At 71.0% G+C, this 55585-nt stretch carries 58 protein-coding genes and 1 pseudogene (1 of these 59 cut by a window edge); 33 read left to right on the top strand and 26 right to left on the bottom strand.

The annotated features are described in order from the left end of the window. On the bottom strand, positions 1-2104 hold the 5' portion of the coding sequence (locus tag ACZ58N_RS33445; RefSeq protein WP_471167677.1) for a bifunctional FO biosynthesis protein CofGH. It extends 488 nt beyond the left edge of the window; 2104 of the gene's 2592 nt are visible here — the first part of the coding sequence; the start codon lies at positions 2102-2104; the stop codon falls past the left edge of the window. A gap of 40 nt (positions 2105-2144) precedes the next feature. Then, complete coding sequence (locus ACZ58N_RS33440) at positions 2145-2927, bottom strand: SDR family oxidoreductase (RefSeq protein ID WP_471167675.1); 783 nt, start codon at positions 2925-2927, stop codon at positions 2145-2147. A gap of 405 nt (positions 2928-3332) precedes the next feature. On the opposite strand from ACZ58N_RS33440, the gene ACZ58N_RS33435 reads away from it, so the two are divergent. After that, on the top strand, positions 3333-5099 hold the full coding sequence (locus tag ACZ58N_RS33435) for a lytic transglycosylase domain-containing protein (RefSeq protein ID WP_471167672.1): 1767 nt from the start codon (positions 3333-3335) through the stop codon (positions 5097-5099). Positions 5100-5312: 213 nt separating this feature from the next. Here ACZ58N_RS33435 and ACZ58N_RS33430 read toward each other — a convergent pair whose 3' ends face one another. Next, positions 5313-5516, bottom strand: coding sequence for a cold-shock protein (locus ACZ58N_RS33430; RefSeq protein WP_015610594.1), 204 nt, complete (start codon positions 5514-5516; stop codon positions 5313-5315). A 237-nt stretch (positions 5517-5753) separates the two neighbouring features. Between ACZ58N_RS33430 and ACZ58N_RS33425 the strand changes: the two genes are divergently transcribed. The 4 genes from ACZ58N_RS33425 (at position 5754) to ACZ58N_RS33410 (ending at position 10707) form a co-directional block, all read left to right on the top strand. Then, positions 5754-6611 (top strand): menaquinone biosynthetic enzyme MqnA/MqnD family protein, encoded by an 858-nt coding sequence (locus ACZ58N_RS33425; protein WP_471167669.1) that lies wholly within the window; start codon positions 5754-5756, stop codon positions 6609-6611. A gap of 305 nt (positions 6612-6916) precedes the next feature. Then, positions 6917-8737: a serine/threonine-protein kinase gene (locus ACZ58N_RS33420; protein ID WP_471167806.1), complete on the top strand. Its 1821-nt coding sequence runs from the start codon at positions 6917-6919 to the stop codon at positions 8735-8737. A 106-nt stretch (positions 8738-8843) separates the two neighbouring features. After that, a complete protein-coding gene (gene mqnC, locus ACZ58N_RS33415) occupies positions 8844-10043 on the top strand; it encodes a cyclic dehypoxanthinyl futalosine synthase (protein WP_471167667.1) in 1200 nt (399 codons plus the stop codon). Between the two features lie 19 nt (positions 10044-10062). After that, on the top strand, positions 10063-10707 hold the full coding sequence (locus tag ACZ58N_RS33410; protein WP_471167665.1) for an imidazolonepropionase-like domain-containing protein: 645 nt from the start codon (positions 10063-10065) through the stop codon (positions 10705-10707). Here ACZ58N_RS33410 and ACZ58N_RS33405 read toward each other — a convergent pair. Both ACZ58N_RS33405 and ACZ58N_RS33400 read right to left on the bottom strand, forming a co-directional pair. After that, positions 10673-11032: a helix-turn-helix domain-containing protein gene (locus tag ACZ58N_RS33405; protein ID WP_471167663.1), complete on the bottom strand. Its 360-nt coding sequence runs from the start codon at positions 11030-11032 to the stop codon at positions 10673-10675. The genes ACZ58N_RS33410 and ACZ58N_RS33405 overlap by 35 nt on opposite strands. Before the next feature lie 35 nt (positions 11033-11067). Continuing rightward, entirely contained in the window at positions 11068-11943 is an 876-nt protein-coding gene (locus ACZ58N_RS33400; RefSeq protein WP_471167661.1) for a DUF3152 domain-containing protein, read from the bottom strand. 268 nt (positions 11944-12211) lie between these two features. Between ACZ58N_RS33400 and ACZ58N_RS33395 the strand changes: the two genes are divergently transcribed. Beyond that, complete coding sequence (locus ACZ58N_RS33395; protein WP_471167659.1) at positions 12212-12904, top strand: demethylmenaquinone methyltransferase; 693 nt, start codon at positions 12212-12214, stop codon at positions 12902-12904. Positions 12905-12943: 39 nt separating this feature from the next. Further along, positions 12944-13840 (top strand): glutaminase, encoded by an 897-nt coding sequence (locus tag ACZ58N_RS33390; RefSeq protein WP_471167804.1) that lies wholly within the window; start codon positions 12944-12946, stop codon positions 13838-13840. Positions 13841-14081: 241 nt separating this feature from the next. On the opposite strand, the gene ACZ58N_RS33385 is transcribed toward ACZ58N_RS33390, so the two are convergent. Further along, the gene (locus ACZ58N_RS33385; RefSeq protein WP_471167657.1) at positions 14082-14615 is read right to left on the bottom strand and encodes a GNAT family N-acetyltransferase; all 534 of its coding nucleotides are present in this window, start codon (positions 14613-14615) and stop codon (positions 14082-14084) included. 98 nt (positions 14616-14713) lie between these two features. Between ACZ58N_RS33385 and ACZ58N_RS33380 the strand changes: the two genes are divergently transcribed. After that, positions 14714-15997 (top strand): geranylgeranyl reductase family protein, encoded by a 1284-nt coding sequence (locus tag ACZ58N_RS33380; protein WP_362881947.1) that lies wholly within the window; start codon positions 14714-14716, stop codon positions 15995-15997. A 67-nt stretch (positions 15998-16064) separates the two neighbouring features. On the opposite strand, the gene ACZ58N_RS33375 is transcribed toward ACZ58N_RS33380, so the two are convergent. The 4 genes from ACZ58N_RS33375 to ACZ58N_RS33360 all read right to left on the bottom strand — a co-directional run bounded on the left by ACZ58N_RS33375 (position 16065) and on the right by ACZ58N_RS33360 (position 18167). Further along, a complete protein-coding gene (locus ACZ58N_RS33375; protein ID WP_471167654.1) occupies positions 16065-16265 on the bottom strand; it encodes a DUF397 domain-containing protein in 201 nt (66 codons plus the stop codon). A gap of 44 nt (positions 16266-16309) precedes the next feature. Continuing rightward, positions 16310-16900: a hypothetical protein gene (locus tag ACZ58N_RS33370; protein ID WP_471167652.1), complete on the bottom strand. Its 591-nt coding sequence runs from the start codon at positions 16898-16900 to the stop codon at positions 16310-16312. Positions 16901-17100: 200 nt separating this feature from the next. Then, positions 17101-17301: a DUF397 domain-containing protein gene (locus ACZ58N_RS33365; protein ID WP_471167650.1), complete on the bottom strand. Its 201-nt coding sequence runs from the start codon at positions 17299-17301 to the stop codon at positions 17101-17103. An 11-nt stretch (positions 17302-17312) separates the two neighbouring features. Then, the gene (locus ACZ58N_RS33360; RefSeq protein WP_471167648.1) at positions 17313-18167 is read right to left on the bottom strand and encodes a helix-turn-helix domain-containing protein; all 855 of its coding nucleotides are present in this window, start codon (positions 18165-18167) and stop codon (positions 17313-17315) included. A 244-nt stretch (positions 18168-18411) separates the two neighbouring features. Between ACZ58N_RS33360 and ACZ58N_RS33355 the strand changes: the two genes are divergently transcribed. Continuing rightward, positions 18412-18921, top strand: a complete 510-nt coding sequence (locus ACZ58N_RS33355) for an ATP-binding protein (RefSeq protein ID WP_471167645.1) — start codon at positions 18412-18414, stop codon at positions 18919-18921. Next, positions 18918-19211, top strand: coding sequence for a hypothetical protein (locus tag ACZ58N_RS33350; protein ID WP_471167642.1), 294 nt, complete (start codon positions 18918-18920; stop codon positions 19209-19211). Before ACZ58N_RS33355 ends, ACZ58N_RS33350 begins: the two co-directional genes overlap by 4 nt. 19 nt (positions 19212-19230) lie before the next feature. On the opposite strand, the gene ACZ58N_RS33345 is transcribed toward ACZ58N_RS33350, so the two are convergent. Both ACZ58N_RS33345 and ACZ58N_RS33340 read right to left on the bottom strand, forming a co-directional pair. Beyond that, positions 19231-19494: a hypothetical protein gene (locus ACZ58N_RS33345; protein ID WP_471167639.1), complete on the bottom strand. Its 264-nt coding sequence runs from the start codon at positions 19492-19494 to the stop codon at positions 19231-19233. A gap of 329 nt (positions 19495-19823) precedes the next feature. Further along, positions 19824-20723, bottom strand: coding sequence for a C40 family peptidase (locus tag ACZ58N_RS33340; protein WP_471167636.1), 900 nt, complete (start codon positions 20721-20723; stop codon positions 19824-19826). An 850-nt stretch (positions 20724-21573) separates the two neighbouring features. On the opposite strand from ACZ58N_RS33340, the gene ACZ58N_RS33335 reads away from it, so the two are divergent. From ACZ58N_RS33335 to nuoN, 14 genes are read left to right on the top strand one after another with little or no spacing between them, the layout of a single operon-like run. Then, entirely contained in the window at positions 21574-21933 is a 360-nt protein-coding gene (locus ACZ58N_RS33335) for an NADH-quinone oxidoreductase subunit A (RefSeq protein ID WP_030773548.1), read from the top strand. 15 nt (positions 21934-21948) lie between these two features. After that, entirely contained in the window at positions 21949-22503 is a 555-nt protein-coding gene (locus tag ACZ58N_RS33330; protein WP_266381642.1) for a NuoB/complex I 20 kDa subunit family protein, read from the top strand. Beyond that, positions 22500-23231 (top strand): NADH-quinone oxidoreductase subunit C, encoded by a 732-nt coding sequence (locus ACZ58N_RS33325; RefSeq protein ID WP_471167632.1) that lies wholly within the window; start codon positions 22500-22502, stop codon positions 23229-23231. The genes ACZ58N_RS33330 and ACZ58N_RS33325 overlap by 4 nt, the downstream gene beginning before the upstream one ends. Further along, positions 23231-24553, top strand: coding sequence for an NADH-quinone oxidoreductase subunit D (locus tag ACZ58N_RS33320; RefSeq protein WP_389710861.1), 1323 nt, complete (start codon positions 23231-23233; stop codon positions 24551-24553). The genes ACZ58N_RS33325 and ACZ58N_RS33320 overlap by 1 nt, the downstream gene beginning before the upstream one ends. 35 nt (positions 24554-24588) lie before the next feature. Next, complete coding sequence (gene nuoE / locus ACZ58N_RS33315; RefSeq protein WP_471167629.1) at positions 24589-25317, top strand: NADH-quinone oxidoreductase subunit NuoE; 729 nt, start codon at positions 24589-24591, stop codon at positions 25315-25317. After that, positions 25317-26666, top strand: a complete 1350-nt coding sequence (nuoF, locus tag ACZ58N_RS33310) for an NADH-quinone oxidoreductase subunit NuoF (protein WP_471167626.1) — start codon at positions 25317-25319, stop codon at positions 26664-26666. The genes nuoE and nuoF overlap by 1 nt, the downstream gene beginning before the upstream one ends. Beyond that, positions 26663-29173, top strand: coding sequence for an NADH-quinone oxidoreductase subunit G (locus tag ACZ58N_RS33305; protein WP_471167624.1), 2511 nt, complete (start codon positions 26663-26665; stop codon positions 29171-29173). Before nuoF ends, ACZ58N_RS33305 begins: the two co-directional genes overlap by 4 nt. Continuing rightward, positions 29170-30555: an NADH-quinone oxidoreductase subunit NuoH gene (nuoH, locus tag ACZ58N_RS33300; protein ID WP_471167621.1), complete on the top strand. Its 1386-nt coding sequence runs from the start codon at positions 29170-29172 to the stop codon at positions 30553-30555. Before ACZ58N_RS33305 ends, nuoH begins: the two co-directional genes overlap by 4 nt. After that, positions 30548-31135, top strand: coding sequence for an NADH-quinone oxidoreductase subunit NuoI (nuoI, locus tag ACZ58N_RS33295; protein ID WP_471167619.1), 588 nt, complete (start codon positions 30548-30550; stop codon positions 31133-31135). The genes nuoH and nuoI overlap by 8 nt, the downstream gene beginning before the upstream one ends. After that, complete coding sequence (locus ACZ58N_RS33290) at positions 31132-31986, top strand: NADH-quinone oxidoreductase subunit J (RefSeq protein ID WP_471167616.1); 855 nt, start codon at positions 31132-31134, stop codon at positions 31984-31986. Before nuoI ends, ACZ58N_RS33290 begins: the two co-directional genes overlap by 4 nt. Beyond that, complete coding sequence (gene nuoK, locus ACZ58N_RS33285; protein WP_389710855.1) at positions 31983-32282, top strand: NADH-quinone oxidoreductase subunit NuoK; 300 nt, start codon at positions 31983-31985, stop codon at positions 32280-32282. The genes ACZ58N_RS33290 and nuoK overlap by 4 nt, the downstream gene beginning before the upstream one ends. A gap of 14 nt (positions 32283-32296) precedes the next feature. Then, complete coding sequence (gene nuoL / locus ACZ58N_RS33280) at positions 32297-34192, top strand: NADH-quinone oxidoreductase subunit L (protein WP_471167613.1); 1896 nt, start codon at positions 32297-32299, stop codon at positions 34190-34192. 1 nt (position 34193) lies between these two features. Next, positions 34194-35765, top strand: coding sequence for an NADH-quinone oxidoreductase subunit M (locus ACZ58N_RS33275; protein WP_281205121.1), 1572 nt, complete (start codon positions 34194-34196; stop codon positions 35763-35765). Continuing rightward, positions 35762-37408 carry an NADH-quinone oxidoreductase subunit NuoN gene (gene nuoN, locus ACZ58N_RS33270; protein WP_471167610.1) on the top strand — a complete coding sequence of 549 codons (1647 nt, stop codon included), beginning with the start codon at positions 35762-35764 and terminating at the stop codon, positions 37406-37408. The genes ACZ58N_RS33275 and nuoN overlap by 4 nt, the downstream gene beginning before the upstream one ends. A 67-nt stretch (positions 37409-37475) precedes the next feature. On the opposite strand, the gene ACZ58N_RS33265 is transcribed toward nuoN, so the two are convergent. The 3 genes from ACZ58N_RS33265 to fahA all read right to left on the bottom strand — a co-directional run bounded on the left by ACZ58N_RS33265 (position 37476) and on the right by fahA (position 40151). After that, a complete protein-coding gene (locus tag ACZ58N_RS33265) occupies positions 37476-38075 on the bottom strand; it encodes a Uma2 family endonuclease (protein WP_388895441.1) in 600 nt (199 codons plus the stop codon). 108 nt (positions 38076-38183) lie between these two features. Next, on the bottom strand, positions 38184-38786 hold the full coding sequence (locus ACZ58N_RS33260; protein WP_471167607.1) for a hypothetical protein: 603 nt from the start codon (positions 38784-38786) through the stop codon (positions 38184-38186). A 141-nt stretch (positions 38787-38927) separates the two neighbouring features. After that, positions 38928-40151 carry a fumarylacetoacetase gene (fahA, locus tag ACZ58N_RS33255; protein ID WP_471167604.1) on the bottom strand — a complete coding sequence of 408 codons (1224 nt, stop codon included), beginning with the start codon at positions 40149-40151 and terminating at the stop codon, positions 38928-38930. Positions 40152-40292: 141 nt separating this feature from the next. Between fahA and ACZ58N_RS33250 the strand changes: the two genes are divergently transcribed. Continuing rightward, the gene (locus ACZ58N_RS33250; RefSeq protein WP_471167601.1) at positions 40293-41099 is read left to right on the top strand and encodes an HAD family hydrolase; all 807 of its coding nucleotides are present in this window, start codon (positions 40293-40295) and stop codon (positions 41097-41099) included. Positions 41100-41262: 163 nt separating this feature from the next. On the opposite strand, the gene ACZ58N_RS33245 is transcribed toward ACZ58N_RS33250, so the two are convergent. The 5 genes from ACZ58N_RS33245 to ACZ58N_RS33225 are packed head-to-tail and all read right to left on the bottom strand — an operon-like array spanning position 41263 to position 42858. Further along, positions 41263-41631 (bottom strand): hypothetical protein, encoded by a 369-nt coding sequence (locus ACZ58N_RS33245; protein ID WP_471167600.1) that lies wholly within the window; start codon positions 41629-41631, stop codon positions 41263-41265. Continuing rightward, a complete protein-coding gene (locus ACZ58N_RS33240; protein ID WP_471167598.1) occupies positions 41628-41894 on the bottom strand; it encodes a hypothetical protein in 267 nt (88 codons plus the stop codon). The genes ACZ58N_RS33245 and ACZ58N_RS33240 overlap by 4 nt, the downstream gene beginning before the upstream one ends. A 33-nt stretch (positions 41895-41927) precedes the next feature. Next, positions 41928-42314 (bottom strand): hypothetical protein, encoded by a 387-nt coding sequence (locus ACZ58N_RS33235; RefSeq protein ID WP_471167595.1) that lies wholly within the window; start codon positions 42312-42314, stop codon positions 41928-41930. After that, on the bottom strand, positions 42311-42622 hold the full coding sequence (locus tag ACZ58N_RS33230; RefSeq protein ID WP_471167592.1) for a hypothetical protein: 312 nt from the start codon (positions 42620-42622) through the stop codon (positions 42311-42313). The genes ACZ58N_RS33235 and ACZ58N_RS33230 overlap by 4 nt, the downstream gene beginning before the upstream one ends. Further along, positions 42619-42858 carry a hypothetical protein gene (locus ACZ58N_RS33225; RefSeq protein WP_389710841.1) on the bottom strand — a complete coding sequence of 80 codons (240 nt, stop codon included), beginning with the start codon at positions 42856-42858 and terminating at the stop codon, positions 42619-42621. Before ACZ58N_RS33225 ends, ACZ58N_RS33230 begins: the two co-directional genes overlap by 4 nt. Positions 42859-42939: 81 nt before the next feature. On the opposite strand from ACZ58N_RS33225, the gene ACZ58N_RS33220 reads away from it, so the two are divergent. From ACZ58N_RS33220 to ACZ58N_RS33210, 3 genes are read left to right on the top strand one after another with little or no spacing between them, the layout of a single operon-like run. Beyond that, positions 42940-43803, top strand: coding sequence for a helix-turn-helix domain-containing protein (locus ACZ58N_RS33220; protein WP_471167589.1), 864 nt, complete (start codon positions 42940-42942; stop codon positions 43801-43803). Continuing rightward, positions 43800-43994, top strand: a complete 195-nt coding sequence (locus ACZ58N_RS33215; RefSeq protein WP_471167587.1) for a DUF397 domain-containing protein — start codon at positions 43800-43802, stop codon at positions 43992-43994. The genes ACZ58N_RS33220 and ACZ58N_RS33215 overlap by 4 nt, the downstream gene beginning before the upstream one ends. A 24-nt stretch (positions 43995-44018) precedes the next feature. After that, complete coding sequence (locus ACZ58N_RS33210) at positions 44019-44210, top strand: DUF397 domain-containing protein (RefSeq protein WP_471167584.1); 192 nt, start codon at positions 44019-44021, stop codon at positions 44208-44210. Positions 44211-44257: 47 nt separating this feature from the next. Here the strand turns inward: ACZ58N_RS33210 and ACZ58N_RS33205 are convergent, their stop codons facing one another. After that, positions 44258-46261, bottom strand: coding sequence for a CocE/NonD family hydrolase (locus ACZ58N_RS33205; RefSeq protein ID WP_471167582.1), 2004 nt, complete (start codon positions 46259-46261; stop codon positions 44258-44260). A 39-nt stretch (positions 46262-46300) separates the two neighbouring features. Then, positions 46301-47794, bottom strand: coding sequence for a peptide MFS transporter (locus tag ACZ58N_RS33200; RefSeq protein ID WP_471167579.1), 1494 nt, complete (start codon positions 47792-47794; stop codon positions 46301-46303). A 211-nt stretch (positions 47795-48005) separates the two neighbouring features. On the opposite strand from ACZ58N_RS33200, the gene ACZ58N_RS33195 reads away from it, so the two are divergent. The 4 genes from ACZ58N_RS33195 (at position 48006) to ACZ58N_RS33180 (ending at position 51198) form a co-directional block, all read left to right on the top strand. Next, the gene (locus ACZ58N_RS33195) at positions 48006-49016 is read left to right on the top strand and encodes a polyprenyl synthetase family protein (protein ID WP_471167577.1); all 1011 of its coding nucleotides are present in this window, start codon (positions 48006-48008) and stop codon (positions 49014-49016) included. A gap of 248 nt (positions 49017-49264) precedes the next feature. Then, entirely contained in the window at positions 49265-50455 is a 1191-nt protein-coding gene (locus tag ACZ58N_RS33190; RefSeq protein ID WP_471167574.1) for a LolA family protein, read from the top strand. Between the two features lie 126 nt (positions 50456-50581). Next, positions 50582-50785, top strand: a complete 204-nt coding sequence (locus tag ACZ58N_RS33185; protein ID WP_389710834.1) for a hypothetical protein — start codon at positions 50582-50584, stop codon at positions 50783-50785. Continuing rightward, complete coding sequence (locus ACZ58N_RS33180; protein WP_471167571.1) at positions 50782-51198, top strand: hypothetical protein; 417 nt, start codon at positions 50782-50784, stop codon at positions 51196-51198. The genes ACZ58N_RS33185 and ACZ58N_RS33180 overlap by 4 nt, the downstream gene beginning before the upstream one ends. A 61-nt stretch (positions 51199-51259) precedes the next feature. On the opposite strand, the gene ACZ58N_RS33175 is transcribed toward ACZ58N_RS33180, so the two are convergent. The 3 genes from ACZ58N_RS33175 to ACZ58N_RS33165 all read right to left on the bottom strand — a co-directional run bounded on the left by ACZ58N_RS33175 (position 51260) and on the right by ACZ58N_RS33165 (position 54851). After that, positions 51260-52576 (bottom strand): M28 family metallopeptidase, encoded by a 1317-nt coding sequence (locus ACZ58N_RS33175; RefSeq protein ID WP_471167568.1) that lies wholly within the window; start codon positions 52574-52576, stop codon positions 51260-51262. Between the two features lie 206 nt (positions 52577-52782). Continuing rightward, entirely contained in the window at positions 52783-53835 is a 1053-nt protein-coding gene (gene rarD / locus ACZ58N_RS33170) for an EamA family transporter RarD (protein WP_471167566.1), read from the bottom strand. A gap of 161 nt (positions 53836-53996) precedes the next feature. Beyond that, positions 53997-54851, bottom strand: a complete 855-nt coding sequence (locus tag ACZ58N_RS33165) for an SDR family oxidoreductase (protein ID WP_471167563.1) — start codon at positions 54849-54851, stop codon at positions 53997-53999. Positions 54852-54937: 86 nt separating this feature from the next. Between ACZ58N_RS33165 and ACZ58N_RS33160 the strand changes: the two genes are divergently transcribed. Further along, positions 54938-55363 carry a winged helix-turn-helix transcriptional regulator gene (locus ACZ58N_RS33160; protein ID WP_471167561.1) on the top strand — a complete coding sequence of 142 codons (426 nt, stop codon included), beginning with the start codon at positions 54938-54940 and terminating at the stop codon, positions 55361-55363. A gap of 63 nt (positions 55364-55426) precedes the next feature. On the opposite strand, the pseudogene ACZ58N_RS33155 reads toward ACZ58N_RS33160, so the two are convergent. Next, positions 55427-55585, bottom strand: a pseudogene (locus tag ACZ58N_RS33155) (2-oxoacid:ferredoxin oxidoreductase subunit beta); the annotation flags it as partial.

The following is a 55585-nucleotide window of genomic DNA, read 5'->3' as shown; positions in this document are numbered from 1 at the left end:
CGAGCCAGTGCCGGGGCTGGTCGACGTGGCCGTACATCATCGTCGACGAGGAGCGGATGCCCAGCTCGTGCGCCGTGGAGATGACGTCGATCCAGTCGGCCGTCGGCAGCTTGCCCTTGGTGAGGACCCACCGGACCTCGTCGTCCAGGATCTCCGCCGCCGTGCCCGGGATGGAGTCCAGCCCGGCCTCCTTGGCCGCCGTCAGCCAGTCCCGCACGGACAGGCCCGTGCGGGTGGCGCCGTTCTCGACCTCCATGGGGGAGAAGGCGTGCACGTGCATGCCGGGGACGCGTTCCTTCACCGCCCGCGCGATGTCGAAGTAGGCGGTCCCGGGCAGGTCCGGGTGGATGCCGCCCTGCATGCACACCTCGACCGCGCCCACGTCCCAGGCCTGGGCCGCCCGGTCGGCGACCTGGTCCAGGGAGAGGGTGTAGGCGTCGGCGTCCGTGCGGCGCTGCGCGAAGGCGCAGAAACGGCAGCCGGTGTAACAGACGTTGGTGAAGTTGATGTTCCGGGTGACGACGTACGTCACCTCCTCGCCCACCACCGACCTGCGCAGGTCGTCGGCGATCCGGCACAGGGCGTCCAGCGCGGGGCCGTCCGCGTGCAGCAGGGCCAGGGCCTGCGCGTCGGTCAGCGCGGTGGGGTCGTCGGCGGCCTGCGCCAGTGCGGCCCGCACGTCGGTGTCGATGCGCTCGGGCACCATGCCGGGGGCGGCTGCCTCGCGCAGCGCCTCCCAGTCGCCGTAGACGTGGTCGAAGTCCTCGCGGCGGTCGCCGGTGCGGCCCTCGGTGTCGATGGTGGTGTGCAGGTCGGTGCGGCCGTACGCGGCGAAGCCCTCGTCGGGCTCCTGCCAGGGGCGTCCCTCGACCTTCGCGGACTCGTTCGCCATGCCCGTGTCCGGGTCGGCCAGGGCACGGACGTGCGGCAGCAGCCGGGGGTCCAGCCAGGGCTCCCCGCGCCGCAGGAACTCCGGGTAGACGGTCAGGCGTTCGCGGAGCTCGAAGCCGGCGGCGGCGGTCCGCGCGGCCAGCTCCTCGATGTGCGGCCAGGGCCGCTCCGGGTTGACGTGGTCGGGGGTCAGGGGGGACACCCCGCCCCAGTCGTCGATGCCCGCGCCGATGAGCAGCGCGTACTCGGCGTCCACCAGGTTCGGCGGGGCCTGGATGCGGGCGCTCGGGCCGAGGATGTGCCGGGCGACGGCGATGGCGGCGGCCAGCTCCTCCAACTCCGCGTCGGGCATGCCGCGCATCGCGGTGTCCGGCTTGGCGCGGAAGTTCTGGACGATGACCTCCTGGAGGCCCTGGTAGCTGCGCTGGATCCGGCGCAGCTCGAAGAAGGCGTCGGCGCGCTCCTCGTAGGTCTCCCCGATGCCGATGAGGACGCCGGTGGTGAAGGGGACGTTGGAGCGGCCGGCGTCCTCCAGGACGCGCAGCCGTACGGCCGGGTCCTTGTCGGGGGAGCCGTGGTGCGGGCCGCCGGGCTCGGACCACAGGCGGCCGGCGGTGGTCTCCAACATCATGCCCATCGACGGGGCGACGGGCTTGAGGCGCTGGAGTTCGGACCAGGTCATGACGCCGGGGTTGAGGTGGGGGAGCAGCCCCGTCTCCTCCAGGACCCGGATCGCCATCGCCCGTACGTAGGCGAGGGTGTCGTCGTATCCGTGCGCGTCGAGCCACTCGCGGGCCTCGGGCCAGCGGTCCTCGGGGCGGTCGCCGAGGGTGAACAGGGCTTCCTTGCAGCCCATGGCCGCGCCCTCGCGGGCGATGTCCAGGACCTCGTCGGGCGACAGGTACATGCCGTGGCCGGCGCGGCGGAGCTTGCCGGGCACGGTGACGAAGGTGCAGTAGTGGCACTTGTCGCGGCAGAGGCGGGTGAGGGGGATGAAGACCTTGCGCGAGTACGTGATGACGCCGGGGCGGCCGGCGGCGGCGAGTCCGGCGTCCCGGACCCGGGCCGCGGAGGCGGCGAGGTCCTTGAGGGCCTCGCCGCGTGCCCGCAGGAGTACGGCTGCCTCGGTCGCGTCCAGCGCGACGCCGTCGCGGGCCCGCCGCAGCGCGCGCCGCATCGCGTTGTCGGTCGGGGCGTCACTCGGAGTGGTCATGGGGCGAGCATACGAGCCGGTGGTAGATGCACGAAGGTCGTCATCGCATCAGTTCACCGGCGTTGACCAGCAGCGACTGGCCGGTTATCGCCCGTGCCCGGTCGGAGGCGAGGAACACGGCCGCGTCGGCGACGTCCCCGTCGGTGGCGAGGTCCGGCAGTGCCATCCGTCCGGTGAGGCGGGCGTGCACCTCGGCCTCGGGAACGCCCTCCGTGTGGGCGGTGAACGTGACGAACGCCTGGACGGGCGGGCCCCACATCCATCCGGGCAGCACGGTGTTGACCCGGATCCGGTGCGGGCCGAGCTCGCGGGCCATCGAGTACATCGCGGAGGTCAGCGCGCCCTTGGACGCGGCGTATGCGGCCTGCTGGACCTCGTTGGGAGCGGCGACGGCGGACTGGGTGCCGATGATGACGACGGAGCCGCCGTTCTCCTTCAGCGCGGGCAGGCAGGCCCGGGTCATCCGCAGGGTTCCCAGGAGGTTCACGTCGAGGATCTGCTGCCAGGTGCCGAAGTCGGCGTCCGTCAGGCCCCCGAAGTAGGAGTCCCAGGCGGCGACGTGCACCACGGCGTCGACGCCCCCGAAGCGTTCCCGGGCCAGCGCGACGAGCGCCTCGCACCGGGTCTCGTCGGTGATGTCGGTGGGGAGGAGCGCCGTATGGCGTCCGTCGGGGTCGATCTCGGCGGCGGACTTGGCCAGGTTCGCGGCGGTCCGCGCCCCGAGCACGGCGTTCCCGCCGTCGCGCACGACGGCCGCGGCCACCTGGTGGCCGAGCCCGGCCCCGACGCCGGAGACGATGACGGTCTTGCCTCGCAACAGCATGGCGCGCTCCCTGACGGCTCGATCTGACGGGCCGTCAGGGTAGGGGGCGGGGCCGCGGATGGGAAGGTCGTCGAGGGTGTCACCGGCGGACCGGGTCCGGTCCGCGCGGGGTCGGCCCGCGTCGGGCGGACCCCGGTGCGACAACCGGGTCAAAGGTCCTCCGGCCGTACCGGACCGGGTCATTGCGGCGTTACCGGCAGGGATGGTGCGTCTCGTCCGGCCCGCCGGACGGCCCGGGGCGCCGCGGACTGGACGTCCTGGGCCACAGGGTGGTGAAGCCGAGACGAATGGTGCGTCATATCTCCCGGGGTGACGGCGAGTCGCGTCGGAATACCTGATAGACAGAAGAATCACGGCTCGACCGGCCGCAAACCATGCCGGCCGTCTTGGGGGGATCGCCGCACTGTGAAGCCGCTTCACCGTCATGTAGTCAACACCTCGCGCAAGGTCCTGTGCACGGCCGCCCTCGCGGCCAGCCTGACCACCGCCGCGGTCGTGACCAACCCGTCGACCGCAGGCGCGGGGGAGTCCGAACCGACGCCGGACAGTCCGCAGGCCACCGATCGTGGCGACGCGCGGCTCGACCTGCCGCCCGCGCTCGCCGACCCGACGCCGCCGCCCGGGGCGAACGCCCCCGAGGGAGCCGGCGGCATACCCGCGACCGCCCTCGACGCCTACCAGCGCGCCGCGGTGTCGGTCGGCGCCGCCCTGCCCAACTGCAAGCTGCCCTGGGAACTGCTCGCGGGCATCGGCCGCATCGAGTCGGTCCACGCCTCCGGCTACGGGCTCAAGCCCGACGGGTCCACCGAGAAGCCGATCCGGGGCCCGCGGCTCGACGGCAACGGCTTCGCGTCGATCCGGGACACCGACAAGGGCGAGTGGGATGCGGACACCGAGTACGACCGCGCCTTCGGGCCGATGCAGTTCATCCCGTCCACGTGGAAGGACTGGAAGGCCGACGGCAACGGCGACGGCAAGCGCGACGCGAACAACATCTACGACGCGGCGCTGGGCGCGGGCCTCTACCTCTGCGCGGGCGACCGGGACCTCTCCGACCCGGCCAAGCTCGACAGGGCGATCCTCAGCTACAACAACTCCCGCGAGTACGTGAACAACGTCCTCGGCTACATGCGGCAGTACCAGAACGGCGTCGCCGGGGTCCCGAACCCGCCCGCCGGGAACTTCCCGACCCTGCCGCCGTCGGGCTCGCTGCCCACCCCGCAGCCGTCGTTCCCGACGACGCCCATCACGCCGACGACGCCGGTCACGCCGACGAGGCCCACGACGCCGACCACGCCCACGACGCCGACGAACCCCACGACCCCGACGACGCCGACCACGCCGACGAAGCCCACCGAGCCGACCAAGCCGACCCCGGCACCGGCGACGCTCGCCAAGCTGGAGAAGGCGGGCGAGGCGAAGTTGGAGGCCGAGACCGGGGGCGTCCTCGGCGAGGGAGTCCGCTTCAAGGCGCTGCTCGGCGACGGCAAGCCGGCCGTCGGTCAGGCCGTCGTCATCGCCGTCGAGGCGGACACCACCGGCGGCACCCGCTTCTCCCCGCTCAACGAGTCGAGCGTGGTCGTCCGCACGGACGACCAGGGCATCGCCACCGCCCCGAAGCTCAAGGCGGGCCCGAAGGCGGGCACCTTCACCCTCCGCGTGACGGCCTACGACTCCAAGACCCAGCTCACCCTCGCCCTGGACGGCAAGGTCACCGCCAAGCCGCTCGTCCTGACCCGCGTCGACGGCACGGCCCCGGTCCAGGTCGTGACCGGCACCGCCGTGAAGGGCGTCCAGTTCCTCACCACCGTCGGCAACGAGCCCGTCGCCGGCACGCAGCTCACCGCGGCCCTGGTCGAGAAGGAAGCGGGCGCCTGGGTGCCCGTCGACCCGACGAAGGCCAAGGGCCCGTACTTCGCGGGCGAGGCCGGCAAGAAGCTGTTCGCCCTCGACCTGCCCGGGACCGGCGCCGACGGCAAGGCCGCCCTGCCGGAACTCCTCACCACGGACGTCGCCCCGGGCACCTACCACCTGCGCGTGACCACGCCCGAGAAGACGTTCCTGATCCTGGAGATCGTGGTCGCCGCCAAGGCGGGGACCACGCCGGAAACGCCGCCGGCGACGGGCTCCGAACCCGCCCCGGTCACCTCCGGCACGGCCCCCAAGGCCTGATCCGGGGCGCGCCCGAACGTACAGAAGGCCGCCGGTCGGTCACCGTTCCCACGGTGGCCGACCGGCGGCCTTCTCCCTTTTCCCGCGTTCCGCCGGACGGGACACGGACGGGGCGCGGCAAAAAGGCAGGAGCCCCGCCGTCTCCGCTCGCACGGAGGAGGCAGGGCTCCTTGGGTACTGCTTAATCCAACCGCGATCCGGTCGGCCAGGCGACTAGGCCGGGATAACGTTCTCCGCCTGCGGGCCCTTCGGACCCTGCGTGACGTCGAAGGTCACCTGCTGGTTCTCCTCCAGGGAGCGGAAGCCAGAGGCGTTGATCGCGGAGTAGTGGACGAAGACATCCGGGCCGCCGCCGTCCTGGGCGATGAAGCCGAAGCCCTTTTCAGCGTTGAACCACTTCACGGTTCCGGTAGCCATGAGCCCTCCTATGGGCCAAAGGGTCGCCCTGCTCCAGAACCTGCTAAGAAGTCTGAAAACTACAAAAGCCTGCGGGTCACATTCTCCGCAGGCCTCGTACTGCAAGGGAAACCAAACTGCAACTTGCGTCGAGCCTAGCACGCACCCTGTGGCGGAGACCAGAGGGAAAGATCACGTCACCCGGACGTTTGAGACCCGCACGACGGCTGACGGAGAGCCGGGGGCTAGTCTCGCGATGTGGACGTCTACCGCAGCCGGCCCCGCGTCGGCCACATCCAGTTCCTGAACTGCCTGCCCCTCTACTGGGGGCTGGCCCGAACCGGCACGCTGCTGGACCTGGAGCTGACCAAGGACACCCCCGAGAAGCTCAGCGAGCGCCTCGTTCGGGGCGAGCTCGACATCGCGCCCATCACCCTCGTCGAGTACCTCCGCAACGCGGACGAGCTCGTCGCCTTCCCCGACCTCGCGGTCGGCTGCGACGGCCCCGTCATGTCCTGCGTCATCGTCTCGCAGGTCCCGCTGGAGCAGCTCGACGGCGCCCGGGTCGCCCTCGGATCGACCTCCCGGACCTCCGTCCGCCTCGCCCAGCTGCTCCTCGCCGAGCAGTACGGGGTCGCCCCCGAGTACTACTCCTGCCCCCCTGACCTGGGCGTGATGATGCAGGAGGCCGACGCGGCCGTGCTGATCGGGGACGCCGCCCTGCGCGCCTCGCTGCACGACGCGCCCCGGCTGGGGCTGGCCGTCCACGACCTCGGGCAGATGTGGAAGGACTGGACCGGACTGCCGTTCGTCTTCGCCGTCTGGGCCGCCCGCAAGGACTACCTGGCCCGTGAGCCGGAGGTCGTCGCCAAGGTCCACGAGGCCTTCCTCGCCTCCCGGGACGTCTCCCTCGCGGAGGTCGCCAAGGTCGCCAAGCAGGCCGCCCGCTGGGAGGCCTTCGACGCCGAGCTGCTGGAGCGCTACTTCACCACGCTCGACTTCCGTTTCGGCCCGGAACAACTGGCCGGCGTACGTGAATTCGCACGCCGTACGGGGCCCACGACCGGGTACTCCTCGGATGTCGCCGTGGAGCTCCTGAAGGTGGCCGCTCCGTAAGGCCGGGCGAGTTATCGCCCAGGCGGTTCCGCTTCCGGAAAGTGAATGCGCGGTTTCCCGGGAATTCGTTCCCCATTCGCCCTCGTGTACCGCAAACGGGCGGGTGCGGCGGAATGCGTGCATGTGCCGGGAGTTCCACCGCCGGGCCTGCGGACACCATCCCGGTGCCGCCCCCGTCCTCGTGTCCCCGCACCGCGCGCCCCCTGTTCCTCGTAGCCCTCCGGCGCCCCACCGCGGGCGGGGCCGAAGCCCTAAGGTGCTGTGGTGTTCAGATGACGTCGCACAGCGCGGGGGACGGGGAAGCGATGCAGCCGCTCGAAGCCGGGGAACCGCGGACGATCGGGGCGTACCGGCTGCTGGGCCGGCTCGGTGCGGGCGGCATGGGCCGCGTCTACCTCGGGCGCAGTGCGGGCGGCCGGACCGTGGCGGTGAAGATCGTGCACCCGCACTTCGCCTCGGACGAGGAGTTCCGGGCCCGGTTCCGCCGCGAGGTGGAGGCCGCGCGCCGGGTCGGCGGGGAGTGGACGGCGCCGGTGCTGGACGCCGACCCGGAGGCGGCCGTGCCGTGGGTGGCGACGGGTTACGTGGCGGGCCCCTCCCTGGACCGGGCCGTCGCGGGGCACGGGCCGTTGCCCGCGTCCGCGGTGCGGGCCGTCGGCGCGGGTCTGGCGCGGGCCCTGGTCGCGGTGCACGCGCTGGGCCTGGTCCACCGGGACGTGAAGCCGTCGAACGTGATGCTGACCCTGGACGGGCCCCGGCTGATCGACTTCGGGATCGCGCGGGCCACGGACGGCACGGCCTCGCTGACCTCGACCGGGGTGTCCGTCGGCTCGCCGGGCTACATGTCGCCCGAACAGATCCTCGGCAAGGGGATCACGGCGGCGGCGGACGTGTTCTCGCTCGGCGCGGTCCTGGCCTTCGCGGCGACGGGACGGCCGCCCTTCAGCGGCGACAACTCCGCGACGCTCCTCTACAAGGTGGTGCACGAGCCGCCGGAACTCGACGGGATCCCGGCCGGCGAGCTGCGCGCGCTCATCGAATCCTGCCTGGCCAAGGCGGCGTCCGAGCGGCCCGCGCCCGAGGACCTGGTGGTGGCCCTGGGCGGCGCGTTGGGCACCCCGGGGTGGCTGCCGGCGCCGCTGGTGGAGGAGGCGAGCCGGGCGGCCGTCGCCCTGCTGGACCTGGACGCCGACCCCGCCGGGCCCGGGCAGGAGGCCGGTTCGGGGCCGGTGCCGTGGACGTCGGCCTCCTCCGGGCCCGCCGCGGGGGCCGGCTTCGGCGCGCCGGACCCGTCCTACGGCGGCGCTCTCCCCGGCCCCGGGGGCACGGGCGGCTCCCCGTACTCGGCCGCGGCGGGCCCGTACGGGGCCTTCGGCGCGGGCGGCGCGGCGCACGCCGCTCCCACGGAGACGGCGGGCGGCGGTACCGGCGGCGACGGAGCCGGCGGGACCGGCGGGGCGACCGGCGGCGGTGTGCCCGGCCCGCGGCCGGCTCCCGACGGGCGCCGGGTCACGGTGAGCGCGGCCGGGCGGCGCTTCAGCTGCACCGTCGTCCTCGCGGCGGCGGCCGTCCTGGCGGCGGTGTCCGGCGGGCTGTACGGGATGGGGTTGTTCCCCGGCGGCGACGAGGGCCGGGACGCCGCGAGCGGCGGTCCGCGCCCCTCGCAGTCCGCGCCGGCGGACACCGACCCGGCGGCGTCGCCACCGGCCGGCACGCCTTCGCCCGGCCCGTCCGGCGGTGGCTCGGCCGCGCCGAAGGGGACGCGGGACGACGTCCCGAAGGAGCTGACGGGGACCTGGAAGGGGACGGTCACGACCGCCCGCATGGGAGTTCCGAGCGAGTTCGAGATCACCATCAGGGGCGGCAGGGTCGGCGAGGTCGTCGCCCGTGACAGGTCGGTCATCGACCTCCTGGGCACCGATTGCAGCGGCGACTGGAAGCTGAAGTCGGCCACCGACCGCTCGCTCGTCCTGGACACCTCGGGCGGCCCCAATCCGGCCCCCGGGATCTGCTCGAACGGCTCCGCCGACGAACGGTTCGCCCTCGACGCGAACGGGACCCTGCACTACACGTCGGGCGACCGGGCCGCCGGGAACCCGGAGGGCGACCTCACGCGCAGCCCCTGACCGGCCCGCGCCGGCGCAGGCCCCGGCCCCTGATCGGGACGCACCGGCCCTGGCGTACGCTGGATCGGTCCGGACCCTTGACACACCGCCGAAAGGTGACGCACCGGTGACCGACCAGGCCGCTCTCCAGTCTGTCCTCGACCGTGCCGCCGCAGGGGGCCGGATCACCCGGGTAGAGGCCCTCGACCTCTACCGGCACGCCCCGTTGCACGCGCTCGGCCAGGCCGCCGACGCCGCACGGCGGCTGCGCTACGCCGGTACGGAGCACATCGCGACGTACATCATCGAGCGCAACATCAACTACACCAACGTGTGCGTCACGGCGTGCAAGTTCTGCGCCTTCTACGCGGCGCCCAAGGACAGGAAGAAGGGCTGGTCCCGGGACCTCGACGACATCCTGCGCCGCTGCGCGGAGACCGTGGAGCTCGGCGGCACCCAGATCATGTTCCAGGGCGGGCACCACCCGGACTACGGCGTCGAGTACTACGAGCACCACTTCGGGGCCATCAAGAAGGAGTTCCCGCAGCTGGTCATCCACTCCCTCGGCGCGTCCGAGGTCGAGCACATGGCCCGCATCTCGGGCGTCTCGGCGGAGGAGGCCATCCAGCGGATCCACGCCGCCGGCCTGGACTCCTTCGCGGGCGCCGGCGCCGAACTGCTGCCCGCCCGGCCCCGCAAGGCGATCGCCCCGCTGAAGGAGTCCGGCGAGCGCTGGCTGGAGATCATGGAGATCGCCCACCGGCTGGGCGTGGAGTCCACCTCCACGATGCTGATGGGCACCGGCGAGACCAACGCCGAGCGCATCGAGCACATCGCGATGATCCGGGACACCCAGGACCGCACCGGCGGCTTCCGCGCGTTCATCCCGTACACGTACCAGCCCGAGAACAACCACCTCAAGGGCCGCACCCAGGCGACCGTCTTCGAATACCTGCGCATGATCGCCATCGCGCGGCTGTTCCTCGACAACGTCGCCCACATCCAGGGCTCCTGGCTCACCGTCGGCAAGGAGGCGGGGCAGCTCTCCCTGCACTACGGCGCCGACGACCTCGGTTCGATCATGCTGGAGGAGAACGTCGTCTCCTCGGCCGGTGCCAAGCACCGCTCGAACCGGCAGGAGATCATCGACCTGATCCGCAAGGCGGGCCGCACGCCCGCTCAGCGCGCGACGACGTACGAGCACCTCCTCGTGCACGACGACCCGGCGAACGACCCCGTCGACGACCGCGTCGCCTCGCACATCTCCTCCATCGCCATCGAGGGCGGCACCGCGCACCCCGAGCTGAAGCTCATCTCCTCGAACTGACGGCGGGGACCGACGCCCGATGCTGACGCTGCACACCGCCGAACTCCTCCTCGCCGGAGCGGGGTCGACGCCGCTGGAGGGCGGCGCCGTCCTCGTCGACGGCGACCGGATCGTCCGCGCGGGCCCGTACGAGGAGCTCGCCGCGGACGCCCCGCACGCCCGGGTGCGGCGCTGGCCCGGCGTGCTCACGCCCGGGCTGCTGGCGCGCGGCGCGGACGAGCTGCTGGAGCGGACGTACTACCCGGACGACCCGTACGAGATCACCGAGCTCGGGGCGGATCCGATCACCGGGCGGGACGCCCTCGACGCGCTGGGGATGACCGAGGCCCGCTGGGGCAACAGCGCCCGCCGCGGCACGCAGAAGCTGCTCGCGCGCGGGGTGGTGGCGGTCGCCGGACGGTTCACCGTCGGATCGGTGCGCACCGCGGTGGTCCGCTCGGGCCTCGCCGTGCTGCCGCCGGTCCCCTACGAGGGACGACCGGCGCTGGACCCGTTCACCGGGCGGGAGAACGCGGAGGACGCCTTCCACGGGGCCCTGGCGGTCGGCGCGCCGGCCCGGTTCGCGGTGTTCGCGGTGCCGTCCCCGGAGGACCTCGCGGTACTCGGCGCGGGCACCTGCGTGGCCACCGTCATCGGGGGCCGTCTGCTGCACCGGCGTCGCTGAGCGGGACGGCGTCGGCGGTCGGGACGCCGTCGCCGGTCGGGAGTTCACCGGGCCGCTCGGGCTCCTGGAGGCGGCCGTCGCGGGCGAGGGCGGCCAGCAGGCAGGCCTGGAGGCGGCTGATGCCACCGAGCTTGGCCCGTATGTTGCCCACGTGGAACTTGACGGTGCTGACCGACAGTTGGAGCTCGGCGGCGAGTTCCGCGTTGGAGGCGCCCGTCGCCAGGAACAGGAACACCGCCGACTCCTGGTCCGTCAGCCGTACCCGGGGTGGTTCCGCGGCGTGGGACGGGAACCAGGCGGGGACGCTGAAACTGACGACGCGCACGGTTCCCCCCGCTGCTCACCCCGGACACTCCTGTGTCAGGGGACGCGCGGACCCGCCAGGTAGGTTCCCGCGGCGTCGAACGGCCACGCGTTGGACGTACAGCCGAGCAGCCCCTTGATCTGCTGCATCATCGCGGGCGCCGGCTGCCCGGCCCCGGGGCAGGTCTCGTGTTCCCGACCGAGTTCGTGGCCCACCTCGTGGTTCACGATCAGCGCCCGGTACTCCTCCACCGTCCCGCTGAACTGCGGTGACCCCTCCTGCCAGCGCTTGAGGTTGACCACGACGGTGTGCCCGGCCCGGCAGTTCGTCTCGCCGACCAGTTCGGGCGTGACGACCTCGCACAGCCGGTCGGTGGTCGACGGCGTGGCGATCTTCACGGTGAAGTCCACCGGCTGTCCGGGCCCGGCCAGCCGGAAGCCGTACGCCGGGTCGCGGATCCAGCCGCGCGGATCCCCGAGGACCGCCTCGACGGCGCGGGCGGCGGCGTCCGCGTCGACCCCGCTGCCCTGCTCGACCTCGACCCGCCAACTCCGCGCGGGTCCCTTGCCCTGTGCCTGACCGGCGACGGTGGAGGCCGTGAACACCCCCGGGCCCGCGGCCGGCGCGGACGGGCTCGCCGAAGCCTTCGGGGACGCGGGCGGCACCGTGGGCGAGGCGGAGTGGCCCTTGGACGGCTGCGCCGACGCGCGGCGGCTCTGCCGGGGCGTGGGGGAGGCGGCCGTGGGGGCGTCGGCGTCCGCTTCGGAGTCCGCCGGGGCGCTCGGGGCGGGCCCGGCTCCCCGTCCGTCGGCGACCGTGGTGACCTCCGGGTCGCCGGGGGAGAAGGTGTACGCGGTGACGGTGAGTGCGATCAGCGCCGTCGTGCCGAGGATCGTACGGCGCAGCCGTCTGCGGCGTTCGGCCCGGCGCAACGCGCGCGAACCACCTCGGGGACGACCGGTCGAGCGGCCTGCCGGCATGCGTGAGCCCTTTGCTAGGTGAGGGCACCCAGTGTGCCCCTGCCCTTCCGGGTCGTCGGTGCCGTGGGAGCCCGCGCCCAGTCAACCCACCCGCACGCCGCACCACAACTGTCCTCGGGGCCAGTCCCGGGACGGACCGGGGGCACGGGCGGGGGCGTGGCGGGCGGCCTGAGAGGATGGCCGGGTATCTGTCGATCCGCACAGCGAGGGGCCAACGCCAGTGACTAGGGCTTCCCTGGACAAGCAGCCGCACGAAGTCGCCTCCATGTTCGACGGTGTGGCGAAGAACTACGACCTCACCAACGACGTGATCTCCCTCGGCCAGGCCCGGCTCTGGCGCAAGGAGGTCGCGAAGGCGGTCGCCGCCCGTCCCGGGCAGAAGGTCCTCGACCTCGCCGCCGGCACCGCCACGTCCTCACTGCCGTTCGCCGCGACCGGTGCGTACGTCGTCCCCTGCGACTTCTCCCTCGGCATGCTCAGCGAGGGCAAGAGGAAGCACTCCTGGCTGCCGCTCACCGCGGGCGACGCGACGAGGCTGCCGTTCAAGGACGACGTCTTCGACTCCGTGACGATCTCCTTCGGGCTGCGCAACGTCCAGGACACCGACGCGGCGCTGCGCGAGCTGTACCGGGTGACGAAGCCCGGCGGGCAGGTCGTGATCTGCGAGTTCTCGCAGCCGACGTGGGCGCCGTTCCGCACCGTGTACATGGAGTACCTGATGCGCGCGCTGCCGCCGGTCGCCCGTGTCGTGTCCTCGAACCCGGACGCGTACGTGTACCTCGCCGAGTCCGTCCGCGAGTGGCCGGACCAGCCGGCGCTGGCCGCGCTGCTGCAGAAGGCCGGCTGGGGCAAGGTCGCCTGGCGCAACCTGACGGGCGGCATCGTCGCCCTGCACCGCGGCACCAAGGCGTAGCGGACCGTGGTGGAGAACGGCCCCTTCGCTTGGGCGGCGCTGCTGGAGCAGGTCGCGGCGGACGTCGCCCCGCTCGTCGGCAGCGGCACCCCCGCCGAGTACATTCCGGCGCTCGCGACGGTGGAACCCCGCAGCTTCGGCATGGCGCTCGCCGATCTCGACGGCAACGTCTTCGGTGTCGGCGACTGGCGGACCCCGTTCTCCACGCAGTCGATCACCAAGGTGTTCTCGTTGGCCCTGGCCCTGGCCGAGGGCGGCGACAGCCTGTGGGAGCGGGTGGGGCGGGAGCCGTCCGGCAATCCGTTCAACTCCCTCGTCCAGCTGGAGTACGAGAACGGCATCCCGCGCAACCCGTTCATCAACGCGGGCGCGCTCGTCGTCACCGACCGGCTCCAGAGCCTGACCGGCGACGCGAGCAGCGAACTGTTGGAGTTCCTGCGCCAGGAGAGCGGCAACCCGGGCCTCGGCTTCGACGCCGAGGTGGCCGCGTCCGAGCAGGAGCACGGTGACCGGAACGCGGCCGTCGCCCACTTCATGGCCTCGTACGGGAACATCGACAACCCGGTGCCGGCGCTGCTGGAGCACTACTTCTGGCAGTGCTCCATCGAGATGAGCTGCGCCGACCTGGCCTTGGCCGGCCGCTTCCTGGCCCGGCACGGGCTGCGCGCGGACGGCTCGCGGCTGCTGACGCGCAGCGAGGCGAAGCAGATCAACGCGGTGATGCTGACCTGCGGGACGTACGACGCGGCGGGCGAGTTCGCCTACCGGGTCGGGCTGCCGGGCAAGAGCGGCGTCGGAGGCGGCATCGTCGCGGTCGTCCCGGGCCTGTGCACCCTCGCGGTCTGGAGCCCGGGCCTCGACGCCCAGGGCAACTCGGTGGCCGGCGTGGCCGCCCTGGACCGCTTCACGACGCTGACCGGCCTGTCCGTTTTCTGACACACCCCTCGCACGGATCGGCCCCGCCGGCGCCCCACCAAGCCCCGCCCGCGCCCCACTCAGCCCCGCCCGCGCCCCACTCAGCCTCGCCGGCGTTTGAGGCGCGGGGTACGGGGCGGAGCCCCGGAAGGGGTTCGGGGGCGGAGCCCCCGGGCCCTCGGGTCCGGGCGGAGCCCGGGAAACGGTGAAAGGGCGGGTCGGGGAACGGCCCCGCGCAGCGGCACCCGCACCCGCACCCGCCTCACCCGCCGGCGGTCAACACCATCTCGTAGCGCCGCCCGTACCGCGTACCGCTCGGCAACAGGAACCGTTCCGCGAGCGTCATCCCCAACCGCTCCGCGACCGCGATCGACCGCGCGTTCGCATCGTCGATCATCGCGACCACCCGCGGCACCCCCGCCTCCCGCACCCGCTCCAACGCGGCCAACGCGGCCGCGTACGCGTACCCCCGCCCCCACGCGGAGCGCCCGAGTCGCCAGCCGATCTCGATCTCACCGACCGGCCCCCACGCCTTCTCCGCGGGCCAGGGCTGTGCCCCGGTGAAGCCGATGACCTCGCCGTCCGCGTCGAGCAAGGTCCACAGGCAGTGTCCGAGTTGGGCGTCGTGCATCCGCTGCCGGGCGGTGATTTCGACGTACGAGGACAGTTCGGCGGGGCCGCCGAGGAACTCCATCACGTCCGGGTCGTCGAAGACCCCGTGCCAGGCGTGGGCGTCCTCGTGGGTGGGTACGCGCAGGCGTACGTCGGGGAGGGGCCGGGTGGGCGAGGTGGTCATAGGGGGCAGCCCTTCGGATCGTGATCTCTCTCGCTGCTTAGACTGCACTTGTCCGGTGCCGCCTGGCACCCTATATCGAGCCTTCGGGAGACCCCGCAGTGACCGAGCCCCTCTCCGAACACTCCGCGGATGTGATCGTCGTCGGCGCCGGTCCGGCCGGCTCCACCACCGCCTACTACCTCGCCAAGGCGGGACTGGACGTCCTGCTGCTGGAGAAGACGGCGTTCCCGCGCGAGAAGGTCTGCGGTGACGGTCTGACCCCGCGCGCCACCAAGCAGCTCGTGTCGATGGGCATCGACATCTCGGAAGAGGCGGGCTGGCTCCGCAACAAGGGCCTGCGGATCATCGGCGGTGGGCAGCGGCTCCAGCTGGACTGGCCGGAACTCGCCTCCTACCCGGACTACGGACTCGTCCGCAAGCGCGACGACTTCGACGAGACGCTGGCCCGCCAGGCGCAGAAGGCCGGCGCGCGGCTGTACGAGCGGTGCAACGTCGGCGAGCCCGTCCGCGACCCGCGCACCGGGCACATCACGGGCGTGCAGGCGAAGCTGGGCGAGGAGAAGACCCCGGTCACCTTCCACGCGCCGCTGGTCGTCGCCGCCGACGGCAACTCCTCGCGGCTGTCCCTCGCGATGGGCCTGCACCGGCGCGAGGACCGCCCGATGGGCGTCGCGGTCCGTACGTACTTCACCTCGCCGCGGCACGACGACGACTACCTGGAGTCCTGGCTGGAACTGTGGGACCGGCGCGGTCCGCAGGACCGGCTGCTGCCCGGCTACGGCTGGATCTTCGGCATGGGCGACGGCACGTCCAACGTCGGGCTCGGCATCCTGAACTCCTCCTCCGCCTTCAAGGAGCTGGACTGGCGCGAGGTCCTCAAGGCGTGGTGCGCGTCCATGCCGGAGGACTGGGGATACACCCCGGAGAACATGACGCAGCCGATCCGCGGGGCGGCCCTGCCCATGGCGTTCAACCGGCAGCCGCACTACACCAAGGGCCTGCTGCTGGTCGGTGACGCGGGCGGCCTCGTCAACCCGTTCAACGGTGAGGGAATCGCCTACGCGATGGAGTCCGGGCAGATCGCCGCCGACGTCATCGTGCAGGCCCACTCCCGCGCGACGCCGTCGCTGCGCGAACTGACGCTGCACAGCTACCCGAAGGTGCTGAAGGAGACGTACGGCGGCTACTACACGCTGGGCCGCGCCTTCGTGAAGCTGATCGGCAACCCGAAGGTGATGAAGCTGGCCACGCAACGCGGCCTGACCCACCCCGTACTGATGAAGTTCACGCTGAAGATGCTGGCCAACCTGACCGACCCGACGGGCGGCGACGCGATGGACCGCATCATCAACGGCCTGAGCAAGGTCGCCCCGAAGGCCTGACCGGGCGATCACCTGCGGCGCGGGTCCCTCCGCGCCGCAGAACCACCCGGACTGCGCCCGCGGGCGGCTACCCGGCGAGGTGGTCGAACTCGCCGGCCTTCACACCGGCGATGAACGCCGCGAGCTTTTCGGGTGACGTCGTGATGATCTGCGCCGGGTCGTCACTCTCGCATAGCAGGATCTCTCCCCCGTGCCGTGCGACGTGCAGGCACTGCTCGCCGCCGCCCCCGGAAAAGCTCGACTTCTGCCACGTGATGCCCTCGACCATGCCCCTGACCCACCTTCTTGAGTGGTGCGGCGAACAAAGCGTTCCTACGAACAAGCTTTCCGCACGCATCGGGAACAGGGGAGAGGTCCTGCCGGGCTGTTCCGATCCTGCGGGAGGTCCCGGCAGCCGACGGCTGATGGTGCGGCGGTCAGTGTGAGGTGGCGGACGGGGTGGAGTCGCCATTCGGCGCGGGTCTCGTCCCGCAGGGTGATCGTGAAGCCGGTGGATTCGCCGCGGTACAGGGCGGCGACGGCTTGCAGCCATCCGCCGGCGTCGACCCGTTCGAGGGCGCGGGTTCTGTCGTGGCGCGTCATGGGGAAGACGTGCGCGTCGCGGATGTCGGTACGGATCGCCCGGACCGCGGCGAGGGGGTTTACTACGACCTGCACGGGGGCGCGCACCTCGACCGGCCCGCCGTCGGGGTCGTAGCGCACGCGCTCGATGGCGATGCCGGGGTGGACGCCATGTTCGTAGGGAAGCCAATTGGGCAAGCTTGCCACCGCCTCGGTGTCGGTGCGGGTGATGCGCGCATGGTTGCCTTCCTGTCGTAGCGACATGGTTGCCCCTTGCCGAACAGGATCAGAAGGATGGTCAAGTTCGCGAACCTTGGTGAGCCACACCTCGACCGTGCTCAAAATGAGCAGAGTTGTGCCACGTCGGGTAGGCGCGCGCCGGTCGATCCGACAGGTTGTCGCGACACACGGCGACGGTACCGCCACCAAGAGTGTCCGGGCAAGTATGCACCGGGGCATGTATGCCAACCGACCTACATGAACGCCCTCCACTCGCGAGGAGTGGAGGGCGAGGTTGCATGCGGTCGTCCTCAGTTCTGCGACTACAGGATGAAGTGGTCGAATTCGCCCGCCTTCACTCCTTGGATGAAAGCCGACAGCTTGGCGGGAGTCGTGCTGAGGATGACGCTCGGATCGTCACTCTCGCGCATCACGATGGCTTCGGCGTTGGCGCCGACCTCGATGCAGTTCTCCCCGTTGCCCCCGGAGAACGAAGACTTCTGCCAGTTGATGGATGCGCTCATTCCTGCGTGTCTCACAGTTCTCGTGCGATGTGGTGGATGAGTTGCCGCGACCCGTCGGGGTCGAGAGAGGCTTGCTCGGCGATGTCCAGTAGGACTTGGTACTTGCGCAGGTCTGCGTCGGCATCGAGGAATCGGCCGCCGACCGCACTGTCGATCTGGACTGTGTCGAGCTGGGGAACGATTCCGCTCGCATACAGAACAGGCTGTGTGACCTCGATGAACTTCTCGTTCGTGAACGGAATCACGCGCACGACTACGCCCGGGCGTTCCGAGGCTTTGATGAGGTGTTCGAGTTGCTCGCGTGCGACCTCGCGCCCGCCGAAGCGCATCCGCAGGGCGGCCTCGTGAATGATCGCCTCGAAGCGTGGTGGACGAGGGGCGTCGAAGATGCCCGCTCGTCGTTGACGGTGCGCGACGCGGGCGGCGACTTCGTCCGCCGGCAGTTTCGGTGTCACCCCGGAGAACAGGGCCCGCGCATAGCCTTCCGTCTGCAAGAGGCCGGGCGGCGTCACGCTCGTCAGGGAGCGAAGCGTGGTGGCGTGGAACTCCAGCTCGGCAATGTCAAGGAATCCAGGGGCAAGAATGCCCCGGTATTCGTCAAACCAATGCTGCCCACGGTGCTCTTTCGAGATGGCGCACAGGGCGTCGATCAAGGCCTCGTCGGGGCATGAATAGAAGCTGGCGAGACGTCGAATGCGCTCCTCGCTCACACCTATGCGTCCGGCTTCTATGTGGCTGATCTTCGCTTGGTCGATTGACAGTAGACCTGCGGCCTGTCGGGCAGTTGTCGCCGCGGCCTCGCGCAGTTTCCGTAGCTCGACACCGAGTCGTGCCTGGCGTGCTGTCGGGTTGTCCCTCGGCGGCATGAGTCCCTTTCCCTTGTCTCCATCGAGTGTGCCGGTAACGGTGCTGCGGGTCCACCCGCTTCAGGTGAGCAGGTTGGCAAGCTTGCCCCGGGGCAAACTTGACCCCTATGGTCTTCGCAGTACCGCGCCGCAGGCAGAAAGTCGCGAAGTGCAGCCGCTGACACGCGCCTTGAGGCGTCGTCACCTGGGGCGGTCATCGCCACGCGCAGCAGATGGCGCGCTCAACACGTTGGGAGATGAGGACATGTCCAGGACCGACTTAACGGCTCACGAGCCACTTCCGCCGTCCCGCCGGTACACGTTCACCGGGCCCAACGAGGCGCGGACGGTGGGGCTCGCGCGGGAGTGGGTGGCCCGGCTGCTGGAGGCGCTCGGGCGGCGCCGGTTGGCCGAGGCGGCCCGGCTCTGCACGTCGGAGGCCGTGACGAACGCGCACCTCCACACCCGGTCCGCCGTGCTCGCCGTCGAGGTCGTGGTGACCGAGGGCCGGGCGTTCGTGTTCGTGCGTGATGACGCTGCCGATTCGAAGCCGCCGCTGCCCGGCGAACTGCGCGACGCCCCGGCCGGACAGGAGAGCGGGCGGGGCCTCCACCTGATCGCCGCGTTCGCCGAGCGGTGGGACGTGCTGCCCGGATGCGGGCGCGACAAGGCCGTCTGGTTCAGCCTTGCCGAGGGGTCGGAGGAAGAGCCGCCCGAAGCATCGGCCGAACCGTGGCCCGCAGCGTCGGGCGAAGAGTTGGAGGGGACGCGATGAACCTCGCCGCAGATCGTGCCTTCTGGGGCATGAACGCCCTCTCGCTGGTGCTCGGGGTGCTCTCGCTGATCGCGATCCGGATGTCGCTGCCCTCCCCGCTGCGCACCAGGACCTTCCCTCCGGCCTACACCTGCCACTGCTCCGGCGTGGCCGTGCGCGTGGCCGTTCCTATCGAGCCGGAGCCGGCCGAGTACCGGCGATGGGCCGCGTGGTGCGAACGGCCGCCCCGGGCGCTCGGGGTGATGACGGGCGGGACGGCGGAGGGTTACCGGCCACCGGAACCCGACTGAGGCGGACGGCCCGGGAGCCTCAGGCGCCCGGGCCCGGTTCGGCCGGCGGGTTCGGGCGGCCGTGCACCGTGCGTATGCCGTGGGCCAGGAGGAGCAGCCCCGTCAGGAGCAGGGCCGCAGAGGCGGTCCATTCGAGGCCCAGGGTCAGCGGGTGGCCCGGTTTGTTCCAGGGGCGGGTGGTGGTCAGCAGCCAGCCGCCCGACGCGAGCAGGGCGAGTCCGGTGGCGGCCGGTACGGCGCCGGGGTCGGCGGCGCCGGGGGCTTCGTACGGCTCGGTGTTCACGGCACCACCACCTCCAGGGATCGGACCGGGCCCGCGCGGGCCGGGGTGTACCGCCGACCATCTTCGCAGGGTCCCCGGGGTGGCCGATCGCCGGTCCGCGGACGCCCCGTACGTCACCGGATCGTTTGTGCGGGCTTGTCCTTGTCGCCCTGAGCGTCCCGTTGTCCAGCTGTACGCCCGAAACGCGTCGTGCCGCGGACAGTGGGAGGGGCGACTTCGGCCCGTGCCGTCGGATTTCCCCGCAAACGGGCACCGGCACGGGCACGGCGAAGGGCCGGTACTCCGCCCCCGAGCGGGGGAGTACCGGCCCTTCGTGACGAGCTGTCCGATCAGAGGACGCGGACGGCGCCCGTGGGCATGTCGTAGTTCATGGGGCGCTCGACGATCCCGGTGTTGGGGTTCTGCGCGCCGATGAACTTGCCGCCGCCCGAGTACACGGCGACGTGGTACGCGCTGCCCTTGGCACCCCAGTAGACGATGTCGCCCGGCTGGAGGGCGCTCAGGGACACCGAGCGGCCGGCGGTGGACTGCGCCTGGGAGGTGCGCGGCAGCGAGATGCCGGCCTGCTTGTACGCCGCCTGCACGAGGCCGGAGCAGTCGAACGAGGACGGGCCGGTGCCGCCCATGACGTACGCCTTGCCGAGCTGCGCGCGGGCGAAGTTGAGGATGGCGGACGCGGAACCCTTGACGGGCGCCGTGACGGTGCCGCTGCCCTGGCCCGAGCCGCTGCCCGAACCCGAGCTCTTGGAGGGCGTGGAGGAGCCCTGCTCGGCGGAGGTGTTGGAGCCCGAGGCCGTCTGGAGGGAGGTGCGCTCGGAGTCGCGGGCGGCGCGCTCGGCGTCGGCCTTGCGGTCCGCCTCCTCCTTGGCCTTCTTCTCCGCGGCCTGCTGCGCGGTCTCCTTGGCCTGCTTCGCCTCGGCGGCGGCACCCGTACGGGCGCTCTCCTCCTGGGCGTTCAGCTCGCCTTCCACGGCGGCCTCTACGGCCGCGACGCGGGTGGTCTCGGCGGCCGTGGTGACCGCGGAGGACACCTCGGCGCCGAGGTTCAGGTCGAGGACGGGCATTTCCATCGTCGTCTCGGCCACGGGGTCCGCGGACGGGGTCGCGCTCGCGGTCCCGGCCAGGGCCAGGGTGCTGAGAACGCCACCGGCAACTCCGGCGCGGACCGCGAGCTTCGAGGCGCTGCGGCGCGGCTTCCGGTGGCTGGGTATGTGAGCGGTGTGGGACATGAGAACAACCGCTATCAGTGAGGGGGCACTCGCTACAAGAAACGTGGTGTGCGCCACAGTTGCGCGAGAAGAGGGTTAACCGGGCGCGTCGCGGGTCTTATTGACGCCGTAACGGGCGTATCGGACACCCCGTCACGAGCCTGTGATCATGGGTTTTCAGCGTTTGGTCCGAATTTATCCCGGGCCTACCATCGACGCGGACAGATGGCCAAGCCCCCTTTTGGCGGCTCGGATTTCGTGTGACACAGGTCACAGTAACCTCGGGCATCACCGGCGTTGTGGCCTGTCCGTGATCCGACCGTGAGCGTGCTGTGCGGTTCGTGAACGGATGCACAGCATCCGCTCCCCTCTCGCCCCGCCGTCGACTTCCGGCCATCGACCCTCCCCGGTACCCGCGCGCGGCCCTCCCATTCCCCCGACCGTCCCTCGCGGCGACCCCGCGTCCACTCCCGTCCCACCGGCTTCCCCCGGTCGGGCGACGGCGATTCCTTTACCACCCGCCCCGCCCTCCCGCCAATTTGCCTGCAAGGGCCACCATTTGATAGGGCGATGGGCGCTCCACCTGCGACGACGAGCTCCAATGTCACCTTTGGTGATCATGTGGATGCCTTCCGTACGAAGATCACCACTCAGTGGGCTTCATGATCGTTCGTCAGGTGGTGGAGATCACAAACTCCGTCTTGTTACCCGTGTCGCAGATCACAGACCGGCAGGCATAAGATGCGCAGCAGTCCGGCTTGTGAACTGCCTCACATGCCCCCGTTCCGACTCCGGGGCGATCTTCGCGAGGCGGGTCACGCGGCGCCGGCGGCGGTCCAACGGTCAAGGACGACTGGAAGGAGCGAGGAGCGTGAATGCGTACGCGCCCATCCTCGTGCTCGGCGCCCTCGGCGCAGGGTTTGCGATCTTCTCCGTGGTCATGGCCACGCTGATCGGCCCAAAACGGTACAACCGGGCAAAGCTCGAAGCTTACGAGTGCGGCATCGAACCCACCCCGATGCCCGCCGGCGGCGGTCGCTTCCCCATCAAGTACTACCTGACGGCGATGCTCTTCATCGTCTTCGACATCGAAGTTGTCTTCCTCTACCCCTGGGCCGTCACCTTCGACGCCCTGGGGATCTTCGGGCTCGTCGAGATGTTGCTCTTCGTGCTCACCGTCTTCGTCGCCTACGCCTACGTCTGGCGCCGCGGCGGCCTGGAATGGGACTGAGGGGCTGAATACTCCATGGGACTGGAAGAGAAGCTGCCGAGCGGCTTCCTGCTGACCACCGTCGAACAGGCCGCGGGCTGGGTGCGCAAGTCATCCGTCTTCCCGGCCACGTTCGGCCTCGCCTGCTGCGCGATCGAGATGATGACCACCGGGGCGGGCCGCTACGACCTGGCCCGCTTCGGCATGGAGGTCTTCCGCGGTTCCCCGCGGCAGGCCGACCTGATGATCGTGGCCGGGCGGGTCAGCCAGAAGATGGCGCCGGTGCTGCGGCAGGTGTACGACCAGATGCCCGCTCCGAAGTGGGTCATCTCCATGGGCGTTTGCGCCTCTTCGGGCGGAATGTTCAACAACTACGCGATCGTCCAGGGCGTCGACCACATCGTTCCGGTGGACATCTACCTCCCCGGCTGCCCGCCCCGCCCCGAGATGCTGCTGGACGCGATCCTCAAGCTCCACCAGAAGATCCAGGGCGGCAAGCTCGGCGTGAACCGGGAAGAGGCGGCGCGCGAGGCGGAGGAGGCGGCCCTCAAGGCGCTCCCCACCATCGAGATGAAGGGGCTCCTTCGGTGAGCGACGACCCCGCCGTCGAGAACGGCAATAACGTCCCTGCTCCGCGGGGCCGGGAGACCCCCGCGGGACCCGAGGTGATCGGCGTCCGCAAGGGCATGTTCGGCGCCGCGAACGGCGGCGACACCAGCGGCTACAGCGGCCTGGTCCGCACCGTGGCCCTGCCCGGCGAGAGCGCCCGCCCGTACGGCTCGTACTTCGACGAGGTCGTCGACGAGCTCGAAGGCGCCCTGGAGGAGCAGGACCTGGTGCCCTCCAACGTGATCGAGAAGGTCGTCGTCGACCGGGAGGAGCTGACGCTGCACATCGCGCGCGAGCACCTGCCGCGGGTGGCCTCCACCCTGCGCGACGACCCGGCCCTGCGCTTCGAGCTCTGTACCGGTGTCAGCGGCGTGCACTTCCCCGGCGACAAGGGCCGCGAACTGCACGCCGTCTACCACCTGCGCTCGCTCACCCACGGTCGGATCGTGCGACTGGAGGTGTCCGCCCCGGACACCGACCCGCACGTCCCGTCGATCGTCTCCGTCTACCCGACGAACGACTGGCACGAGCGCGAGGCCTACGACTTCTTCGGGCTGGTCTTCGACGGCCACCCGGCCCTCACCCGGATCATGATGCCGGACGACTGGCAGGGCTTCCCCCAGCGCAAGGACTACCCGCTCGGCGGCATCGCCGTCGAGTACAAGGGCGCCCAGATCCCGGCTCCCGACCAGCGGAGGTCGTACAGCTGATGTCCACGAACCACGCCTCCTCCCGGGAGACCACGGAAGGCACCGTCTACACCGTCACGGGCGGCGACTGGGACGAGGTCGTCCAGTCGGCGGCCCGCGCGGACGACGAGCGGATCGTCGTCAACATGGGTCCCCAGCACCCGTCCACCCACGGCGTGCTCCGCCTCATCCTGGAGATCGACGGCGAGACCGTCACCGAGGCCCGCTGCGGCATCGGCTACCTCCACACCGGCATCGAGAAGAACCTCGAATTCCGGAACTGGACGCAGGGCACCACCTTCGTGACGCGCATGGACTACCTGACGCCGTTCTTCAACGAGACGGCGTACTGCCTCGGCGTCGAGAAGCTGCTCGGGATCACCGAGCAGATCCCCGACCGCGCGACCGTCATCCGCGTCCTGCTCATGGAACTCAACCGGCTCTCCTCCCACCTGGTGTGCATCGCCACCGGCGGCATGGAGCTGGGCGCCACCACGATCATGATCTACGGGTTCCGGGACCGCGAGCTGATCCTCGACGTCTTCGAGCTGATCACCGGCCTGCGCATGAACCACGCGTTCGTCCGCCCCGGCGGCCTCGCCCAGGACCTGCCCCCCGGCGCCGTCGACCAGCTGCGCGACTTCGTGAAGACCATGAAGAAGAACCTGCCGGAGTACGACAAGCTCGCCACCGGCAACCCCATCTTCAAGGCCCGCATGCAGGACGTCGGCTACCTCGACCTCACCGGCTGCATGGCGCTCGGCGCGACCGGCCCCGTCCTGCGCTCCGCCGGACTGCCGCACGACCTGCGCAAGTCCGACCCGTACTGCGGTTACGAGAACTACGAGTTCGACGTGCCGACCACCGAGAGCTGCGACTCCTACGGGCGGTTCCTGATCCGCCTGGAGGAGATGCGCCAGTCGCTGCGGATCGTCGAGCAGTGCCTGGACCGGCTGGAGCCCGGCCCGGTCATGGTCGCCGACAAGAAGATCGCCTGGCCCGCCCAGCTCGCCATGGGCCCCGACGGACTCGGCAACTCGCTCGACCACATCAAGAACATCATGGGCACCTCCATGGAGGCCCTCATCCACCACTTCAAGCTGGTGACCGAGGGCTTCCGGGTCCCCGCCGGACAGGCCTACGCGGCCGTCGAGTCCCCCAAGGGCGAGCTCGGCGTCCACGTCGTCTCCGACGGCGGCACCCGCCCCTACCGGGTCCACTTCCGCGACCCGTCCTTCACCAACCTGCAGGCCATGGCAGCGATGTGCGAGGGCGGCCAGGTCGCCGACGTCATCGTCGCCGTCGCCTCCATCGACCCCGTGATGGGAGGCGTCGACCGATGACAGCCCGTCGTGAAACGCAAGGCATCCAGCTGGGGATGCCCCAGCTCCCCGCCCCCGACTTCCCGGCCGACGTCCGGGCCCGGCTCGAAGCGGACGCCAAGGAGGTCATCGCCCGCTACCCCGACAGCCGCTCCGCGCTGCTGCCCCTGCTGCACCTCACGCAGTCCGAGGAGGGGTACGTCTCGCGCACCGGCATCCGCTTCTGCGCCGAGGTGCTGGGCCTGACCACCGCCGAGGTCACCGCGGTCTCCACCTTCTACACGATGTACCGGCGCGGCCCCTCCGGGGACTACCAGGTCGGCGTCTGTACGAACACCCTGTGCGCCGTCATGGGCGGCGACGCCATCTTCGACGAGCTCAAGGAACACCTCGGCGTCGGCAACAACGGGACCACCCCCGACGGGAAGGTCACGCTGGAGCACATCGAGTGCAACGCGGCCTGCGACTACGCCCCCGTGGTGATGGTCAACTGGGAGTTCTTCGACAACCAGACCCCCGACTCGGCGAAGGCCATGGTCGACGCCCTGATCGCCGGCCGGCCCGTCGAACCGACCCGGGGCGCGCCGCTGTGCACGTACAAGGAGACCGCCCGGATCCTGGCCGGCTTCCCCGACGAGCGCGAGGGCGCCGTCGAGGCGAGCGGCGGCGCGGGCCCCGCCTCCCTGATCGGCCTGCGGATCGCGCGCGGCGAGACCCCGCACGCCTCGATTGTGCATCCGCGGGGCGAGGCGCGCGGCGACACCGGCACCGAGGGAGGGGAGTGATGTCCGTGTCCACTGAACTGAGCAAGAACGGCACGAGTCCGGAGAAGCTCCTCGCCCCCGTCCTCTCGGCGTTCTGGGACGACCCGCGGTCGTGGACGCTGGAGACCTACCGGCGCCACGAGGGCTACGAGGGACTGCGCAAGGCCCTCGCCATGACGCCCGACGACCTCATCGCCTACGTGAAGGACTCGGGCCTGCGCGGACGCGGCGGAGCGGGCTTCCCCACCGGCATGAAGTGGCAGTTCATCCCGCAGGGCGACGGCAAGCCGCACTACCTCGTCGTGAACGCGGACGAGTCGGAGCCGGGAACCTGCAAGGACATCCCCCTCCTCTTCGCCAACCCGCACTCCCTCATCGAGGGAATGATCATCGCCTGCTACGCGATCCGCTCGCAGCACGCCTTCATCTACCTGCGCGGTGAGACCGTCCCGGTCCTGCGGCGCCTGCACGAGGCCGTGCGGGAGGCGTACGAGGCCGGATTCCTCGGCAAGGACATCCTCGGGAGCGGGCTCGACCTCGACATCACGGTGCACGCGGGCGCGGGCGCGTACATCTGCGGCGAGGAGACGGCGCTGCTCGACTCCCTCGAAGGCCGGCGCGGCCAGCCCCGGCTGCGTCCCCCCTTCCCTGCCGTCGAGGGGCTCTACGCCTGCCCCACTGTCGTCAACAACGTCGAGTCCATCGCCTCGGTTCCCGCGATCCTGAACAAGGGCAAGGACTGGTTCAAGTCGATGGGGACCGAGAAGTCCCCCGGCTTCACCCTGTACTCGCTGTCCGGGCACGTCAGCGGCCCCGGCCAGTACGAGGCCCCGCTCGGCATCACCCTGCGCCAGCTCCTCGACATGAGCGGCGGCATGCGCCCCGGGCACCGGCTGAAGTTCTGGACCCCGGGCGGCTCCTCCACCCCGATGTTCACCGACGAACACCTCGACGTCCCCCTGGACTACGAGGGCGTCGGCGCGGCCGGGTCGATGCTCGGCACCAAGGCCCTCCAGTGCTTCGACGAGACGACCTGCGTCGTCCGCGCCGTCACCCGCTGGACCGAGTTCTACGCCCACGAGTCCTGCGGCAAGTGCACCCCCTGCCGGGAGGGCACCTACTGGCTCGTCCAGCTGCTGCGCGACATCGAGGCCGGCAAGGGCGTCATGTCCGACCTCGACAAGCTGAACGACATCGCCGACAACATCAACGGCAAGTCGTTCTGCGCGCTCGGCGACGGCGCGGCCAGCCCGATCTTCTCCTCGCTCAAGTACTTCCGCGAGGAGTACGAGCAGCACATCACGGGCAAGGGCTGCCCCTTCGACCCCAGGAAGTCGACCCTCTGGGCTGACACGGAGGTGAACGCGTGACCGTCACCACAAACGCCCCCGCCGGTGGCGGCGAGGTGCACAAGGCCCCCGAGGACACGGTCTCCCTGACCATCGACGGCGTCGAGCTGTCGGTACCCAAGGGGACCCTCGTCATCCGGGCCGCCGAACAACTCGGCATCGAGATCCCCCGGTTCTGCGACCATCCCCTCCTCTCCCCGGCCGGCGCCTGCCGCCAGTGCATCGTCGAGGTCGAGGGCCAGCGCAAGCCGATGGCCTCCTGCACCATCACCTGCACCGACGGCATGGTCGTCAAGACGCAGCTGACCTCGCCGGTCGCCGACAAGGCCCAGCGCGGGGTGATGGAGCTGCTGCTCATCAACCACCCGCTGGACTGCCCCGTCTGCGACAAGGGCGGCGAATGCCCCCTCCAGAACCAGGCGATGTCGCACGGCAACTCCGAATCCCGCTTCGAGGGCCACAAGCGGACCTACGAGAAGCCCGTCCCGATCTCCACCCAGGTGCTCCTGGACCGCGAGCGGTGCGTGCTGTGCGCGCGCTGCACCCGCTTCTCCAACGAGATCGCCGGCGACCCGATGATCGAGCTGGTCGAACGCGGCGCGCTCCAGCAGGTCGGCACCGGCGAAGGCGACCCCTTCCAGTCCTACTTCTCCGGCAACACCATCCAGATCTGCCCCGTCGGCGCCCTCACCTCGGCCGCCTACCGGTTCCGCTCCCGCCCCTTCGACCTCGTCTCCTCCCCGAGCGTGTGCGAGCACTGCGCGGGCGGCTGCGCGACCCGCACCGACCACCGGCGCGGCAAGGTCCTGCGACGACTGGCCGCCGAGGACCACGAGGTCAACGAGGAGTGGGTCTGCGACAAGGGCCGCTTCGGGTTCCGCTACGCGCAGCGCCCGGACCGGCTCACCACCCCGCTGGTGCGCGGCGCCGACGGCGTCCTCGCCCCGGCGAGCTGGCCCGAGGCCCTGGAGGCCGCCGCGAACGGCCTCGCCGCCGCCCGCGGTCGCACCGGCGTACTGACCGGTGGCCGGCTCACCGTCGAGGACGCCTACGCCTACGCCAAGTTCGCCCGCGTCGTCCTCGACACCAACGACATCGACTTCCGGGCCCGCGTGCACAGCGCCGAGGAGGCCGACTTCCTGGCCGCCTCCGTCGCCGGCACCGGCAAGGACCTCGACGGCACCGGCGTCACCAACACCTCGCTGGAGGCCGCGCCGACCGTGCTGCTCGCCGGCATCGAGGCGGAGGAGGAGGCGCCCGGCGTCTTCCTGCGACTGCGCAAGGCCCACCGCAAGCACAAGCAGCAGACCTTCGCACTGGCCCCCTTCGCCAGCCGCGGCCTGGACAAGGCGGGCGGCATCCTGCTGGCCGCCGCCCCCGGCACCGAACCCGAGTGGCTGGACGCCCTCGCCACCGGCACCGGCCTGGAGGCCGGCGGGTCCGTCGCCGCCGAGGCACTGCGCCGGCCCGGCGCGGTCATCGTCGTCGGGGAACGCCTCGCGGGCGTCCCCGGAGCGCTGACCGCCGCCGTACGGGCGGCCGACGCGACCGGGGCCCACCTGGTGTGGATCCCGCGCCGGGCCGGGGAACGGGCCGCCATCGAGGCGGGCGCCCTGGCGTCGCTGCTCCCCGGGGGCCGCCCCGCCACCGACCCGCGGGCCCGCGACGAGGTCGCGACCGCGTGGGGGCTGGACGAAATCCCGCACCGCCACGGCCGCGACACCGACCAGATCGTGGAGGCCGCCGCGACCGGCGAACTGTCCGCGCTCCTCGTCGGCGGCGTCGAGGTCACCGACCTGCCCGACCCGGCCCGCGCCCGGACCGCCCTCCAGGAGGCCTTCGTCGTCTCCCTGGAACTGCGGCCCGGTGAGGTCACCGACCACGCCGACGTGGTCCTGCCCGTCGCAGCGGTCGCCGAGAAGGCCGGCTCGTTCATCAACTGGGAAGGCCGGGTGCGGCCCTTCGAGGCCGCCCTCAAGCCCGACCAGATGACCCGCCGCCTCGCCCCCGCCGACGCCCGCGTGCTGCACATGCTGGCCGACGCCGCGGACCGGCCCATCGCCCTGCCCGACGTGCACGCCGTACGCCGGGAACTGGAGCGGCTCGGCCCCTGGGAGGGCGCGCTCGCCGCCGAGCGGTCCACCGACCGGGTACCGCTGCCGCGGCCCGCCGCCGGCGAGGCGGTCCTCGCCGGCCACCGGCTGCTGCTGGACCTCGGCCGGCTCCAGGAGGGCGACGACGCCCTCGCCGGCACCCGGCACGAGGCACCGGCCCGCCTGTCGGCCGCCACCGCCGCCGAGACCGGCGTCAAGGACGGCGACGTCCTCGCGGTGACCGGCCCCGCCGGCTCGGTCGCACTCCCGCTGCGGATCACCGACATGCCCGACCGGGTGGTGTGGCTGCCGCTGAACTCCACCGGTTCCGGCGTGTACTCCGACACCGGAGCCCGCCCCGGCACCCTCGTACGCATCGGACCGGCGGTCCCGGCCGCCGCCACCGGTGACACCACTGCGGAGGTGGGAGCGTGAACGCGGTACCCGGTGACCTCGTACAGCTGGCCGCGGAGGACCTGTCGCTGTTCGGCAGGGACGTCTGGTGGCTCGTCGTCATCAAGGCGGTGTTCTGCTTCGCCTTCCTGATGGTGACCGTGCTGTTCTCCATCGTGTGGGAACGCAAGGTCGTCGCCTGGATGCAGCTGCGCATCGGCCCCAACCGGCACGGACCCTGGGGCATGCTCCAGTCGCTCGCCGACGGCATCAAGCTGATGCTGAAGGAAGACGTCATCGTCAAGCGGGCCGACAAGGTGGTGTACGTCCTGGCCCCGATCATCGCGGCGATCCCGGCCTTCATGGCCATCGCGGTGATCCCCTTCGGTCCGCCCGGCAACGAGGTCTCGATCTTCGGCCAGCGCACCACGATGCAGCTGACCGACCTGCCCATCGCGATGCTGTACATCCTCGCGGTGGCCTCGGTCGGCATCTACGGCATCGTCCTCGCCGGCTGGTCCTCGGGCTCCACCTACCCGCTGCTCGGCGGCCTGCGGTCCTGCGCGCAGATGATCTCCTACGAGATCGCGATGGGCGCGGCCTTCGCCTCGGTGTTCCTCTACTCCGGGTCGATGTCGACCTCGGCGATCGTGGAGGCCCAGGCCGACCGCTGGTTCATCATCCTGCTGCCGGTGTCCTTCATCATCTACGTCATCACGATGGTCGGCGAGACGAACCGCGCCCCCTTCGACATGCCGGAGTCCGAGGGCGACTTGGTCGGTGGCTTCAACACCGAGTACTCGTCCATCAAGTTCGCGCTGTTCATGCTCGCCGAGTACGTCAACATGGTCACCGTCTCCGCGGTCTCCGTCACCCTGTTCCTGGGCGGCTGGCGGGCCCCGGCGCCGATCTCCACGTACTGGGAGGCCGCGAACCACGGCTGGTGGCCGATGCTCTGGTTCGTCCTCAAGGTGCAGCTGCTGCTGTTCTTCTTCATCTGGCTGCGCGGCACCCTGCCCCGCGTCCGCTACGACCAGCTGATGAAGCTCGGCTGGAAGGTCCTCATCCCGGTCTCCGTGGTCTGGCTGATGCTGGTCGCCACCGTCCGGGCGCTGCGCAACGAGGCCTACGACTTCAGCGAGATCGTCCTGTACGTCGGCGGCGCCGTCGTCGCGATCCTGCTGCTGTCCTTCGTCGCCGACATGTTCCGGGACAAACGGGAGAAGGCCGCAGTCGAGCAGGCCGACAAGGTGGCAGCGACCGAGCCGTTCGACCCGCTGGCGGGCGGTTTCCCCGTACCGCCCAAGCCCGGCCAGCACCTGGCACCCGTACCGCGCCGACGGTCCCGCAGCGAGCGGGAGCTGATCGTCAGCGGCGGCACGAACACCGACAGCGACCGAGAGGAGGGTGCGGGAAATGTCTGACGAGAAGTGGCAGAACCCGGTGGCCGGCTTCGGCGTGACCTTCAAGGCCATGTTCAAGAAGCGCCTCACCGAGCAGTACCCGGAGCAGCAGAAGACCACCGCTCCACGCTTCCACGGACGGCACCAGCTCAACCGCCACCCCGACGGTCTGGAGAAGTGCATCGGGTGCGAGCTGTGCGCCTGGGCCTGTCCCGCCGACGCCATCTACGTGGAGGGCGCGGACAACTCCGAGGAGGAGCGCTACTCCCCGGGCGAGCGGTACGGCCGCGTCTACCAGATCAACTACGCCCGCTGCATCCTGTGCGGGCTGTGCGTCGAGGCGTGCCCGACCAGGGCGCTGACCATGACGAACGAGTTCGAACTGGCGGACTCCAGCCGTGAGTCGCTGATCTACACCAAGGACCAGCTCCTCGCCGGCCTGACCGAGAACATGGTCGAGGCCCCGCACTCGGTGTTCCCCGGGACCGACGAGCAGGACTACTACCGGGGGCTGGTGACGGGGGCCGCCCCGGGCACGGTCCGGCAGACGGCCGTCTCCAAGGGTGAGGTCGCCGAACCCGCCGAGGGGGTGGAGGCATGAGCGCCCTGGCGACCACCGCCCTCACCGCCGGCTCCCTCGACGCGGCGAACCTGGCCGCCGGCTCGCTGACCTCCACCGGCGAGGCGGTTCAGTTCTGGATCCTCGGCACCGTCGCCGTCATCGGCGCGCTCGCCACGATCCTCATGAAGAAGGCCGTGCACAGCGCGCTCAGCCTCGCCGGGACGATGATCATCCTCGCGGTCTTCTACCTCGCCAACGGTGCGTACTTCCTGGGCGTCGTCCAGGTCATCGTCTACACCGGCGCCATCATGATGCTGTTCCTCTTCGTGGTCATGCTCGTCGGCGTCACCGCCGCCGACTCCCTGAAGGAGACCATCAAGGGCCAGCGTTGGCTCGCCGTCCTGTGCGGACTCGGCTTCGGCATCCTGCTGATCGCCGGTATCGGCCAGGCCGGGCTCGGCCACTTCAACGGGCTCGGCCGGATCAACTCCGGCGGTCACGTCGAGGGCCTGGCCACGCTGATCTTCACCAAGTACGTCTTCGCCTTCGAGCTCACCGGCGCCCTGCTGATCACCGCGACCGTCGGCGCCATGGTCCTCACCCACCGCGAGCGCACCGAGCGGGCCGCCACCCAGCGCGAGCTCGCCGAGAAGCGCGTGCGCGACGGGGTGCAGCTCCCGCCGCTGCCGGCGCCCGGCGTCTACGCCCGGCACAACGCCGTGGACGTGGCCGGTCTGCTGCCGGACGGCACCCCGTCCGAGCTGACCGTCAACAAGACGCTCCGGGCCCGCGGCCAGATCCGCGACGTGTCCAGCGAGGCGCTGAACGACCTGAAGGCGCTGGAGCAGGCGTCGTCGGACCGCCTCGGCCGTGAGGAGGCATCGAAGTGAATCCGGTCAACTACCTGTACCTGGCCGCCCTGCTGTTCACCATCGGCGCGACCGGCGTGCTCATCCGGAAGAACACGATCGTGCTGTTCATGTGCGTCGAGCTGATGCTCAACGCCTGCAACCTCGCGTTCGTGGCCTTCTCCCGGATGCACGGCAACCTCGACGGCCAGATCATCGCCTTCTTCACGATGGTCGTCGCCGCCGCGGAGGTCGTGGTGGGCCTCGCGATCATCGTGTCGTTGTTCCGCACCCGCCACTCGGCCTCGGTCGACGACGCCAACCTGATGAAGCTGTAAGGGGCGTTCACACAGTGGAGAATCTGATTGCGCTGCTGGTGGCGGCGCCCCTGCTCGGGGCGGCGGTGCTGCTCTGCGGCGGCCGCCGGCTCGACAAGGTCGGTCACTGGCTCGGTACCCTGCTCGCCGCCGTCTCCTTCGGCATCGGCGTCGTCCTCTTCGCCGACATGCTGGGACGGAGCGCCGACGACCGGACCCTGAACCAGCGGCTGTTCAGCTGGATCCCCGTCGAGGGCTTCCAGGCGGACATCGCCTTCCAGCTGGACCAGCTGTCGATGACCTTCGTCCTGCTGATCTCCGGGGTGGGCACGCTCATCCACGTGTACTCGATCGGGTACATGGAGCACGACGAACGCCGCCGCCGCTTCTTCGGCTACCTCAACCTGTTCGTCGCGGCGATGCTGCTGCTGGTCATCGCCGACAACTACCTGCTGCTGTACTTCGGCTGGGAGGGCGTGGGCCTCGCCTCCTACCTCCTGATCGGTTTCTGGCAGCACAAGCCCAGCGCGGCCACCGCCGCGAAGAAGGCCTTCCTCGTCAACCGCGTGGGCGACATCGGCCTGTCCATCGCGATCATGCTGATGTTCACCACCTTCGGGACGTTCGCCTTCGGACCGGTCCTCGGCTCCGTCGGCGAGACCTCCGAGGGCACGCTCACCGCGATCGGCCTGATGCTGCTGCTCGCCGCCTGCGGCAAGTCGGCGCAGGTGCCGCTCCAGTCCTGGCTCGGTGACGCGATGGAGGGCCCGACCCCGGTCTCGGCCCTCATCCACGCCGCCACCATGGTCACCGCCGGCGTCTACCTGATCGTCCGCTCCGGCGCCATCTTCAACGGGGCACCGGACGCGCAGCTCGTCGTCACCGTCGTCGGAGCGGTCACGCTGCTCTTCGGTGCGATCGTCGGTTGCGCGAAGGACGACATCAAGAAGGCCCTCGCGGGCTCCACGATGTCGCAGATCGGCTACATGATCCTCGCCGCGGGCCTCGGCCCCATCGGCTACGTCTTCGCGATCATGCACCTGGTGACGCACGGCTTCTTCAAGGCGGGCCTCTTCCTCGGCGCCGGTTCCGTGATGCACGGGATGAACGACGAGGTCGACATGCGCAAGTACGGCGGCCTGCGGAAGTACATGCCGATCACCTTCGTGACCTTCGGACTCGGCTACCTCGCCATCATCGGCTTCCCGGGACTGTCGGGCTTCTTCTCCAAGGACATGATCATCGAGGCGGCCTTCGCGAAGGGCGGCACCCAGGGCTGGATCCTCGGCGGGGTCACCCTGCTGGGCGCGGGCATCACCGCCTTCTACATGACCCGCGTCATGCTCCTCACCTTCTTCGGCGAGAAGCGCTGGCAGCCCGACGCCGAGGGCCACGCCCCGCACCCGCACGAGTCCCCGAAGTCCATGACCATCCCGATGATCGTGCTCGCCTTCGGGTCGGTCTTCGCCGGTGGCTTCTTCGAGATCGGCGACCGCTTCCTCAACTGGCTGGAGCCCGTCACCGGCTACGAGCACGGCCACCCGCCGGTCAGCGCCCTGACGGTGACGGCCGCCACCATGGTCGTCCTCGTCATCGGCGTCGGCGTCGCCTGGGCCATGTACGGCAAGAAGCCCGTCCCGGTCGTCGCCCCGCGCGGCTCGCTCCTCACCCGGGCGGCCCGACGGGACCTGTTCCAGGACGACTTCAACCACGTCGTCCTCGTCCGCGGCGGCGAGCACCTGACCCGCTCGCTCGTCTACCTCGACCACAGCGTGGTCGACGGAGTGGTCAACGGCACGGCCGCCTCGGTCGGCGGGCTCTCGGGCCGGCTGCGCAAGCTGCAGAACGGCTACGCCCGCAGCTACGCGGTCTCGATGTTCGGGGGCACGGCGATCCTCATCGCCGCGACCCTGCTGATGAGGGCGGTGTGAGATGAATTTCCCGCTTCTGACGGTGACGGCCGCGGTCCCCGCGGTCGGCGCGATCCTGACGGCGGCCGTACCGGCCGCCCGCCGGACCGCCGCCAAGTGGCTCGCGCTGCTCTTCTCGTTGGCGACACTGGCCCTGGCCGTGCTCGTCGCGGTCCGCTTCGACCCGAGCGGTGACCGCTACCAGCTGACCGAGTCCCGTTCCTGGATCGCCGACTTCGGCGTCCGCTACGAACTCGGCGTCGACGGCATCGGGGTGGCGCTGATCGCGCTCACCGCGCTGCTCATCCCCTTCGTGATCGCGGCCGGCTGGAACGACGCCGACCCCCTGGAGACGAACTCCTCCCGGTGGAGGCCGACGCAGGGCTTCTTCGCCCTGATCCTCATGGTCGAGGCGATGGTGATCATCTCCTTCGCCGCGACCGACGTCTTCCTCTTCTACATCTTCTTCGAAGCCATGCTCATCCCGATGTACTTCCTCATCGGCGGCTTCGGCGACCGGGCCCACTCCGGGTCCGACGAGAACGCCGCCGCGCAGCGCTCGTACGCGGCGGTCAAGTTCCTCCTCTACAACCTGGCCGGCGGGCTCATCATGCTGGCCGCCGTCATCGGGCTGTACGTGGTCGCCGGGAACTTCTCCCTCCAGGAGATCACCGCCGCCCGCGCGGCGGGCACCCTGGACATGGCGACCAACACCGAGCGGCTGCTGTTCCTCGGCTTCTTCTTCGCCTTCGCGGTGAAGGCCCCGCTGTGGCCGCTGCACACCTGGCTGCCGAACGCGATGGGCGAGGCCACCGCCCCGGTCGCCGTCCTGATCACCGCGGTCGTCGACAAGGTCGGCACCTTCGCGATGCTCCGCTTCTGCCTCGGGCTGTTCCCCGACGCCAGCAAGTGGGCCACGCCGGTGATCCTCGTCCTCGCCCTGATCAGCATCGTCTACGGGGCGCTGGTCGCGGTCGGACAGCGCGACATCAAGCGCCTGGTCGCCTACGCGTCGATCTCCCACTTCGGGTTCATCATCATGGGCATCTTCGCGATGACCTCCCAGGGACAGTCCGGCGCGACGCTGTACATGGTCAACCACGGCATCTCGACGGCGGCACTGATGCTGGTCGCCGGCTTCCTGATCTCGCGGCGCGGCTCGCGGCTCATCGCCGACTACGGCGGTGTCCAGAAGGTGGCCCCGGTCCTCGCCGGCACCTTCCTGATCGGCGGCCTCGCCACCCTGTCGCTGCCGGGCCTCGCCCCGTTCGTCAGTGAGTTCCTGGTCCTGGTCGGCACGTTCGCCCGCTACCCGGTCGTCGGCATCATTGCGACCGTCGGCATCGTGCTCGCCGCGCTGTACACGCTGGTGCTGTACCAGCGCACGATGACCGGCCCCGTGAAGGAGGAGGTCCGCACCATGCCGGACCTGCGCCTGCGGGAGGTGCTGGTGGTCGCCCCGCTGATCGCGCTGCTGATCGGCCTGGGCGTCTACCCCAAGCCCCTGACCGAGATCGTCAACCCGGCGGTCGAGCACACCATGTCGGATGTGCAGCAGACCGACCCCGAGCCCGAGGTGGAGGCGGCCAAGTGAGTACGACGACTACGGGCCTTTGGGTCCTGGCCGCGGACCCGATCGACCGGATCCCGGCCCCGCACATCGAGTACGCCCAGCTCGCGCCCACGCTCATCGTGATCGGCGCGGCCATCCTCGGCATCCTCGTCGAGGCGTTCGTCCCCCGCAGGTCCCGCTACTACGTCCAGGTGTTCCTCGCCGTCGCCGCGCTGGCCTCGGCCTTCGCGGCGGTCGTCGGCCTCGCGGCCGGCGGGTACGGGAGCGGCAAGGCGCAGATCGCCGCCATGGGCGCCATCGCGGTGGACGGCCCGGCCCTGTTCCTCCAGGGCACCATCCTGCTCGCCTCGATCGTGGCGATGTTCACCTTCGCCGAGCGGCGTCTGGACCCGGAGGCCCACGGCAACCGGGTGGACTCCTTCGCCGCGCAGGCCGCGTCCGTACCGGGCAGCGACAGCGAGAAGGCCGCCGTCAAGGCCGGGTTCACCACCACCGAGGTGTTCCCGCTGGCCCTGTTCGCGGTCGCCGGCATGCTGATCTTCCCGGCGGCCAACGACCTGCTGACGCTGTTCATCGCGCTGGAGGTCTTCTCCCTCCCGCTGTACCTGCTCTGCGCCGTCGCCCGCCGCCAGCGGCTGATGTCGCAGGAGGCCGCGGTCAAGTACTTCCTGCTCGGCGCCTTCTCCTCGGCGTTCCTGCTGTTCGGCATCGCGCTGCTCTACGGGTACTCCGGCTCCGTCTCGTACGCGGTCATCGCGGACGTGGTGGACGGCACGGTCGCCAAGACCGACCCGGCGCTGGCCGCCACCATGGGCAACGACGCGCTGCTGCTGATCGGTGGCGCGCTGATCCTGATGGGCCTGCTGTTCAAGGTCGGCGCGGTCCCCTTCCACATGTGGACCCCGGACGTCTACCAGGGCGCCCCGACCCCCGTCACCGGCTTCATGGCCGCCGCGACGAAGGTCGCCGCGTTCGGCGCGCTGCTGCGCCTGCTGTACGTGGTCCTGCCGGGCCTGCGCTGGGACTGGCGGCCGGTGATGTGGGGCGTCGCGATCGTCACGATGCTGGCCGGCGCGGTCATCGCGGTGACCCAGACCGACGTGAAGCGGCTCCTGGCGTACTCGTCGATCGCGCACGCCGGCTTCATCCTCGCCGGTGTCATCGCGACATCGGCGGAAGGCGTCCAGTCCGTCCTCTTCTACCTGGGCGCCTACTCCTTCGTGACGATCGGCGCCTTCGCGGTGGTCACGCTGGTGCGCGACGCGGGCGGCGAGGCCACCCACCTGTCGAAGTGGGCCGGGCTGGGGCGGCGTTCGCCGCTCACCGCGGCCGTGTTCGCGGTGTTCCTGTTGGCCTTCGCGGGCATCCCGCTGACGTCCGGGTTCACCGGCAAGTTCGCGGTGTTCAAGGCGGCGGCCGAGGGCGGTGCCGGGGCGCTGGTCGTGGTCGGTGTCATCTCGTCGGCGATCGCCGCGTTCTTCTACGTCCGGGTCATCGTGCTCATGTTCTTCAGTGAGCCGAAGGCGGACGGCCCGACGGTGGCGGTGCCCTCGCCGCTGACGATGACGACCATCGCGGTCGGTGTCGCCGTCACCCTCGTCCTGGGTCTGGCCCCGCAGTACTTCCTGGACCTGGCGGGGCAGGCGAGCACCTTCGTCCGCTGACCGGTCCGGAACACCACCAGGGCCCGGCTTCCCACGGGGGAGCCGGGCCCTGGTGTCGTACGCGGGGCTATTCGGCCCGCTGTCGCTTCGCCGTGATGGTGGTGAGGTCGAGGTCGACGGGGAAGGGGACGGAGACCTTCAGGCGGTCGTGGAAGATCCCGGTGGCGACGTAGCCGCCACTGGCCGGTTCCCGCTCGAAGACGTACACGACGGCGCGGCCGTCCTTGTTCTCGACCCGCCAGTAGTGGGGGATCCCCGCACGGGCGTACTTGAGCGGCTTGGTCTCGCGGTCGCGGTCGACGGACTCCGGGGAGACCACCTCGATGGCCAGGAGGACGGCCTCGGCGGGGAACCTGGTCTGTGCCAGGTCGGTGAGGACGTCCTCGCGGCACACGATGACGTCGGGTTCGGGGCGGTTGCGGCGGTCGATGTCGATGGTGAACTCGCGCAGGACTTCCAGCGCGGTGGGGGCCAGCGCGTCCAGTTGCCGCTCGAAGAAGGTGACCGCCCGCGTGTGGAAGAGGGTCTGCGGACTCACGAAGATCAGGCTCCCGTCGATCAGCTCCGTGTGCGGAGGCAGATTCGGAAGCGTGTCCAGGTCGTCCGCGGTCCAGCCGCCCGGAGGCGGGATCGGCCAGCTGTGTTCCGGGTTCATCAGTGCTCCCATGGGCGGGATCCTCGCAAGCCCGACCAGCGTATCGCCGGGATACCGGGAGGAAGCCGTCCTTACGGGTGAGTCATATGCCCGGGGCGCATGCGGGCCGGGCCGGCCCCGTCAGTGCCCGCCGTGGGCCGGGGTGGTGGCGGTGCCCGTGGTGGGCTTCTTCGCGCACTTCAGGGCCGTGTTCCAGTTGTGGAAGCGGCCCGCCGGGTTGTCCTTGTACGCCCACATGTGCAGGTCGTAGTGCTTGGGCATGCCCGCCCAGTGGCCCGGCATCGGGCCGTCGAAAGGCAGGCCGAACATCGACGGCCGGTCGTCGGTGGTCTTCAGGTCCTGGTCCCGGTCGGTGGACATCCACTCGACCGTCTGGAGGGTGCGGCGGCCGTGCCGGTCCTTCTCGGCGCTGTACAGGAGGGCGGTGGGCTTCGCCGGGTCCGTCGACCCCCAGTTGGCCTGCTTGACGTAGTGGTAGCCCATGGCGCCCGCGCCGAACGGATTGTTCATGCAGGCCTCGCCCTTCGGCACGTACCCGTCCTTGAGGGCCTGCCGCTCGTCCACGTACTTGGCGGTCACCGCGATGGCCGTCGCCATGTCGCGCATCGCCTTGCTGTTGCGGGGGTCGGGCGCCGGACCTTCGACGGCCGCGGCGGCCGGAGCGAGGGCGAGCGCCACCGCCGCGGCGGCGGCGAGGGCCAGGGTTCGGGTGGACACGAGCATGGCAGGGCCTCCTGCACTGCGGGGACTTCGGCCTGTCCGAGCAGCATGGGCGGGCCCGCGTCCGGCCCGCCACGCGGGCGGGCCGGACGGATGAGCAGGGCGACCCGTGTGGCGTACGGCGCTGCGGGTCGCGGGGACGGACTAGCGCGATCCCACGATGCGGCCGGTGACCTCGCCGAGGCCGACGCGGGTGCCGTCGGCGCCGGGCGCCCAGGCGGTCAGGGTGACGGTGTCGCCGTCCTCCAGGAAGGTGCGCTTGCCGTCGGCGAGCTCGATGGCGTCGCGGCCGTTCCAGGTGAGTTCGAGCAGGGAGCCCCGCTGGTCGACCTCGGGGCCGCTGACGGTGCCGGAGCCGAACACGTCGCCGGTGCGCAGGGAGGCGCCGTTGACGGTCATGTGGGCCAGCTGCTGGGCGGCCGTCCAGTACATCGTCGCGAACGGCGGCCGGGCCACCTCCTGCCCGTTGATGGAGACGGCGATGTGCAGGTCGAAGCCGCCGGGGCGGTCGCTGTCGGCGTCGTCGAGGTAGGGCAGCAGCGGGAAGTCCCGGGCGGGCGGGGCGACGCGGGCCGCGTCCAGGGCCTCCAGGGGGGTCACCCAGGCGGAGACGGACGTGGCGAACGACTTTCCGAGGAACGGGCCGAGGGGGACGTACTCCCAGGCCTGGACGTCGCGCGCCGACCAGTCGTTGAGCAGGAACAGTCCGAAGACGTGGTCCTCGAAGTCGGCCAGCGGCACCGGCCGGCCCAGCTCGGACGGCGTGCCGACGACGAAGCCGACCTCGGCCTCGATGTCGAGCTTCACCGACGGCCCGAAGACGGGCGCGGCGTCGGTGGGGGCCTTGCGCTGCCCGGAGGGGCGCACGACGTCCGTGCCGGAGACCACGATGGTGCCGGAGCGGCCGTGGTAACCGATCGGCAGGTGCTTCCAGTTGGGCGTCAGCGCGTCCCCGTCGGGGCGGAACATCCGTCCGACGTTGGTGGCGTGGTGCTCGCTCGCGTAGAAGTCGACGTAGTCGGCGACCTCGTACGGCAGGTGCAGCGTGACCGCGTCCAGCGGCAGCAGGTGCGGCTCCACCGTGGGGCGGTGGCCGGGGTCGGTGACCCAGGCGGTCAGCGCGCGGCGCACGTCGCGCCAGGCGGTGCGGCCGGCGGCGAGCAGCGGGTTCAGCGAGGACCGGCCGAGCAGTCCGGCGTACGGGGAGCCGAGCGCGAGGGCGGCCGCTCCCGCGTCGAGCACGTGCCCGCCGATCCGAACGCCGATCCGGCGACGGTCCTCCCCGGCGGTCGAGAAGACGCCGTAGGGGAGGTTGTGCGGCCCGAACGGGTCGCCCTCGGGAACATCGAGGGGGCTCTGCTGGGGCATGGGGTGCTGCCTCGCTTTCGACGCGGGCCGGGGGTGTCCCGGGGGCTCGTTGACACGTTACGTGTCCGGTGGGGTCTGTGGGAGGCCGGATTCGGGCGCTATTTGTAGGACTTGTCCAACGGGGTCCGTATCCTTGACGCCGTGACTTCCGCCCTTCCCCACGCCTTGATCGCCACCGACCTGGACGGGACTCTGCTGTGCGCCGGAGACACCGTCTCCGCCCGCTCCCACAAGGCCCTCGCGGCCGCTCGGGCCGCCGGTGCCCAACACATCGTCGTCACCGGACGGCCGGTTCCGCAGGTCCGACACGTCCTGGACGATCTCGGATACGAGGGGCTCGCGGTGTGCGGGCAGGGTGCGCAGGTGTACGACACGGCGCGCGGCCTCCTGCTGCACTCCGTCTCCATGGACCGGGGTCTCGCCGAGGTCGCCCTCGGCAAGATCGAGGCCGAGATCGGCGAGGTCTGGGCGGCGGTGAACCAGGAGGGCCTCGACGCGGAGATGCTGATAGGGCCCGGCTACCGGATGTGGCACCCGCACCTGCCGACCGTCCGCGTACCGCGCCGCAGCGACCTGTGGTCGGCCCCGATCAACAAGGTCCTGCTCCAGCACCCGAGGCTCGGCGACGACGAGCTGACCCGGATCGCGCGCTCGGTGGTCGGCGACCTGGTGAACGTCACCATGGCCGGCGAACACACCGTGGAGCTCCAGCCCCTGGACGTGGACAAGGCCGCCGGCCTCGCCCGGGCGGCGGAGGTGCTCGGCATCCCGGGCTCGTCCACGATCGCCTTCGGCGACATGCCGAACGACGTCCCGATGTTCGCGTGGGCGGCCCACGGCGTCGCCATGGCCAACTCCCACCGCGAGCTCCTGGCCGTCGCCGACGAGGTCACCCTCTCGAACGAGGAGGACGGCATCGCGGTGGTCCTGGAACGGCTGTACGGCTGACGGAGGCCCCGGTTCTGCGGGGGCGGTACGCCGTTGGCGGGCGGGTGTCAGAGCAGGTGCGGCGGTGGCACGACGAGGACTACAGCGAGGAGGCGCGGCCTCATCCGGGGGAGGGCCTGGGTCTCGAACCATCCTCCGGAACCGAGCATGTGCCGACGGGCGGTCACAGATCGGTTCCGCCGGCCTTGGCGATACCCGCTTCGGCGGCGGCCGCACGGCGGATGAGGCTGATCTCGGCGGCGATGTCCCGGGCCTCGCCGAGGTCGGTCACCTCTCCGGCACGGGCCTCCAACGCGCGAAGCCGGGCAGCGGTCTCGGGATGCCGGGCGATGGCGACCTCGACGGCCCACGCCTCGGTGAAGGTGCGCAGGGGGGCGGCGGACACCTCGGTACGGGCGCGGGCGGTGCTGGCCGCCCGGTCGCGGTCGAAGTCGGCGAGGAGATGAGGGGCGACCCGGGCGAGGGTGGCGCGGATCGCCTCGGGCTGGGTGGGCGGCTGAGGGGTGGCCGACGGCTGGGGCGCGGTACTCATGCGGCTTCGGTCCTCTCCTGCGGGTCCGGATCGCCTGCCCGGTAGGCGTTGGCGAGAGTGGTGACGTGCTGGCGGGACCAGCCGACACGGCGTCCCACTGCGGCTTTCTGCCCGTACCGGTCGGCGGAGCCGATGCGACCCGCCGTGCGGTTGAGCTGCGCCTGCGCCCGCGCCAAGGCTTGCTCGGCCCGACGGACAGCACGCAGGGCTTCGTCCAGATCGTTCTTTTCGGCGTCGGTCAGGGGATCGCTGGGTGCTCGCACGGTTCGAGGATAAACCGTCGTCCGCACATGACGCTATGTCGGCATCGACGAGCCTGCGGGCACGGGGGCCGTGAGGTTCCGGCTGTGGCCGCCGGGGTGGTCGAGGGGGTGGGCGCAGGCGTCGGGGCCCGTGGTCACCGGGCAGTCGGGGAGGGGGAGGATCGCATCGGGTTCGGCGTCGGGACCGTTCCCGTCGGACCAGCGGGCCCACAGGGCCTCGCCGGCCCCGGGGTCGAGGACGACGTCCAGGTGCGGGCCGGCGTGCCGGTCCAGGGAGCAACGCAGCTCCGGACCGGCCGCGAGGACCTCCAGGAGCGCCCGCGCGCACAGGAGGCCCGCCAGCGCCTCCAGGTGTGCCGCGGAGAGGGTGCCGGCCGCGCCGCACGCCGGAGGTGGCGGAGGGGGCGATCCGCCGCTCACGCGAGCCACCCCCGGGCGACGATGCCGGCCACGCAGCACGTCCACGCGATCGCCCCGACCGTCAGGGCCACCGCACTGCGCCGGTTGGCGCGGGCGCGCCGGGTCGCCGGGTCGGGATCGGGACGGACCAGGCCCCGCAGCCGCTCGGCCGCCGCCAGGGCCGCGCCCGCGAACGCGCCGCGCTCGGCCTCCCGCCGCGCCAGGGCACCGTCCAGCAGCGCGAGGAACCGCGCCCGGTAGGCCGGATCCGACTCCATGCGCCGCAACTCGGCCCCGGTGGCGTCCCCTTCGGGCGGCGGGGTGTTCACAGCAAGCCCTTCGCGCTGCGCGCGTTGCGCCGGGCGTTCTCGGCCCGCATGCGCTCCATGGGCTCGGCGGGCCGCACGTGCCGCGGCTCCGCCTCCCACTCCGTGCCGCCGCGCACGGGGCGCAGCGACCAGTAGGGGCCGGCGACCCCGCGGAACTCCCCGACGCGGTCACCGCGACTGGTGTCCACCACGAGCGCGCCGGCCGACGGCGGCTGAGGGGGCTTCGTTTCACACATGACACCGTTCCTCTCCGTAGTCGATTCGCTACCGATCGGGTTCAGGATGGCCCTGGCCGGGGGAGGCTTCAACTTGTCGAAATGGAACGGAAGATTGGTCAGGAGCCCTTGAACCGCAAGGAGTTGAACCCCGAACGCGACCCCCGGGCGGCCTTCGGGGCGCGTCTGCGCAGCTCGCGCGAGGAACGGGGGTGGACGCAGGAGGCCCTGGGCGGGCGGCTGGGGTACTCCAGTACGCACGTGTCAGCTGTCGAAACCGGGCGGAAAGTGCCGACTGTGCGTTTCTCGCGCAGTGCCGACGAGGTCTTCGGCACCGGTCAGGGCGAAAAATCGTTCGAGCGCGAGTGGCGCGAGATCCGGCACGGCGTCCTGCTGGAGGGCTTCCCGGAGTTCCTCGGCTACGAGAGCCGGGCGGTGGAGATTCGCCTGTACGAGGTGGGCGTCATACCGGGTCTGCTCCAGACGCCGGAGTACGCGACGGTGCTCGCGGAGAGCGCGGTCAAGAGGGGTGCCATCACCGCCGATCACGCGGCCGAGCGGATCGCCGTCGTCGCGGACCGGCAGGCCGTGCTGCTCCGCACTCCTCCGCCGCTGATCCTCGCGGTGCTCGACGAGAGCTGCATCCGGCGGCCCCTCGGTGGATCCGCCCTGATGCGGGACCAGTTCACACGGCTGCTCGAATTCGCCGAACTGCCGAACACGGTGCTCCAGGTGGCGCCGTTCGACATGGGGGAGCGGAGACCGTTCGATCTACCCGTGACCGTGCTGACGCTGGTGGACCGGTCGATCATGTCCTACGCGGAATCCGCCCAACGGGGCCATCTGGAGCGGGATAACAACGCGGTGGTCCCCATGCTGACGGCCTACCATCAACTCCAGGCCGAAGCGCACACGCAGGCGGCTTCTGTGGCCATGATCGATCAGCTTAGAAAGGGCACGTCGTGACGACCGAATCCCCCCGCTGGTTCACGTCCTCCTACAGCAACAACGGCGGCCAGTGCGTCGAGGTCGCCACCAACCTCGTCGCCTCGCGCGGAATCGTCCCCGTCCGGGACTCCAAGCACGCCGACGGTCCGGAACTCGGCTTCACCGCTGCCGCGTTCTCTGCTTTCGTGGACGGCGTCAAGGCCGTCTGACCAACCGAAGGGCACGTGGCGACGATGACCGAATCCCCCCGCTGGTTCACGTCCTCGTACAGCGAAAACGGCGGCGCCTGCGTCGAGGTCGCCACCAACCTCGTCGCCTCGCGCGGAATCGTCCCCGTCCGGGACTCCAAGCACGCCGACAGTCCCGTGCTGGGCTTCACCGCTGTCGCGTTCGCCGCGTTCGTGGACGGCGTCAAGGCCGTCTGAGCATCGAGCGGGCCCCGGGGGCGCCATGCCACCCGGGGCCCGATCCGTCAGCCCGCCGCGCGCGGCAGGCGGCGTTTCCAAGTGCGGTGGAAGACGACCTCGTCGCCCTCGCGGCAGACGATCTCGTTCGAGGTGAGGAAACCGCCCTCGTCGCAGGTGATCTCCGAACGGGTGTCGACGTGGGTGTCCCAGCCCAGTTCCGGGCGGTGCAGCCGGACGCGCCACTCCGAAAGGGTCCGGGCGGACAGGGCGTCACCGTCGCGGATCTCGTACACCTCCCGCGCGTCCTCCTCGTACACCAGCCCGTCCGGGTACACCCGGGTGCCGCCGTACCGCGGGTCCACCTCCAGTCGCCAGGCGCCCTCCGCGACGTCCCGTACGACCAGGCGTTCCGGGCGGGGCGCCTCCAGGGTCTCCGGGTAGGACACGGCCAGCGGTTCGGCCTGTTCCGGGGCCTCGAAGACGATGTCCTCCTCCCGGGCGGATCCCGACCGCACGGGGAGCTCCAGCGTGCTGCCCACCGGGTCGAGGGTCCAGCCGGCCTCCGAACCCGCGCGGGGCCAGATCCACGGCCAGTACGCGGACGACACCGCGAGCCGGATCCGGTGCCCGGGCGGGAACGCGTGCCCGATGCCGTTCAGCTCGAAGGTGACGTCCTCGGTCGCGCCCGGGGTCCACGGCGCGGCCCGGTCCCGGCCGTGGCGGGCCGACAGGTTCAGCGCGCCCCGGGTGACCAGCGTCGAGGAACCGTCGGGGGCGACGTCGCACAGCCGGGCCACGACCTGCCCGTACGGGACCTCCATGCGCAGGCGCAGCGTCACCGAGGGCCTGCCGAGGATCTCCACCGGCTCGCCCGCCCCGACGGGGAACTCGAAGCACCCCGACTTGGCGTCCTCCTCGCGCTGGTCCGGCGGCAGGTCGGCGTCGTTGCCGAAGGGGAAGAAGCGGCCCGCGTCCAGCCCGGTGTGCTGCGGCGAGGCCACGACGACGGGCGGACCCTGGAGCCCGTACGAGACGGGGACGACCGTCGGGGACGGCCAGGCCCGCTCGCCCACCCAGCGGCCCGGCAGCCGCTCGTAGACGGTGGCCGGCGGGTGGGAGTCGCTGATCCAGGCGCGCAGCAGGGGTTCGTCCATGACGCCGTTGTCGTCGCCGCGCAGCCAGTGGTCCCACCAGCGCAGGGTCTCCTGGAGGAAGCCGATCGCCGGGCCGGGCGGCAGCCCCCGGTCCGGGTACTGGTGCGACCAGGGGCCGATCAGGCCCCGGACGCGGCCGGACGGGAGGTTCTCGACGAGCCGCAGGACCGTGTCCCGGTAGGGGTCGTGCCAGCCGCCGACGGCCAGCACGGCGGCCTTCACCGCCCCGTAGTCCTCGCAGACGCTGCCGTGACGCCAGTAGGCGTCACGGGTCTGGTGGGCCAGCCAGGTGTGCACGAGCGGCTCGACGGCGGTCAGCCGGTCCAGCCACTGCTCGCGCCAGCCGTCGCCGACGAACAGCGGGTCCGGCGGCCGGGCGGCGAAGGCCAGCATCGTCGCCGCCCACGCGTGCATGTCCACGGCCAGCACGGAGCCGCCCATGTAATGCACGTCGTTGTCGAAGCGGTCGTCGGTCGAGCAGACGGTGACCACCGCCTTCAGGGCCGGCGGGGCCAGCGCCGCGATCTGGAGGCTGTTGAAGCCGCCCCAGGAGATCCCGAACATGCCGACCGCGCCCGTGCACCACGGCTGCGCCGCCAGCCACTCCACCACGGCGACCCCGTCGGCGAGCTCCCGCGCGTCGTACTCGTCGCCCGGGAGGCCGCCGCTGCACCCGTGGCCCCGCACGTCGACGCGGACCGAGGCGTAGCCGTGCCCCGCGTACCAGGGGTGGCGCTGGCGGTCACGGGGCGCCGTCCAGTCGGTCAGCCGGTACGGGAGGTACTCCAGCAGCGCGGGGACGGGCTCGTCCGTCACCGGGCGCCAGATCCGCGCGTACAGCTCCACCCCGTCCGGCAGTGGGATCCGGACGTCCTCGTGGGTGGTCCCGTACGGGAACTCGGTACGGATGATCATCGGTGGTCGGGCCCCTTTCGGTGGACGGGGTGCGGCGCCTCAGTGGACGGGGTGCATGGTGCGGCGCAGCCAGGGCGCCAGCGCGACCACGACCAGGCCCGCCGCGACGGCGATGGCGCCGTTGACGCCGAAGTAGACGGGGTGGGACACCTGGTCGTAGAGCTTGACGACCTGGGCCTGGATGCCGTTGGCCAGGGCCAGCGAGAGGAACCACAGCGCCATGGTCTGGCTCGCGTACGCCTTGGGGGCGAGCTTCGTGGTGGCCGACATGCCGGAGGTCTCCAGCAGAACGTCGCCGAGCCCCAGCAACAGGTACGAGCCGACGATCCACCAGGCGGCCATCTTGTACGTCTCGTCGGCGTGGCCCGAGGTGGGGATGACCATCAGCAGGAACGACAGGCCGCCCAGGATCACCCCGATGGCGATCTTGTTGGAGGCGTGCGGCTGCCGGCGCCCCATCCGGACCCACAGGGCGGCCACCACGGGCGCCAGCGCCACCTCGAAGGCGCCGAGCGCGGAGGCGTACCAGCCGGCGGGGAAGTCGAAGCCGAGGATGGTGGTGCGGGCGTTGGTGGAGGCCAGCAACATCATCGTCGAGTACGCCTGGAACAGGATGAAGTTGAAGGCGACCGAGGCCAGGAAGAGCACCACGTACGGGCGCAGCCGGCCGCGTTCCTCGGCCGTGACGCGGGGACTGCGGAACATGACCGCGAAGTAGACGACCGGCGCGATCACCGACACGAGGGTCAGCACGTCGACGAAACGGGCCATCGTCAACCAGCCGATAGCGGCCAGGAGGGTGGCGATGACGGCGAACGCGACGCAGCCGCCGACGATCCTCCACACGGCGGCGCGCATCGCGTCCGGGGCGAGGGCGAACTCGGCCGAGTGTTTCCGTCCCGCCAGATGGCGGCGCCCGAGCACGTACTGGATCAGCCCGAAGGTCATGCCGATGGCGGCGGCGGAGAAGCCCCAGTGCCAGCCCTCGCGCTCCCCGAGCCAGGCGGTGATCAGCGGTCCGGCGAAGGCGCCGATGTTGATGCCCATGTAGTAGAGGGCGAATCCGGCGTCGCGCCGCTCGTCGTCGGTGCGGTACAGCTTGCCGACCATGCTGGCCACGTTGGGCTTGAGGAGGCCGGTGCCCGCACTGATCAGGCCGAGTCCGACCCAGGTCATGGCGGCGGTGGGCACGGCCATGGCGTAATGGCCGCAGGCGATCAGGATGCCGCCGTAGAGGACCGCGCGGTAGGAACCGAGGATCCGGTCGGCGAGCCATCCGCCGGCCACCGAGACGAGGTAGACCATGGTCCCGTACGCCGCCGCGACGGAGGCCGCGCTGCCCGGGTCCATGCCCAGGCCGCCGTTCGCGACCGTGTCCGCGAAGTAGAGGACGAGGATGGCCTGCATGCCGAGGAAGGAGAACCGCTCCCAGACTTCCAGCCCGGACAGGGTGGCCAGCCCCCTGGGGTGTCCCAGGAAGGCGTGGTCGTCACCGGGCGGCGGCTGGTCCGCCTCCGGGTCGGGCCCGTCCATATCGGTCGTGATTCTGGACAAAACAGATTCTCCGGTTGTTTCGACTTCCACTGAACATACCGGGGTGGATCGGGCGATGCGCGCGTGGCGGCCGGACAGGCGCTCTGGGTGATCGAAAACGGACCGGATACGCTGGCTTGAGTGATGGCAGCGACACATCGACAATCCATGTGATCGTCAAGGTGATCGTCAGCAGACAGGAGTACCCCTCGTGACCGTCGTCGGGCCGTTCGGACTGAGCGTGCGGGACCAGGCTCTTGAGACCGATGTCCAGGCCGGACTGGCCGCCGTCGAGGCGGGTCTGCTGGAAGCCACCAAGAGCGAAGTCCCCTTTATCACCGAGGCCGCACAACACCTGGTGAAAGCGGGTGGCAAGCGGTTCCGCCCGCTGCTCGTGATGCTCGCGTCCCGCTTCGGGGACCCCTACGCCCCCGGAATCGTGCCGTCCGCGGTGGTCGTGGAGCTCACGCACCTGGCCACGCTCTACCACGACGACGTCATGGACGAGGCCGACGTGCGCCGCGGGGTGGAGAGCGCCAACGCCCGCTGGGGCAACTCCGTCGCCGTCCTGACGGGTGACTTCCTCTTCGCCCGCGCCTCCCACATCCTGGCCGACCTCGGACCGGAGGCCGTGCGCATCCAGGCCGAGGCCTTCGAGCGGCTCGTCACCGGCCAGATCCTGGAGACGGCCGGCCCGCGCGACGGGCGCGACCCGGTCGCGCACTACCTCGACGTCATCGCCGGCAAGACCGGCTCGCTGATCGCGGTCTCCGGCCGGTTCGGCGCGCTGATGGCCGGCGCCGACGAGGCCGTCGTCGACATCCTCACCCAGTACGGCGAGCGGCTCGGCACCGCCTTCCAGCTCGCCGACGACGTCCTCGACATCGCCTCCGACTCCCACGAGTCCGGCAAGACCCCCGGCACCGACCTGCGCGAGGGCATTCCCACCCTGCCCGTGCTGCGGTTGCGGGAAATGGCCGAGCGCGATGGCCGCCCCGAGGACCTGGAACTCGTCGAGCTCCTCGACGGCGACCTCACGGACGACGCCCGGCACGCCGAGGTCCTCGCCCGGCTGCGGGTCCACCCCGCGCTGGAGCAGGCCCGCCGCGACACCATCCGCTACGCGGAGGACGCGCGGGCCACCCTGGCCCCGCTGCCGGAGTGCTTCGCGAAGTCCGCGCTGGAAGAACTGTGCGACGCGGTGGTCCACCGCGCCGGCTGACGCCGGGCCGCCCCGGGGCGGTCCGCGCCCACGCCGGCGGAGCGGTTCCCTCCCCCCGGACCGACCCCTACGGGTCGGGGGAGGAGGGCCCGTCCGGTGTCATCCCACGGTCGTACGCGGAGTTGGCTCCGGGGGCTGACGCCCCGGGAGCCCCGATTTGGTCAGATGGAGACATCGAACCCCACCGGACCGGGTGAGCGCGGCGACACGGGGGTCGCCGCCGACGACACAGAGGGCAGGGCACTGACATGGCAGCGAACACGAAGACCTCAGGGAAGGCCGCACGGTACGCCGTACCGGTCGCGGTGGTGGGCATCGCGGTGGCGACCGTCGCGATGGTCCCCGCCTTCGCCAACGCCGGCGGACCCGATCTCCCCAAGGTCACCGCGCAGCAGCTCATCGAGAAGGTGGCCGCTTCCGACGTCGAGCAGCTCTCCGGCACCGCGAAGCTGACCACCGACCTGGGCCTGCCGACCATCGCCTCCGGCCTCCTCGGCGGCGGTGGCGTCACCGGCGGCTCGGCCGATCCGCAGGACAAGCTCGCGCAGCTGGCGAACGGCTCGCACACCTTCCGCGTCGCCGCGGACGGCCCGGACCGCCAGAAGCTCACCTTCCTCGACGGCAAGGACGAGTACAGCCTCATCCACAACGGCGCCGACGTCTGGGGCTACGACTCGAAGTCCAACGAGGTCTTCCACGAGAAGGACCCCGAGGGCGCCGGCAAGGGCACCGAGCACAGGTCGGCCGACAAGCTCGCGGGCTCCCCGCAGCAGATGGCCCAGGAGATCCTCAAGGCAGCCGGCCCGACCACCGACATCAGCGTCGGCGACACCGCGCAGGTCGCCGGCCGCGACGCCTACCAGCTGGTCCTCAAGCCCAAGCAGGCCGGCTCCACGGTCGGCTCGGTACAGATCGCGGTCGACGCCGAGAACGGCGTCCCGCTGCGCGTCCAGCTGCTCTCCAGCCAGGGCGGCAAGCCCATCGTCGACGCGGGCTTCACCAAGGTCGACTTCGCGAAGCCGTCCGCCGACACCTTCGCGTTCACCCCGCCCAAGGGCGCCAAGGTGACCGAGGGCCTGGAGGGCAAGGGCGAGGAGCACGGCAAGGAGTTCAAGGCGCTGGAGTCCTTCCCCGGCCTCGACGCGCTGACCGGCGGCGGCAACGGCGAGGTGAAGGTCCTCGGCGAGGGCTGGGCCACCGTCGCCCGCATCGACACCGGCGCCGGCCAGGGCCTCAAGGAACTGGAGAAGGACAAGAACGCTCCCAAGGAGGCCCAGCAGTTCCTGAACTCCCTCGGTGACAAGGTCACCGGGAAGTTCGGCGAGGGCCGGGTCCTGTCGACCCGCCTGGTCAACGCCCTGATCACGGACGACGGCAAGGTCTACGTCGGCGCCGTCACCAAGGACGCGCTGGTCAAGGCGGCCGACTCCGCCAAGTAGCCGGTCCGCGCGCACCCGATCGGTGCGCACGGCGACAACGCGAAGGGTGGCCCGGGACTTGTGTCCCGGGCCACCCTTCTGCCGTTCCCCTCCTGCGTACAGCAAGGCCGCTGTACCGTGATGGCCATGTCGAGACACGTCACCATTCGCCTGGACGAAGAGTTCCACGAGCGCCTCAAGGCACGCGCGGCGGCACTGGGCACGACGGTCACCGCACTGATCACCGAGGTGACGGAACGCGAACTCGACGAGGACCGCAAGTCGTTCCTCACCGGGATCGAGGAGTTCGCGGATCACTGGAGCTACTTCCAGGAGCGGTTCGGCAATTGAAGATCACCATGGAGTGGGCCTGGACCGCGCTCGCCCACCATCTGCCGTCGGATCCCGCCGTGTGGGACCCCTCCGGGGTGGCCGCCGCCGTCGCCCGGCACCAGAACGACCTGGTGCTGGTGCCCGAGCAGCCCGCCCCCGACACCGCCTGGCGGGCCGCAGCGTTCCTGCACACGCTGGCCGTGTGCCCCGCGCTCGAATCCCCGATGAACGAGTTCTACGCGGCCGCGGCCACCCGCTCGTACCTGCGGGTGGCCGGGGCCAGACAACTGCCGACCCCGGAGGAGCTCGGCGACCTCGTGGAGGCCGCGAAGCTCGGCCGCGCCGACATCGGGGCCGTCGCACAGGAACTGCGCGCCCGGATGCAGGAGCCGCTGCCCGCATCGCTGCGGTCCACCGCGGAGGACGGGTAGCTTCCGGCCCGGGACGTGCTGAGCCGGCGCCGCCCCGTGGGGAGCGGCGCCGGACCCTTCACTAGAAGGTGATCTTCCAGCTGTTGATGTAGCCGACGTCCTGCGCGGCCACGTCCTTGACCTGGAGCTTCCAGACGCCGTTCGCCACCTCGCTCGACGCGTTCACCGTGTACGAGGCGATGACGTTGTCGGCGGAGTCCGAGTTGGAGTTCTTCAGCCGGTACGCCGTGCCGTCGGGGGCGATCAGGTCGATCTGGAGGTCACCGCGGTAGGTGTGGACGATGTTCACGTCGACCTTGGTGGTGGCGGGCGCGTTGCCCGCGACACCGGACACCGTGATCGGCGAGTTCACCCCGGCGGCGGGGGAGTCCGGGATGTTCACGTCCGTCGTGTTCTCGAAGGACGGGCCCGGCGGGACCGGGGTGGACGCCCCGAGGTTCCAGACCGCGTAGGCGATGGCGTCCGCGTTGCGGTCCAGGGCGGTGTCGTTGATGTTCGCGGTGTTGTCGCAGGAGGAGTGGTAGCAACGGTCGAAGGACTGACCGGCCGTGCCGCCCCACTTCTGCGCCTGCGCCGACGTCTTGCTGTTGCTGGCGCCGGTGAACAGACCGCCGACGGGGATGCCGACGTTCTTGAAGGACGCGTGGTCCGAGCGGCCGTCGCCCTCGGTCTCGATCTCCGTCGGCACGCCCAGGCCGGCGTAGTAGTTCTTGAACGTCTGCTCGATGGTCGGGTCGTCGTCGTAGACGAAGTAGCCCGGGTTCGGAGAGCCGATCATGTCGAAGTTCAGGTACCCGGCGAACTTGGCCCGCTCGGCGGTCGGCAGGTTGTTCACGTAGTACTTCGACCCGACCAGGCCCAGTTCCTCCGCACCCCACCAGCCGAAGCGCAGGTGCTTCGTCGGCTGGAGGCCGGCACGGGACACGGCGAGGGCGGTCTCCAGGACCGCCGCGCTGCCCGAGCCGTTGTCGTTGATGCCCGCGCCCGAGGTCACCGAGTCCAGGTGCGCGCCGGACATCAGCACCGAGTTGGGGTCACCGCCCGGCCAGTCGGCGATCAGGTTGTAGCCGGTGGCACCGCTGGAGGTGAAGGTCTGGAGCGTGGTGGTGAAGCCGGCCGCGTCCAGCTTGGCCTTCACGTAGTCGATGGACGCCTTGTACCCGGCCCGGCCGTGCGCGCGGTTGCCGCCGTTGTTGGCGGCGATCGTCGAGAGCTGCGTCAGGTGTGCCTTGACGTTGGCCAGCGGGATGTCGGGCGGGGTGGGTGCCGCGGCGACCGCCGTGGGTGCGGCGAGCGCGGAGGGGGCGGTGGCGCCCAGCAGACCGGTGACCGCGATCGCGGCCACGGCGGCGAGGCGCCGGGAGACGGACAGGCTCATGTGGGGGCTCCGGGATTCCGTATGGGGATGAGACGGAACGTGCGGGGATAGAGCAGGTGAGCTTGTAGTGCGTCAGTGCGAGCCTGATGTTCAGCGAGAGCATGACAATCCGTCAAGACCACAATCCGGTCAGGGCGGTTCGGAAAACGGACGATCCCCGGTACGGGTGGTCCGTACCGGGGATCGGGTGGGCGAAGGGGAGGGTGTTACGCCGGTTCGCGGGTCTGCGCGGACGGTCCGGCGGGCCCCTCGGAGAGGGTCGCGGAGGGCCCGGCGGCGGGGGTCTCGCGGGTGTCGTCCCGGAGGCTCGCCTGCGGGATCTCCTGCGGGCCGGCGCCGAGCGCCGTCGCCGCCGCGGCCGCCAGTCGGGCCCGCGACCTGCGGGAAGTGCGCAGCGCGTCCCAGGTCAGGATCGCGAGGGCGGCCCACACCAGGGAGAAGCCCGCCCAGCGCTCGGGCGGCATCGCCTCGTGGAAGTACAGGACGCCGAGCCCGAACTGGAACACCGGGGCCATGTACTGGAGCAGGCCCAGCGTGGACAGCGGCACCCGGATCGCGGCCGCCCCGAAGAGCACCAGCGGGATGGCGGTGACCAGGCCCGTCGCGGCCAGCAACAGCGAGTGCCCCAGGCCCTCCGTGGCGAACGTCGAGTCGCCCTGGACGCCCAGCCACAGCAGGTAGGCGAGGGCCGGCGGGAACAGCAGGGCCGTCTCCGCCGTCAGCGACTCCAGGCCGCCCATGTCGAGCTTCTTCTTGATCAGCCCGTACGCGGCGAAGGAGAAGGCCAGGACCAGCGAGATCCACGGCGGTCGCCCGTACCCGACCGCGAGCACGACCACGGCCGCGAATCCGATGCCGACGGCCGCCCACTGCGCCCGGCGCAGCCGCTCCCCGAGCACCAGGACGCCGATCGCGATGGTGACCAGCGGGTTGATGAAGTAGCCGAGGCTGGCCTCGACGACCTGCCCGTTGTTGACCGCCCAGATGTACAGGCCCCAGTTGACGCTGATGACGGAGGCCGCGAGCGCCGTCAGCCCGAGCTTGCGCGGCTGTCGCGCCAACTCGCGCATCCAGCTCCAGCGGCGCAGCGCCAGCAGGGCTATCCCCACGACGGCCAGTGACCACACCATCCGGTGGGCCAGGATTTCGACCGCGCCCGAGGGCTTGAGCAGTGGCCAGAAAAGGGGCACGAGGCCCCACAGGCCGTACGCGCCGAATCCGGAGAGCAATCCCGTGCGCTGCTCGTTCTCCGCCTTCACGGGTCCTCCAGTGCTACTTCAGGCCAATCTCACAACTCAATGAAGGTAGCGCCGCACGCGTCCGATGTCATGCCCGTATAAGCGAGATACTCATGACATCTCGATGGGTGGGACGGCCGATCGGCCGGGTCGCCCCGGCCGGTGGCGGTGGGTGACCGGGATCAGACCAGGGCGGCGGTGACGGCGGCGGCCACCGGGGTCGTCGGCCGGCCGATCAGCCGCGACAGGTCCCCGCTCGTCCCGGCCAGCCGGCCGCGCGCGATGGCCGCGTCCACGTCGACCAGGATCGCGGCGAACCCCTCGGGCACTCCGGCGCCGGTCAGGACCGCCAGGTGCTCGTCGGCGGTCACCGAGGCGTACGCGACCTCCTTGCCGGACTGCCGGGCCACCTCGCCGGCGTACTCCGCCAGGCTCCAGGCGGTGTCGCCGGAGAGTTCGTAGACCCGGTTCAGGTGCCCGTCGCCGGTCAGCACGACAGCGGCCGCCGCCGCGTAGTCGGCGCGCGCCGCCGAGGCGATCCGGCCCTCGCCGGCGCTGCCGACGACGGCGCCGTGCGCCAGGACGCCGGGCAGCTGGGCGGTGTAGTTCTCGTGGTACCAACCGTTGCGCAGGAAGGTGTGGGGGAGCCCGGAATCGAGGATCGCCTGCTCGGTGACCTTGTGCTCGGCCGCCAGGTCGAAGTCGGCCTCGGGCCCGCCGAGGATCCCCGTGTACGCCAGCTGGGCGACTCCGGCCGCCGCGGCGGCCTTGATCACGGCGGTGTGCTGCGGGACGCGGCGGCCGACCTCGTTGCCGGAGATCAGCAGGACCCGGTCCCCGGCCCGGAAGGCGCGGTTCAGGCTCGCCGGGTCGTCGTAGTCGGCGACCCGCACCTCGACGCCGCGCGCGGCGAGGTCGGCGGCCTTCGCCTCGTCACGGACGACGGCGGCCACGCGATCGGCGGGGACCCGGCTCAGCAGCTCCTCGATGACGAGGCGGCCCAGGGACCCGGTGGCTCCGGTGACGACGATGCTCATGATGCGCTCCTGTTCGAAGGGGGTGACACCACCCTAAGGAAAGCGCTAACCATAGGAAAGTACCCACTTTCAAGTAAGGTACTGGCATGGAAGTAAGTACCCCGGGTACCCCGGTGACCGCCCCCGGCAAAGCGGCCGACGTCCGGACGCCGATGTGTCCCTCGCGCGGGATCCTGGAGCACGTCACCAGCCGCTGGGGCGTGCTCGTGCTCGCCGCCCTCGTCGAGCGCTCCCACCGCTTCAGCGAACTCCGCCGGGAAGTGGGCGGCGTCAGCGAGAAGATGCTCGCCCAGACCCTCCGGACGCTGGAGCGCGACGGTTTCGTCCTGCGCCACGCGCACCCGGTGATCCCGCCGCACGTCGACTACACGCTGACGGAACTCGGCCGGGAGGCCGCCCAACAGGTGTGGGCCCTCGCACGCTGGACGGAACGCCGCACCACCGAGGTCCAGGACGCCCGCGCGGCCTACGACGAGGCCCGCGCGACCCACGACGAGGCCCGGACCCCGTAACGGGTCCGGGCCTCGTCGTGCCGGCCGCCGGTTCGCGGCCTGCCGGTACTGCCGTCCGCCCGCCTACTCGGTGACGGTCCAGGTGTCGGAGCCCGCCAGCAGCGTCGCCAGATCGCCCTTGCCCCGTTGGTCGACGGCGGTGTCGAGTTGGTCGGCCATGAGGGTGTCGTAGACGGGGCGGTGGGTGCTGCGCAGGACGCCGATGGGGGTGTGGTGGAGGGT

The organism is Streptomyces sp. NPDC040432 (assembly GCF_055595445.1).
This window is presented reverse-complemented; position numbering and strand designations above follow the sequence as displayed.

Coding starts and splice junctions, on each gene's coding strand:
- ACZ58N_RS33440 (WP_471167675.1), bottom strand. CDS start 2,927: ATGCTGTTGCGAGGCAAGACCGTCATCGTCTCCGGCGTCGGGGCCGGG.
- ACZ58N_RS33430 (WP_015610594.1), bottom strand. CDS start 5,516: ATGGCTACCGGAACCGTGAAGTGGTTCAACGCTGAAAAGGGCTTCGGC.
- ACZ58N_RS33420 (WP_471167806.1), top strand. CDS start 6,917: ATGCAGCCGCTCGAAGCCGGGGAACCGCGGACGATCGGGGCGTACCGG.
- ACZ58N_RS33410 (WP_471167665.1), top strand. CDS start 10,063: ATGCTGACGCTGCACACCGCCGAACTCCTCCTCGCCGGAGCGGGGTCG.
- ACZ58N_RS33385 (WP_471167657.1), bottom strand. CDS start 14,615: ATGACCACCTCGCCCACCCGGCCCCTCCCCGACGTACGCCTGCGCGTA.
- ACZ58N_RS33375 (WP_471167654.1), bottom strand. CDS start 16,265: ATGGTCGAGGGCATCACGTGGCAGAAGTCGAGCTTTTCCGGGGGCGGC.
- ACZ58N_RS33365 (WP_471167650.1), bottom strand. CDS start 17,301: ATGAGCGCATCCATCAACTGGCAGAAGTCTTCGTTCTCCGGGGGCAAC.
- ACZ58N_RS33360 (WP_471167648.1), bottom strand. CDS start 18,167: ATGCCGCCGAGGGACAACCCGACAGCACGCCAGGCACGACTCGGTGTC.
- ACZ58N_RS33355 (WP_471167645.1), top strand. CDS start 18,412: ATGTCCAGGACCGACTTAACGGCTCACGAGCCACTTCCGCCGTCCCGC.
- ACZ58N_RS33350 (WP_471167642.1), top strand. CDS start 18,918: ATGAACCTCGCCGCAGATCGTGCCTTCTGGGGCATGAACGCCCTCTCG.
- ACZ58N_RS33340 (WP_471167636.1), bottom strand. CDS start 20,723: ATGTCCCACACCGCTCACATACCCAGCCACCGGAAGCCGCGCCGCAGC.
- ACZ58N_RS33330 (WP_266381642.1), top strand. CDS start 21,949: ATGGGACTGGAAGAGAAGCTGCCGAGCGGCTTCCTGCTGACCACCGTC.
- ACZ58N_RS33320 (WP_389710861.1), top strand. CDS start 23,231: ATGTCCACGAACCACGCCTCCTCCCGGGAGACCACGGAAGGCACCGTC.
- nuoE (WP_471167629.1), top strand. CDS start 24,589: ATGCCCCAGCTCCCCGCCCCCGACTTCCCGGCCGACGTCCGGGCCCGG.
- nuoF (WP_471167626.1), top strand. CDS start 25,317: ATGTCCGTGTCCACTGAACTGAGCAAGAACGGCACGAGTCCGGAGAAG.
- nuoI (WP_471167619.1), top strand. CDS start 30,548: ATGTCTGACGAGAAGTGGCAGAACCCGGTGGCCGGCTTCGGCGTGACC.
- ACZ58N_RS33290 (WP_471167616.1), top strand. CDS start 31,132: ATGAGCGCCCTGGCGACCACCGCCCTCACCGCCGGCTCCCTCGACGCG.
- ACZ58N_RS33275 (WP_281205121.1), top strand. CDS start 34,194: ATGAATTTCCCGCTTCTGACGGTGACGGCCGCGGTCCCCGCGGTCGGC.
- ACZ58N_RS33265 (WP_388895441.1), bottom strand. CDS start 38,075: ATGGGAGCACTGATGAACCCGGAACACAGCTGGCCGATCCCGCCTCCG.
- ACZ58N_RS33260 (WP_471167607.1), bottom strand. CDS start 38,786: ATGCTCGTGTCCACCCGAACCCTGGCCCTCGCCGCCGCCGCGGCGGTG.
- fahA (WP_471167604.1), bottom strand. CDS start 40,151: ATGCCCCAGCAGAGCCCCCTCGATGTTCCCGAGGGCGACCCGTTCGGG.
- ACZ58N_RS33245 (WP_471167600.1), bottom strand. CDS start 41,631: ATGAGTACCGCGCCCCAGCCGTCGGCCACCCCTCAGCCGCCCACCCAG.
- ACZ58N_RS33225 (WP_389710841.1), bottom strand. CDS start 42,858: ATGTGTGAAACGAAGCCCCCTCAGCCGCCGTCGGCCGGCGCGCTCGTG.
- ACZ58N_RS33220 (WP_471167589.1), top strand. CDS start 42,940: ATGGAACGGAAGATTGGTCAGGAGCCCTTGAACCGCAAGGAGTTGAAC.
- ACZ58N_RS33210 (WP_471167584.1), top strand. CDS start 44,019: ATGACCGAATCCCCCCGCTGGTTCACGTCCTCGTACAGCGAAAACGGC.
- ACZ58N_RS33205 (WP_471167582.1), bottom strand. CDS start 46,261: ATGATCATCCGTACCGAGTTCCCGTACGGGACCACCCACGAGGACGTC.
- ACZ58N_RS33200 (WP_471167579.1), bottom strand. CDS start 47,794: ATGGACGGGCCCGACCCGGAGGCGGACCAGCCGCCGCCCGGTGACGAC.
- ACZ58N_RS33190 (WP_471167574.1), top strand. CDS start 49,265: ATGGCAGCGAACACGAAGACCTCAGGGAAGGCCGCACGGTACGCCGTA.
- ACZ58N_RS33185 (WP_389710834.1), top strand. CDS start 50,582: ATGTCGAGACACGTCACCATTCGCCTGGACGAAGAGTTCCACGAGCGC.
- ACZ58N_RS33175 (WP_471167568.1), bottom strand. CDS start 52,576: ATGAGCCTGTCCGTCTCCCGGCGCCTCGCCGCCGTGGCCGCGATCGCG.
- ACZ58N_RS33165 (WP_471167563.1), bottom strand. CDS start 54,851: ATGAGCATCGTCGTCACCGGAGCCACCGGGTCCCTGGGCCGCCTCGTC.
- ACZ58N_RS33160 (WP_471167561.1), top strand. CDS start 54,938: ATGGAAGTAAGTACCCCGGGTACCCCGGTGACCGCCCCCGGCAAAGCG.